The 47618-nt window shown below is 51.9% G+C and carries 38 protein-coding genes and 1 tRNA gene; 23 read left to right on the top strand and 16 right to left on the bottom strand.

Annotated features, from left to right (window positions below; all coding sequences use genetic code 11):
• Positions 1–53: 53 nt before the first annotated feature.
• Together bacA and folB are read right to left on the bottom strand one after the other, a co-directional pair.
• Positions 54–875, bottom strand: coding sequence for an undecaprenyl-diphosphate phosphatase (bacA, locus tag QZF50_RS05965; RefSeq protein WP_001305111.1), 822 nt, complete (start codon positions 873–875; stop codon positions 54–56).
• A 90-nt stretch (positions 876–965) separates the two neighbouring features.
• On the bottom strand, positions 966–1334 hold the full coding sequence (folB, locus tag QZF50_RS05960; RefSeq protein WP_001295541.1) for a bifunctional dihydroneopterin aldolase/7,8-dihydroneopterin epimerase: 369 nt from the start codon (positions 1332–1334) through the stop codon (positions 966–968).
• A 104-nt stretch (positions 1335–1438) separates the two neighbouring features.
• Here folB and plsY point away from each other — a divergent pair, with 104 nt between their 5' ends.
• Positions 1439–2056: a glycerol-3-phosphate 1-O-acyltransferase PlsY gene (gene plsY, locus QZF50_RS05955; protein WP_001272796.1), complete on the top strand. Its 618-nt coding sequence runs from the start codon at positions 1439–1441 to the stop codon at positions 2054–2056.
• A gap of 12 nt (positions 2057–2068) precedes the next feature.
• Here plsY and ttdR read toward each other — a convergent pair whose 3' ends face one another.
• Complete coding sequence (ttdR, locus tag QZF50_RS05950) at positions 2069–3001, bottom strand: L-tartrate utilization transcriptional activator TtdR (protein ID WP_000935209.1); 933 nt, start codon at positions 2999–3001, stop codon at positions 2069–2071.
• Positions 3002–3207: 206 nt separating this feature from the next.
• Between ttdR and ttdA the strand changes: the two genes are divergently transcribed.
• Genes ttdA through ttdT form a run of 3 tightly spaced genes read left to right on the top strand, consistent with a single transcriptional unit; the run spans position 3208 to position 6233 of the window.
• Positions 3208–4119 carry a L(+)-tartrate dehydratase subunit alpha gene (gene ttdA, locus QZF50_RS05945; protein ID WP_000986797.1) on the top strand — a complete coding sequence of 304 codons (912 nt, stop codon included), beginning with the start codon at positions 3208–3210 and terminating at the stop codon, positions 4117–4119.
• Positions 4116–4721, top strand: coding sequence for a L(+)-tartrate dehydratase subunit beta (gene ttdB, locus QZF50_RS05940; RefSeq protein ID WP_000722962.1), 606 nt, complete (start codon positions 4116–4118; stop codon positions 4719–4721). The genes ttdA and ttdB overlap by 4 nt, the downstream gene beginning before the upstream one ends.
• Positions 4722–4769: 48 nt before the next feature.
• Positions 4770–6233 (top strand): L-tartrate/succinate antiporter, encoded by a 1464-nt coding sequence (gene ttdT, locus QZF50_RS05935; RefSeq protein WP_000804912.1) that lies wholly within the window; start codon positions 4770–4772, stop codon positions 6231–6233.
• A 42-nt stretch (positions 6234–6275) separates the two neighbouring features.
• Here the strand turns inward: ttdT and tsaD are convergent, their stop codons facing one another.
• Positions 6276–7289: a tRNA (adenosine(37)-N6)-threonylcarbamoyltransferase complex transferase subunit TsaD gene (tsaD, locus tag QZF50_RS05930; protein WP_001264365.1), complete on the bottom strand. Its 1014-nt coding sequence runs from the start codon at positions 7287–7289 to the stop codon at positions 6276–6278.
• Positions 7290–7525: 236 nt separating this feature from the next.
• On the opposite strand from tsaD, the gene rpsU reads away from it, so the two are divergent.
• The 3 genes from rpsU to rpoD all read left to right on the top strand — a co-directional run bounded on the left by rpsU (position 7526) and on the right by rpoD (position 11633).
• On the top strand, positions 7526–7741 hold the full coding sequence (gene rpsU / locus QZF50_RS05925; protein ID WP_001144069.1) for a 30S ribosomal protein S21: 216 nt from the start codon (positions 7526–7528) through the stop codon (positions 7739–7741).
• Between the two features lie 110 nt (positions 7742–7851).
• Positions 7852–9597, top strand: coding sequence for a DNA primase (dnaG, locus tag QZF50_RS05920; RefSeq protein ID WP_000918827.1), 1746 nt, complete (start codon positions 7852–7854; stop codon positions 9595–9597).
• A gap of 194 nt (positions 9598–9791) precedes the next feature.
• Positions 9792–11633, top strand: coding sequence for an RNA polymerase sigma factor RpoD (gene rpoD / locus QZF50_RS05915; RefSeq protein WP_000437371.1), 1842 nt, complete (start codon positions 9792–9794; stop codon positions 11631–11633).
• A gap of 78 nt (positions 11634–11711) precedes the next feature.
• On the opposite strand, the gene mug is transcribed toward rpoD, so the two are convergent.
• Positions 11712–12218 carry a G/U mismatch-specific DNA glycosylase gene (gene mug / locus QZF50_RS05910; RefSeq protein ID WP_000228937.1) on the bottom strand — a complete coding sequence of 169 codons (507 nt, stop codon included), beginning with the start codon at positions 12216–12218 and terminating at the stop codon, positions 11712–11714.
• Positions 12219–12342: 124 nt separating this feature from the next.
• Between mug and QZF50_RS05905 the strand changes: the two genes are divergently transcribed.
• Positions 12343–12418 (top strand) — tRNA-Ile (locus tag QZF50_RS05905).
• 53 nt (positions 12419–12471) lie between these two features.
• Here QZF50_RS05905 and nfeF read toward each other — a convergent pair.
• The gene (nfeF, locus tag QZF50_RS05900; protein WP_001065895.1) at positions 12472–13236 is read right to left on the bottom strand and encodes an NADPH-dependent ferric chelate reductase NfeF; all 765 of its coding nucleotides are present in this window, start codon (positions 13234–13236) and stop codon (positions 12472–12474) included.
• 276 nt (positions 13237–13512) lie between these two features.
• On the opposite strand from nfeF, the gene nfeR reads away from it, so the two are divergent.
• Positions 13513–14136, top strand: coding sequence for a DNA-binding transcriptional regulator NfeR (gene nfeR, locus QZF50_RS05895; protein ID WP_000018003.1), 624 nt, complete (start codon positions 13513–13515; stop codon positions 14134–14136).
• 153 nt (positions 14137–14289) lie between these two features.
• On the opposite strand, the gene aer is transcribed toward nfeR, so the two are convergent.
• Positions 14290–15810, bottom strand: a complete 1521-nt coding sequence (gene aer / locus QZF50_RS05890; protein WP_000094687.1) for an aerotaxis sensor receptor Aer — start codon at positions 15808–15810, stop codon at positions 14290–14292.
• Positions 15811–16227: 417 nt separating this feature from the next.
• On the opposite strand from aer, the gene ygjG reads away from it, so the two are divergent.
• On the top strand, positions 16228–17607 hold the full coding sequence (ygjG, locus tag QZF50_RS05885) for a putrescine aminotransferase (RefSeq protein ID WP_001297164.1): 1380 nt from the start codon (positions 16228–16230) through the stop codon (positions 17605–17607).
• A gap of 41 nt (positions 17608–17648) precedes the next feature.
• Here ygjG and QZF50_RS05880 read toward each other — a convergent pair whose 3' ends face one another.
• Entirely contained in the window at positions 17649–17981 is a 333-nt protein-coding gene (locus QZF50_RS05880) for a tRNA-binding protein (protein WP_000450589.1), read from the bottom strand.
• 218 nt (positions 17982–18199) lie between these two features.
• Here QZF50_RS05880 and ebgR point away from each other — a divergent pair, with 218 nt between their 5' ends.
• From ebgR to fadH, 7 genes are all read left to right on the top strand, one after another.
• A complete protein-coding gene (gene ebgR / locus QZF50_RS05875) occupies positions 18200–19183 on the top strand; it encodes a transcriptional regulator EbgR (RefSeq protein ID WP_000212470.1) in 984 nt (327 codons plus the stop codon).
• Between the two features lie 183 nt (positions 19184–19366).
• On the top strand, positions 19367–22459 hold the full coding sequence (gene ebgA / locus QZF50_RS05870; protein ID WP_001472304.1) for a beta-galactosidase subunit alpha: 3093 nt from the start codon (positions 19367–19369) through the stop codon (positions 22457–22459).
• On the top strand, positions 22456–22905 hold the full coding sequence (locus QZF50_RS05865; protein ID WP_001472305.1) for a beta-galactosidase subunit beta: 450 nt from the start codon (positions 22456–22458) through the stop codon (positions 22903–22905). Before ebgA ends, QZF50_RS05865 begins: the two co-directional genes overlap by 4 nt.
• A 62-nt stretch (positions 22906–22967) precedes the next feature.
• A complete protein-coding gene (locus tag QZF50_RS05860; RefSeq protein WP_001285455.1) occupies positions 22968–24401 on the top strand; it encodes an amino acid permease in 1434 nt (477 codons plus the stop codon).
• Positions 24402–24534: 133 nt separating this feature from the next.
• Complete coding sequence (gene ygjJ / locus QZF50_RS05855; protein ID WP_000767653.1) at positions 24535–25605, top strand: protein YgjJ; 1071 nt, start codon at positions 24535–24537, stop codon at positions 25603–25605.
• Positions 25606–25621: 16 nt separating this feature from the next.
• Positions 25622–27973, top strand: a complete 2352-nt coding sequence (gene ygjK / locus QZF50_RS05850; protein ID WP_061892537.1) for an alpha-glucosidase — start codon at positions 25622–25624, stop codon at positions 27971–27973.
• 425 nt (positions 27974–28398) lie between these two features.
• Positions 28399–30417 carry an NADPH-dependent 2,4-dienoyl-CoA reductase gene (fadH, locus tag QZF50_RS05845; protein ID WP_001472309.1) on the top strand — a complete coding sequence of 673 codons (2019 nt, stop codon included), beginning with the start codon at positions 28399–28401 and terminating at the stop codon, positions 30415–30417.
• Between the two features lie 117 nt (positions 30418–30534).
• Here the strand turns inward: fadH and rlmG are convergent, their stop codons facing one another.
• Positions 30535–31671 carry a 23S rRNA (guanine(1835)-N(2))-methyltransferase RlmG gene (rlmG, locus tag QZF50_RS05840; RefSeq protein WP_001472310.1) on the bottom strand — a complete coding sequence of 379 codons (1137 nt, stop codon included), beginning with the start codon at positions 31669–31671 and terminating at the stop codon, positions 30535–30537.
• A gap of 84 nt (positions 31672–31755) precedes the next feature.
• On the opposite strand from rlmG, the gene QZF50_RS05835 reads away from it, so the two are divergent.
• The 5 genes from QZF50_RS05835 to sstT all read left to right on the top strand — a co-directional run bounded on the left by QZF50_RS05835 (position 31756) and on the right by sstT (position 36975).
• Positions 31756–32259 (top strand): M48 family metallopeptidase, encoded by a 504-nt coding sequence (locus tag QZF50_RS05835; protein ID WP_001297151.1) that lies wholly within the window; start codon positions 31756–31758, stop codon positions 32257–32259.
• Between the two features lie 76 nt (positions 32260–32335).
• A complete protein-coding gene (locus tag QZF50_RS05830; protein ID WP_001183049.1) occupies positions 32336–33019 on the top strand; it encodes a vancomycin high temperature exclusion protein in 684 nt (227 codons plus the stop codon).
• Between the two features lie 78 nt (positions 33020–33097).
• Complete coding sequence (locus QZF50_RS05825) at positions 33098–34084, top strand: Gfo/Idh/MocA family oxidoreductase (RefSeq protein ID WP_001472311.1); 987 nt, start codon at positions 33098–33100, stop codon at positions 34082–34084.
• Between the two features lie 282 nt (positions 34085–34366).
• Positions 34367–35332: a TerC family membrane protein Alx gene (gene alx, locus QZF50_RS05820; protein ID WP_001098806.1), complete on the top strand. Its 966-nt coding sequence runs from the start codon at positions 34367–34369 to the stop codon at positions 35330–35332.
• A gap of 398 nt (positions 35333–35730) precedes the next feature.
• Positions 35731–36975 carry a serine/threonine transporter SstT gene (sstT, locus tag QZF50_RS05815; RefSeq protein WP_000211657.1) on the top strand — a complete coding sequence of 415 codons (1245 nt, stop codon included), beginning with the start codon at positions 35731–35733 and terminating at the stop codon, positions 36973–36975.
• A 4-nt stretch (positions 36976–36979) separates the two neighbouring features.
• Here the strand turns inward: sstT and QZF50_RS05810 are convergent, their stop codons facing one another.
• The 3 genes from QZF50_RS05810 to uxaC form a co-directional block, all read right to left on the bottom strand.
• A complete protein-coding gene (locus QZF50_RS05810) occupies positions 36980–37531 on the bottom strand; it encodes a YgjV family protein (RefSeq protein WP_000128137.1) in 552 nt (183 codons plus the stop codon).
• Positions 37532–37613: 82 nt separating this feature from the next.
• Positions 37614–39101, bottom strand: coding sequence for an altronate dehydratase (gene uxaA / locus QZF50_RS05805; RefSeq protein WP_001199390.1), 1488 nt, complete (start codon positions 39099–39101; stop codon positions 37614–37616).
• Between the two features lie 14 nt (positions 39102–39115).
• Positions 39116–40528: a glucuronate isomerase gene (gene uxaC / locus QZF50_RS05800; RefSeq protein WP_000187442.1), complete on the bottom strand. Its 1413-nt coding sequence runs from the start codon at positions 40526–40528 to the stop codon at positions 39116–39118.
• Positions 40529–41010: 482 nt separating this feature from the next.
• Here uxaC and exuT point away from each other — a divergent pair, with 482 nt between their 5' ends.
• Complete coding sequence (gene exuT, locus QZF50_RS05795) at positions 41011–42309, top strand: hexuronate transporter ExuT (RefSeq protein ID WP_001297161.1); 1299 nt, start codon at positions 41011–41013, stop codon at positions 42307–42309.
• An 87-nt stretch (positions 42310–42396) separates the two neighbouring features.
• Here the strand turns inward: exuT and QZF50_RS05790 are convergent, their stop codons facing one another.
• The 4 genes from QZF50_RS05790 to QZF50_RS05775 all read right to left on the bottom strand — a co-directional run bounded on the left by QZF50_RS05790 (position 42397) and on the right by QZF50_RS05775 (position 47504).
• On the bottom strand, positions 42397–43485 hold the full coding sequence (locus QZF50_RS05790) for a CfaE/CblD family pilus tip adhesin (RefSeq protein ID WP_001472314.1): 1089 nt from the start codon (positions 43483–43485) through the stop codon (positions 42397–42399).
• Positions 43482–46166 carry a TcfC E-set like domain-containing protein gene (locus tag QZF50_RS05785; protein WP_000358666.1) on the bottom strand — a complete coding sequence of 895 codons (2685 nt, stop codon included), beginning with the start codon at positions 46164–46166 and terminating at the stop codon, positions 43482–43484. Before QZF50_RS05785 ends, QZF50_RS05790 begins: the two co-directional genes overlap by 4 nt.
• 91 nt (positions 46167–46257) lie before the next feature.
• Positions 46258–46758, bottom strand: a complete 501-nt coding sequence (locus tag QZF50_RS05780; protein ID WP_000755097.1) for a CS1 type fimbrial major subunit — start codon at positions 46756–46758, stop codon at positions 46258–46260.
• A 29-nt stretch (positions 46759–46787) separates the two neighbouring features.
• Entirely contained in the window at positions 46788–47504 is a 717-nt protein-coding gene (locus tag QZF50_RS05775) for a fimbria/pilus periplasmic chaperone (RefSeq protein ID WP_000225866.1), read from the bottom strand.
• Between the last annotated feature and the right edge of the window lie 114 nt (positions 47505–47618).

Raw genomic sequence — 47618 nt, 5'->3', positions numbered from 1 at the left:
TCTCCCTACAGAGCGAGGGAGAAAACCAGGCCTGCTCCCGAACCTTTTCTCAATCAAAAGAACACGACGTACACCGCAGCCGCCACAATAAAGCGATAAATGGCGAACGGGATAAACGAAATGCGCTTAATCAATTGCAGGAAGGTTTTAATCGCTATCAGCGCCACCACAAAAGCGGTGATAAACCCAACGGCAAACATCGGGATATCGCCGGTTGTCAGGAAGCCCCAGCTTTTGTAGAGATCGAGCGCCGTTGCGCCCATCATCATCGGTACCGCCAGCAGGAACGAGAACTCGGAAGCAGCGTAACGGCTCACGCCCATCAGCATCCCACCTGAAATGGTGGCCCCGGAACGGGAGAAACCCGGCCACAGCGCCAGACACTGGAAACAGCCAATCATAAACGCCTGACGATAGGTCATATCATCAAGACCCGGCGCACGCGGCTCTTTCGGCTTCAGGCATTCGGCGGCAATCAGCAACAAACCGCCAACGACCAGTGCATACATCACATTTATCGGGTTAAACAATGACTTAATCGTGTCGTGGAACAACAGCCCCAGTACCACCGCCGGAATCATCCCCAGCAAAATGTGGATCAGCGTTAAACGACCTTTGCTTTCTCCTTCGTGCTGCAACGGGCGGCCAAAGTGGATGCCAATCAGGCCAAACAGACGCCGCCAGAACATCACTACTACCGCCAGAATTGATCCTAACTGGATCACAACTTCAAAGGTTTTCGCCGTGTCGCCCTCGAACCCCAACAAGTGACCGACAATAATCATATGGCCCGTGCTGGATACCGGCAGAAATTCTGTCAATCCTTCGACCACACCCAATATTGCCGCTATCAGCAGCGAGTGCATATCGCTCATCAATAAACCCCTAAATTATTAAAATGTACCGCTTGTCCGGACTACTGCAGTAAGACCAGGTTATAACCGTTTGGTTTAACAGCTGTAAAATTAATTATTTTCTTTCAGATTATTGCCACGCTCAATGATTACGCCAACATTCGCCGCCCGCGCCACTGCGCCTGGCTTGCTGAGTTTGATACGCACCCACGGCGAGTTGAAGCGTGCTAACAGCAGCTCCGCCACCTCTTCAGCCACGCGTTCCACCAGCGCAAAACGCGCCCCCTCGACGTGGCTGACCACCGTTTCTGCAATGTCAGCGTAACTGAGGCAATCCGCCACATCATCACTTTTCGCCGCTTTACGGTTATCCCATGCCATTTCGATATCGAACACTAACTTCTGTTCGATGGTCTGTTCCCAGTCGTAAACACCAATAGTGGTGATTACCGAAAGTTGCTCTATAAATACAATATCCATCACGTCCTGCCTGCTTTTTGGCTAACCGGATACCACTTCCGGCGAAATGTGCGTATTATCCACAGATTCATCGTTGAACACGAATTTTCAAAACGGAACAGCTTATGAGTGCAATCGCGCCTGGAATGATCCTCATCGCGTACCTCTGCGGCTCCATTTCCAGTGCCATTCTGGTTTGCCGCTTGTGTGGGCTGCCCGATCCGCGAACCAGCGGCTCCGGCAATCCAGGCGCAACCAATGTGTTACGTATCGGTGGCAAGGGAGCAGCCGTAGCAGTACTGATTTTCGACGTTCTGAAAGGAATGTTGCCCGTCTGGGGCGCGTATGAATTAGGTGTCAGCCCCTTCTGGCTAGGCTTAATTGCCATCGCCGCCTGTCTTGGACACATCTGGCCCGTTTTCTTCGGATTTAAAGGAGGAAAAGGCGTTGCTACCGCTTTTGGTGCCATCGCACCCATTGGCTGGGATCTCACCGGAGTAATGGCGGGAACCTGGTTACTGACCGTGCTATTGAGCGGATACTCGTCGCTGGGAGCGATTGTCAGTGCACTGATTGCTCCATTTTATGTCTGGTGGTTTAAGCCACAATTCACCTTCCCGGTTTCGATGCTCTCTTGCCTGATCCTGCTGCGTCATCATGACAACATCCAGCGTCTGTGGCGTCGTCAGGAGACAAAAATCTGGACGAAATTCAAAAGAAAGCGCGAAAAGGATCCCGAGTGATTTCTGGTGGATCTACATGACCTGATAGCCTTCATCGGGCTTGCCCAGCCGTTGCTGGCACCATGCCGCCAGAAATTCCACGCAGACACGTAATTTCATGCTGCGATAGAGCGGCTCCCGGTAAACAGCCCAGATATTGGCGCTTTGTGCATACTCCGGCAATACTCGCACCAGTTTGCCACTCTCCAGAAACGGCAACACATCCCACTCGGAACGCAGCATAATCCCTTTGCCCTCCAGCGCCCATTGCAACACTATCTCGCCGCTATTGGAGGAAAGATGCCCGCTAACCTTCACCGATTTTTTCTCCTGACCGTTCCCCAACTCCCATATTCCGTGGGTCATATCGCGCTCTTTGGTCACCAGACAGTCATGACGACTTAATTCCTGTAATGATTGTGGCTGCGGATATTTTTGCAGATACTCAGGTGCTGCGCATAATATTCTTTTATTTTTCGTTAACAGATGCGCAATATAATAATCAGGAATTTCGTCATTAATACGAATATCCAGATCAATATTATCCTGCACTAAATCAATTTGCCGATCGAACAATTCAAAATGCACCTGTAACTCAGGATAATTGCGCATAAGTTCGGTAATGGCTGGCGCAATATGGCTGCGCCCAAAACCAAAACTGCAACCAATACGAATCATCCCCTCCGGGCGCGTTTTGATTTGCGTGACGTCATCGACCAGTCGCTGATATTGGGTGAGGATTTCCAGCGCATGTTCGTAACAACGTTGGCCACTTTCAGTCAGCGCCACGCCGCGAGCGGAGCGGTTCAGCAGCGTTGTTGCCAGCGTATTTTCAAGGATTTGGATCCGCTTGGTGACAAATGCAGGCGTCTGCCCAAGCGTCGCCGCTGCAGCACTAAAACTCCCGCTGTGGACGATTTCTACCAGTACCTGCAAGTCTTTGGCTAAAGGCCAGCTATTCAGCATCGTTAATTATCCGCAGTTGTGATAAGCGCAGTGTATTTCGCAAAACATTGCCATTCCCTGCTCTGGTGCAATATTCATTCTTATTTTCGCGTTGATTCACGAACTGTTAATTACATATTCACGGTGGCAAAAAATATAAAACCACATTTTTAGTGGTAGTTTGTGGCGGTGAATTTTTCCAGACAAATACAAAAACTGGAGTTGCCATGATGAGCGAAAGTAATAAGCAACAGGCAGTGAATAAGTTGACAGAGATTGTCGCTAACTTTACCGCCATGATTTCTACCCGAATGCCTGATGACGTGGTGGATAAACTAAAACAGCTAAAGGATGCCGAAACGTCGTCGATGGGGAAAATTATCTACCATACGATGTTCGACAACATGCAAAAAGCGATTGACCTGAATCGTCCTGCCTGTCAGGACACCGGGGAGATTATGTTCTTCGTTAAAGTCGGTTCCCGCTTCCCACTGCTTGGCGAGCTGCAAAGCATACTCAAACAAGCCGTGGAAGAGGCAACCGTCAAAGCGCCACTACGTCACAATGCGGTAGAAATTTTTGACGAAGTAAACACCGGCAAAAATACCGGTAGCGGCGTACCGTGGGTCACCTGGGACATCATCCCCGACAATGACGATGCGGAAATCGAAGTTTACATGGCAGGCGGCGGCTGCACGCTACCTGGCCGCTCGAAAGTGTTAATGCCGTCAGAAGGCTACGAAGGCGTGGTGAAATTCGTCTTCGAAAATATCTCCACCCTCGCCGTAAACGCCTGTCCACCGGTACTGGTGGGCGTGGGCATCGCCACCTCGGTGGAAACCGCCGCCGTACTCTCGCGTAAAGCCATTTTGCGTCCGATTGGCAGCCGCCATCCCAATCCAAAAGCGGCAGAGCTGGAGCTACGCCTGGAAGAAGGACTCAACCGTCTGGGGATTGGTCCACAAGGGCTGACCGGCAACAGTTCAGTGATGGGCGTGCATATCGAATCTGCCGCCCGCCATCCGTCAACCATCGGCGTTGCTGTCTCTACCGGCTGCTGGGCGCATCGTCGCGGCACGCTGCTGGTTCATGCCGATCTCACCTTTGAAAATCTGTCTCACACCCGGAGCGCGTTATGAAAAAGATCCTGACAACCCCGATCAAAGCTGAAGATCTGCAAGATATTCGCGTCGGCGATGTGATCTACCTGACCGGTACGCTGGTGACCTGCCGCGACGTTTGTCACCGCCGTTTGATCGAACTGAAACGTCCGATCCCTTACGATCTCAACGGCAAAGCGATTTTCCACGCTGGCCCCATCGTGCGCAAAAACGGCGACAAATGGGAGATGGTCTCCGTCGGCCCGACAACCAGTATGCGTATGGAAAGTTTTGAACGTGAATTTATTGAGCAGACCGGCGTGAAAATGGTGGTCGGCAAAGGCGGAATGGGGCCGCTGACCGAAGAAGGCTGTCAGAAATTCAAGGCGCTACATGTGATTTTCCCTGCAGGCTGCGCGGTGCTGGCGGCAACCCAGGTGGAAGAGATTGAAGAAGTGCACTGGACAGAGCTCGGAATGCCGGAGTCGCTGTGGGTCTGCCGGGTCAAAGAGTTCGGCCCGCTGATTGTCTCTATTGATACCCACGGCAACAACCTGATAGCCGAAAACAAAAAGCTGTTCGCCGAACGCCGCGATCCCATCGTGGAAGAGATCTGCGAGCACGTCCATTACATCAAATAACCCTCCCGGAGAGGCTCGCCCCCTCTCCTTTTTCGCAGGCATAACACGATGAAACCTTCCACTGAATGGTGGCGATACCTTGCGCCGCTGGCGGTCATCGCCATTATTGCTCTAATTCCGGTTCCCGCAGGGCTGGAGAGTCATACCTGGCTCTACTTTGCCGTTTTTACTGGCGTGATCGTTGGACTGATCCTCGAACCCGTGCCGGGTGCCGTGGTGGCGATGGTGGGTATCTCCATCATCGCCATACTCTCTCCCTGGCTGCTGTTCAGCCCCGAACAGCTCGCCCAGCCAGGCTTTAAATTCACTGCAAAATCCCTCTCGTGGGCGGTTTCCGGTTTTTCTAATTCGGTTATCTGGCTGATTTTCGCCGCCTTTATGTTTGGCACAGGCTATGAAAAAACCGGGCTTGGACGCCGCATTGCGCTGTTTCTGGTGAAAAAGATGGGACATCGCACGCTGTTTCTCGGCTATGCGGTGATGTTCTCCGAGCTGATCCTCGCACCTGTAACACCGTCCAACTCGGCGCGTGGTGCGGGGATTATCTATCCCATCATCCGTAACCTGCCACCGCTCTATCAATCACAACCAAACGACAGCAGTTCGCGCAGCATTGGCTCGTACATCATGTGGATGGGGATTGTTGCCGACTGCGTGACCAGCGCCATTTTCTTGACGGCGATGGCACCAAACTTGCTGTTAATTGGACTGATGAAAAGCGCATCTCACGCCACGCTGAGTTGGGGCGACTGGTTCCTCGGGATGTTGCCGCTCAGTATTTTGCTGGTGCTGCTGGTTCCCTGGCTGGCTTATGTGCTGTACCCGCCGGTACTGAAGTCTGGCGATCAGGTGCCGCGCTGGGCAGAGACGGAACTGCAGGCAATGGGCCCGCTCTGTTCGCGTGAAAAACGGATGCTGGGGCTGATGGTAGGCGCGCTGGTGCTGTGGATTTTCGGCGGTGATTATATCGATGCCGCGATGGTCGGTTACAGCGTGGTGGCACTGATGCTGCTTCTGCGCATTATCAGTTGGGACGACATTGTCAGTAATAAAGCGGCGTGGAACGTTTTCTTCTGGCTGGCCTCGCTTATCACCCTCGCTACCGGACTCAACAACACTGGTTTTATTAGCTGGTTTGGCAAACTGTTAGCAGGCAGCTTAAGCGGTTATTCGCCAACGATGGTGATGGTGGCGTTGATTGTGGTGTTTTATCTGCTGCGCTACTTTTTCGCCAGCGCCACGGCGTATACCTCCGCCCTCGCACCGATGATGATTGCCGCTGCGCTGGCGATGCCGGAAATCCCGCTGCCGGTGTTCTGCCTGATGGTTGGCGCGGCAATTGGTCTGGGGAGCATTCTTACACCATACGCCACCGGACCCAGTCCGATTTACTACGGTAGTGGTTATCTGCCAACGGTGGATTACTGGCGACTGGGGGCGATTTTTGGACTGATATTCCTCGTGTTGCTGGTGATTACCGGCTTGCTGTGGATGCCCGTGGTGTTGCTTTAAGTGAGGACGGTGCCGGAAATTGCTCTCCGGCACCGGATAGTTTTACGCAGCCGGTAACTCTGCCAGTGGCCAGCGCGGACGCACGCTAACGCCGAGATCCGCCGTCGCGCCTGCTTTAAACCGCACCATTCCGGCATAGGCGATCATCGCGCCGTTATCAGTACAAAATTCCGGACGCGCGTAGAACACTTCGCCGCGGCGTTTTTTCATCATTTCCGCCAGCTTCGCCCGTAACGTGCGGTTAGCACTCACGCCGCCCGCCATGACCAGTCGCTTAAAGCCCGTCTGATCCAACGCTCGCTTACACTTAATCATCAACGTATCGACCACCGCATCTTCAAAGGCGCGGGCGATATCAGCACGCGTCTGGTCGTCGGTGCCGTTGTCACGAATCGTGTTCGCCGCAAAGGTTTTCAGACCAGAAAAGCTGAAATCCAGCCCCGGACGGTCGGTCATCGGACGCGGGAAAACAAAGCGCCCGGCAGTACCCTGAGCCGCCATTTTCGACAGTAACGGTCCGCCAGGATAATCCAGCCCCAGCAGCTTCGCGGTTTTATCAAACGCTTCACCGGCGGCATCATCGATAGACTCGCCGAGCAGCTCGTACTGACCAATGCCAGTCACGCTGATTAACTGCGTATGACCGCCGGACACCAGCAGCGCGACAAACGGAAATTCCGGCGGGTTATCTTCCAGCATCGGCGCTAACAGATGCCCTTCCATATGGTGTACCGGGATTGCCGGAACGTTCCAGGCAAACGCCAGAGAACGCCCCACGGTTGCGCCAACCAGCAGTGCGCCGACTAATCCAGGGCCTGCGGTATAGGCCACAGCATCAATGTCTTTTGCCGTTAAGCCAGACTCCTTTAGCGCCGCCTGGATCAACGGTACGGTTTTGCGCACGTGATCGCGGGAGGCCAGTTCAGGCACGACGCCGCCGTAGTCAGCGTGCAATTTCACCTGACTATACAATTGGTTGGCTAACAAACCTTTTTCATCGTCGTAAATGGCGATGCCGGTTTCATCGCAGGAAGTTTCAATACCCAGTACACGCATGACTTGTTTTACCTCGCTTTATTACCGCGCAGTGTAGGACCAATGCGGGTTGATGTAAAACTTTGTTCGCCCCTGGAGAAAGCCTCGTGTATACTCCTCACCCTTATAAAAGTCCCTTTCAAAAAGGCCGCGGTGCTTTACAAAGCAGCAGCAATTGCAGTAAAATTCCGCACCATTTTGAAATAAGCTGGCGTTGATGCCAGCGGCAAACCGAATTAATCAAAGGTGAGAGGCACATGCCGGTAATTAAAGTACGTGAAAACGAGCCGTTCGACGTAGCTCTGCGTCGCTTCAAGCGTTCCTGCGAAAAAGCAGGTGTTCTGGCGGAAGTTCGTCGTCGTGAGTTCTATGAAAAACCGACTACCGAACGTAAGCGCGCTAAAGCTTCTGCAGTGAAACGTCACGCGAAGAAACTGGCTCGCGAAAACGCACGCCGCACTCGTCTGTACTAATTCCCCGAGAGCGTTGCTCTCCGATCAGACCGAGTTGTAGTTGTAAGGCCGTGCTTCCGAAAGGAATGCGCGGCTTATTTTCGTTTATGAATTGCTAAAAATCGGGGCCTATGGCTGGACGAATCCCACGCGTATTCATTAATGATCTGCTGGCACGCACTGACATCGTCGATCTGATCGATGCCCGTGTGAAGCTGAAAAAGCAGGGCAAGAATTTCCACGCGTGTTGTCCATTCCACAACGAGAAAACCCCGTCATTCACCGTTAACGGTGAGAAACAGTTTTACCACTGCTTTGGATGTGGCGCGCACGGCAACGCGATCGACTTCCTGATGAACTACGACAAGCTCGAGTTCGTTGAAACGGTCGAAGAGCTGGCAGCAATGCACAATCTTGAAGTGCCATTTGAAGCAGGCAGCGGCCCCAGCCAGATCGAGCGCCATCAGAGGCAAACGCTTTATCAGTTGATGGACGGTCTGAATACGTTTTACCAACAATCTTTACAACAACCTGTTGCCACGTCTGCGCGCCAGTATCTGGAAAAACGCGGATTAAGCCACGAGGTTATCGCTCGCTTTGCGATTGGTTTTGCGCCCCCCGGCTGGGACAACGTCCTGAAGCGGTTTGGCGGCAATCCAGAAAATCGCCAGTCATTGATTGATGCGGGGATGTTGGTCACTAACGATCAGGGACGCAGTTACGATCGTTTCCGCGAGCGGGTGATGTTCCCCATTCGCGATAAACGCGGTCGGGTGATTGGTTTTGGCGGGCGCGTGCTGGGCAACGATACCCCCAAATACCTGAACTCGCCGGAAACAGACATTTTCCATAAAGGCCGCCAGCTTTACGGTCTTTATGAAGCGCAGCAGGATAACGCTGAACCCAATCGTCTGCTTGTGGTCGAAGGCTATATGGACGTGGTGGCGCTGGCGCAATACGGCATTAATTACGCCGTTGCGTCGTTAGGTACGTCAACCACCGCCGATCACATACAACTGTTGTTCCGCGCGACCAACAATGTCATTTGCTGTTATGACGGCGACCGTGCAGGCCGCGATGCCGCATGGCGAGCGCTGGAAACGGCGCTGCCTTACATGACAGACGGCCGTCAGCTACGCTTTATGTTTTTGCCGGATGGCGAAGACCCTGACACGCTGGTACGAAAAGAAGGTAAAGAAGCGTTTGAAGCGCGGATGGAGCAGGCGATGCCACTCTCCGCATTTCTGTTTAACAGCCTGATGCCGCAAGTTGATCTGAGTACCCCTGACGGGCGCGCACGTTTGAGTACGCTGGCACTGCCATTGATATCGCAAGTGCCGGGCGAAACGCTGCGAATATATCTTCGTCAGGAATTAGGCAACAAATTAGGCATACTTGATGACAGCCAGCTTGAACGATTAATGCCAAAAGCGGCAGAGAGCGGCGTTTCTCGCCCTGTTCCGCAGCTAAAACGCACGACCATGCGTATACTTATAGGGTTGCTGGTGCAAAATCCAGAATTAGCGACGTTGGTCCCGCCGCTTGAGAATCTGGATGAAAATAAGCTCCCTGGACTTGGCTTATTCAGAGAACTGGTCAACACTTGTCTCTCCCAGCCAGGTCTGACCACCGGGCAACTTTTAGAGCACTATCGTGGTACAAATAATGCTGCCACCCTTGAAAAACTGTCGATGTGGGACGATATAGCAGATAAGAATATTGCTGAGCAAACCTTCACCGACTCACTCAACCATATGTTTGATTCGCTGCTTGAACTGCGCCAGGAAGAGTTAATCGCTCGTGAGCGCACGCATGGTTTAAGCAACGAAGAACGCCTGGAGCTCTGGACATTAAACCAGGAACTGGCGAAAAAGTGATTTAACGGCTTAAGTGCCGAAGAGCGATCGGGAAGCCCCCGACAGCCGCACTGAGAGGCAGCGGCAAATATATAAGTACGCCCTCGTAATTATCGTTGGCGGTAAACAACCGTTGGATTTCAGCGTTAACGGCTGAAGGACATCGGGTCAATCGCCCAACACCAACCTCATGAAATAAGTGTGGATACCGTCTTATGGAGCAAAACCCGCAGTCACAGCTGAAACTTCTTGTCACCCGTGGTAAGGAGCAAGGCTATCTGACCTATGCCGAGGTCAATGACCATCTGCCGGAAGATATCGTCGATTCAGATCAGATCGAAGACATCATCCAAATGATCAACGACATGGGCATTCAGGTGATGGAAGAAGCACCGGATGCCGATGATCTGATGCTGGCTGAAAACACCGCGGACGAAGATGCTGCCGAAGCCGCCGCGCAGGTGCTTTCCAGCGTGGAATCTGAAATCGGGCGCACGACTGACCCGGTACGCATGTACATGCGTGAAATGGGCACCGTTGAACTGTTGACCCGCGAAGGCGAAATTGACATCGCTAAGCGTATTGAAGACGGGATCAACCAGGTTCAATGCTCCGTTGCTGAATATCCGGAAGCGATCACCTATCTGCTGGAACAGTACGATCGTGTTGAAGCAGAAGAAGCGCGTCTGTCCGATCTGATCACCGGCTTTGTTGACCCGAACGCAGAAGAAGATCTGGCACCTACCGCCACTCACGTCGGTTCTGAGCTTTCCCAGGAAGATCTGGACGATGACGAAGATGAAGACGAAGAAGATGGCGATGACGACAGCGCCGATGATGACAACAGCATCGACCCGGAACTGGCTCGCGAAAAATTTGCGGAACTACGCGCTCAGTACGTTGTAACGCGTGACACCATCAAAGCGAAAGGTCGCAGTCACGCTGCCGCTCAGGAAGAGATCCTGAAACTGTCTGAAGTATTCAAACAGTTCCGCCTGGTGCCGAAGCAGTTTGACTACCTGGTCAACAGCATGCGCGTCATGATGGACCGCGTTCGTACGCAAGAACGTCTGATCATGAAGCTCTGCGTTGAGCAGTGCAAAATGCCGAAGAAAAACTTCATTACCCTGTTTACCGGCAACGAAACCAGCGATACCTGGTTCAACGCGGCAATTGCGATGAACAAGCCGTGGTCGGAAAAACTGCACGATGTCTCTGAAGAAGTGCATCGCGCCCTGCAGAAACTGCAGCAGATTGAAGAAGAAACCGGCCTGACCATCGAGCAGGTTAAAGATATCAACCGTCGTATGTCCATCGGTGAAGCGAAAGCCCGCCGTGCGAAGAAAGAGATGGTTGAAGCGAACTTACGTCTGGTTATTTCTATCGCCAAGAAATACACCAACCGTGGCTTGCAGTTCCTTGACCTGATTCAGGAAGGCAACATCGGTCTGATGAAAGCGGTTGATAAATTCGAATACCGCCGTGGTTACAAGTTCTCCACCTACGCAACCTGGTGGATCCGTCAGGCGATCACCCGTTCTATCGCGGATCAGGCGCGCACCATCCGTATTCCGGTGCATATGATTGAGACTATCAACAAACTCAACCGTATTTCTCGCCAGATGCTGCAAGAGATGGGCCGTGAACCGACGCCGGAAGAACTGGCTGAACGTATGCTGATGCCGGAAGACAAGATCCGCAAAGTGCTGAAGATCGCCAAAGAGCCAATCTCCATGGAAACGCCGATCGGTGATGATGAAGATTCGCATCTGGGGGATTTCATCGAGGATACCACCCTCGAGCTGCCGCTGGATTCTGCGACCACCGAAAGCCTGCGTGCGGCAACGCACGACGTGCTGGCTGGCCTGACCGCGCGTGAAGCGAAAGTTCTGCGTATGCGTTTCGGTATCGATATGAACACCGACCACACGCTGGAAGAAGTGGGTAAACAGTTCGACGTTACCCGCGAACGTATCCGTCAGATCGAAGCGAAGGCGCTGCGCAAACTGCGTCACCCGAGCCGTTCTGAAGTGTTGCGTAGCTTCCTGGACGATTAATCGGTAGGCCGGATCAGGCGTTACGCCGCACCCGGCACTAGTCCCTTTGCACAAACGCCACCTTTTCGGTGGCGTTTTTTATCGCCCACGCACTACCAGCGCCTGGTCCAGCTCGCGATACGCTTCAACCAGTTTCTCTAGTGAAACGCGACTTAAACCGCTGGGATTTGGCAGCACCCAAATCTGCGTCGAACCAATGGTGAGCGTTTGTTTCCCCCACTGTGCACCGCGCTGGCTGAATCCCTGTTCATATGCTTGTTTGCCCAGAATCGCCAACGCCTGCGGCTGATAATCTTCAATTTTTTCAATCAGCTTACGCCCACCTGCGTGCAGCTCCTGCTTTGAAACTTCATTGGCTTGCACCGTTGGACGGTCTACCAGTTTGGTGACGCCACAACGATAATCCAGCAGATGCTGTGCCTCCTGCGGCTTCAACTGACGGTCGGTAAACCCGGCCTGATATATCACCTTCCAGAAGCGATTTGCTGGATGAGCAAAGGGAAAACCAGTCCCGGCGGATGAAAGCCCAGGGTTGATACCGCAAAACACGACCCGTAACCCTGGAGCCAAAATATCCTCAACCATATTTACTCCTTTCTAACATCACCAGGAAAAGTATAACGGATTGAAAATACATTGTTTATAAAAACAGCAGGCGCACGGTAATGGCTGGATTGCGACACGGAGTTACTTTATAATCCGCTACCATGGCCCCTTAGCTCAGTGGTTAGAGCAGGCGACTCATAATCGCTTGGTCGCTGGTTCAAGTCCAGCAGGGGCCACCAGATATAGCAAAGGCTGACGAGAAATCGTCAGCCTTTTTCTTTTTATATATCAGTTACTTTGCGTGCCAGTAAGCCGCTGCACGTACCCGCTGTGGGTCATACTGTTCCGCTTCAAAGCGGCGGCTTAAATTCTTAACGACTTTACCTTCGCCGGTTATCCAGATGAAGTAATCATCGGCAGGGATTTGCATCTGCGCCAGACGCGCATCTACCGCCTGCTCATCATGTGCCAGCCATTCGATATTAAAACCATCAAGGTGCGCGAGATAATCCTGACAGGCGTTATCCCGCACGCTAACCAGCGCACTAACTTGCGGTTTAACGGCAAGTTTGCTCAACGTTTCCAGGCGGCGGCGCAGTGCGGGCATTCCGGATTCATCGCAGACATACAGCTGATACGCGTAATCTTCCGGCACCACCAGCGAACCGCGCGGACCTGCCACCGTAAGTTTATCGCCCGGTTGCGCCTGCATCGCCCAGCCGCTGGCGACCCCACCGTCGTGAATAAAGAAATCGATCGCCAGTTCATGGCGTAGTTCGTCATACAGCGGCGTATAGTCACGCGACGGTGGGCGTGGTCCTTCCGGCCAGACGATGCCCTCTTCCGTTACCGTTGGCGGCACAAAGTGAGCGTCAGGTTGAGGAAAGAAGAGTTTGCTGTGATCGTCAAAGCCGCGCGATGTAAAACCGTCCAGCGCCTCGCCGCCGAGGACAATGCGCTGAAAACCGGCGCTGATGCGCTCAACGCGTAACACAGTCAGTTCACGGAAGCGCAGATCATTGCGAACGCGCTGCGGGTAGCGGGGGGAGTTATTCATTGTTATCGCCTTCGTGATAGTAATCAGATATATCTAAATAATTTTCGTAAATGATAATGATTGTTAATCATGATAAATGCAAGCGATTTGTAGAACTGATATATCTGAAGTATGTGAAGGCATTCAGTGCCATAGCAATGCTGCCGGATGCGGCGTGAACGTCTTATCCGGCCTGGATGTGAGGTGCTTCCACGTTTAAAAATCATTTTTGTACTTGCAGTAATGCTCACATCAGATATAAATTAGATATATCTAATCAAGCAAAAGGAGGCTGATATGAGCCATCATCACGAAGGGTGTTGTAAACATGAAGGCCAGCCACGCCATGAGGGCTGCTGCAAAGGTGAGAAGTCAGAACACGAGCACTGCGGACACGGTCACCAGCATGAACACGGTCAATGCTGCGGTGGTCGCCACGGTCGCGGCGGCGGTCGTCGGCAACGTTTCTTTGGTCACGGTGAATTGCGTCTGGTGATTCTGGATATTCTCTCGCGCGATGACAGCCACGGTTACGAATTGATTAAAGCGATTGAGAACCTAACCCAGGGGAATTACACCCCAAGCCCGGGCGTCATCTACCCAACGCTGGATTTTCTGCAGGAGCAGTCGCTGATTACCATCCGCGAAGAGGAAGGTGGTAAGAAGCAGATTGCGCTGACCGAACAAGGCGCGCAGTGGCTGGAAGAAAACCGCGAACAGGTGGAGATGATTGAAGAACGCATCAAAGCGCGTTGCGTTGGCGCGGCGCTGCGCCAGAACCCGCAAATGAAGCGGGCGCTGGATAATTTTAAAGCGGTGCTGGATTTACGCGTCAACCAGAGCGATATCAGTGATGCACAAATAAAAAAGATCATTGCGGTGATCGACCGCGCCGCTTTTGATATTACGCAACTGGATTAATCGCCGCATCCGCCAGTGGCGCGGTGCAATTGCCGGATGCGACGCTTGACGCGCCTTATCCGGCCTACACACGCTACACACCCCGCAGGCCTGATAAGATGCGCCAGCATCGCATCAGGCATTGTGCTCCAACCGCCGGATCCGGCATACCGATTAATGCAGCACCGTCACCGCGTCTTCCAGTCGGCTGGCGCGGTGTTTCACCATCGCCGACACCTGCGCACTCTCTTCCACCAGCTCGGCATTTTTCTGGGTGATCAGGTTAAGCTCATCCACTGCACGGGTCAGGCTGGAAAGCCCATCGGCCTGTTCCAGCGTTGAATGGCTAATCTGGGCGATCAACTGGGTGACGTTTTTCACCTGTGCCACAATATCTTCCATCGTCCGTCCGGCGGCGTGTACCTGCTGCGAACCGGATTGCACCTTATCAGCACTGGCATCAATCAGCTTGCGAATATCGTTGGCAGCATTAGCGCTGCGGCTGGCTAAATGACGCACTTCCCCTGCCACCACTGCAAAACCTTTGCCCTGTTCGCCGGCACGCGCCGCTTCCACCGCCGCATTCAGGGCCAGAATATTGGTCTGAAACGCAATATCGTTAATCAGCGAAGTAATGGTGCCAATGCGCTGGGTACTGTCGGCGATATCGTCCATTGTCTTGATCACCGTGGTCATCGCCTCCCCACCCTGCACTGCCGCATTACTGGCGGTGATAGAAAGTTTATCGGCAGCCGACGCCGTGGCAGAGTTCTGTTTCACCGACGCCGCCATTTGGTTCATGGTCGCCACTGTTTGCTGAACGTTATCAACTGTCTGCTGGGTATGTTCGTTCAGTTCATCGGTGCCTTTCGCCAGCGTCTCACTGCCATTTCTGACACTGGACACCTGGCTTGAGACATCGTTAATTAGCCAACGGCACATCAGGCCAAGCTGCCCTACCGCGCGTAATGTCAGCCCCAGCTCATCGCTGCGATTCAGGTGCTCAACACTATTACGCTCTCCGGTCGCCACCTTCAGTGCCTGACGGGCGACATTTTCTATCGGGCGCACAATCTGCCATTCAAAACAAGTGCTTGCCAACAATACCACTAACACACAGAGGAAATACGTCACCACCGGGGCAGCAACAAACCAAAGCATGGCCGCCAGCAAGATAAACATCAGGGTCATCACTCCACGCGCCCGCCAGCGAAGCGGTAATGAAGGCAGTTTACCCAGCCAGCCTTTACGCACCACCAGGCCTTTATGAATACGCTTACTGGTACGTCCGGCGTTCAGCGCTTTGTACAGCGGCTCCACCGCCGCAATCTCTTCATCCGTCGCCCGGGTACGAATCGACATATAGCCACTGATTTTTCCCTCGCGCACCATCGGTACCGCATTGGCCCGCACCCAATAATGGTCGCCATTTTTGCGGCGATTTTTCACGATGCCGCTCCAGGGCTCCCCTTTTTTCAGGGTGAACCACATATCCGCAAACGCCGCTTTTGGCATATCCGGGTGACGCACCATGTTGTGCGGCTGCCCTTGTAACTCTTGCAAGGTAAAGCCGCTCACCTGCACAAAAGTGTCATTAGCATGAGTGATATAGCTTTGCAGATCGGTAGTGGACATCAGAGTGGTATCGTCCGCCAGCGGGGTATTTTGCTGGGTGACATACGGATGAGAAGACATGTTCGCGTCCTGTGCAGGTTATATGGTTGTTAACTTCTTGTCAGAGTTTATGTCGGCCCCGCTGCGGTTATCTTTAACCGATTAATTTGATTTAGATCGCAATTTGCGATTAAAGCACAAATCTAATTCTTTGATTTAAAATACTTTCACTCTGTTACTATACGAAAACGTTAATTATCTTGCCCAAAAATCAGGCAATTATTGCCCTGAAAACGTGCATTTGCGCAGCAATCATCAAATCCATACCCGACAAAAACCGTGCAAAATAACAACAAATGTTAACAGATAGCATTAAATATTGCACAAATGATAACCGAATTTGTGTTTATCCCGATTTTCGCGATCGCAGCCGGAGTGGCGCAATCCCTGCAATACTTAAATCGGTATCATGTGATACGCGAGCCTCCGGAGCATATTTTGAACAGGTTACCTTCGAGCGCATCGGCTTTAGCGTGCAGCGCCCACGCCCTGAATCTCATTGAGAAGCGAACGCTGGATCATGAGGAGATGAAAGCACTTAACCGAGAGGTGATTGAATACTTCAAAGAGCATGTCAATCCGGGGTTTTTAGAGTATCGCAAATCTGTTACCGCCGGCGGGGATTACGGAGCCGTAGAGTGGCAAGCGGGAGGTTTAAATACGCTTGTCGACACCCAGGGACAGGAGTTTATCGACTGCCTGGGAGGTTTTGGAATTTTCAACGTGGGGCACCGTAATCCAGTTGTGGTTTCCGCCGTACAGAATCAACTTGCGAAACAACCGCTGCACAGCCAGGAGCTGCTCGATCCGTTACGGGCGATGTTGGCGAAAACCCTTGCTGCGCTAACGCCCGGTAAACTGAAATACAGCTTCTTCTGTAATAGCGGCACCGAGTCCGTTGAAGCAGCGCTGAAGCTGGCGAAAGCTTACCAGTCACCGCGCGGCAAGTTTACTTTTATTGCCACCAGCGGCGCGTTCCACGGTAAATCACTTGGCGCGCTGTCGGCCACGGCGAAATCGACCTTCCGCAAACCGTTTATGCCACTGCTGCCGGGCTTCCGTCATGTGCCGTTTGGCAATATCGAAGCCATGCGCACGGCTCTTAACGAGTGCAAAAAAACCGGTGATGATGTGGCTGCGGTGATCCTCGAACCGATTCAGGGTGAAGGTGGCGTAATTCTGCCGCCGCCGGGCTATCTCACCGCCGTACGTAAGCTATGCGATGAGTTCGGCGCACTGATGATCCTCGATGAAGTACAAACGGGCATGGGGCGCACGGGCAAGATGTTCGCCTGCGAGCATGAGAACGTACAGCCGGATATCCTCTGCCTTGCCAAAGCGCTCGGCGGCGGCGTGATGCCGATTGGCGCGACCATCGCCACTGAAGAGGTGTTTTCAGTTCTGTTCGACAACCCATTCCTGCATACCACCACCTTTGGCGGCAACCCGCTGGCCTGTGCGGCGGCGCTGGCGACCATCAATGTGTTGCTGGAGCAGAACTTACCGGCTCAGGCTGAGCAAAAAGGCGATATGTTGCTGGACGGTTTCCGTCAACTGGCGCGGGAATATCCCGATCTGGTACAGGAAGCGCGTGGTAAAGGGATGTTGATGGCAATTGAGTTTGTTGATAACGAAATCGGCTATAACTTTGCCAGCGAGATGTTCCGCCAGCGCGTACTGGTGGCCGGAACGCTCAATAACGCCAAAACGATCCGCATTGAACCGCCACTGACACTGACCATTGAACAGTGTGAACTGGTGATCAAAGCGGCGCGTAAGGCGCTGGCGGCCATGCGAGTAAGTGTCGAAGAAGCGTAATATCAAATCGGATGGCGATACGACGTCGCCATCCGATCTTTTTATACGACGCGTACGCCCGCAGGCATCATCCGCTCCGGCGTTAACAACACGCTTTCACTGCCGTCATCGGTTTCCGCACACAACAGCATGCATTCCGACGTTTCACCACGCATTTTCGCTTTTTGCAGATTGCATAAGACCACCACCGTTTTCCCCATCAGCTCTTCTTCGCTGTAGTACGGCACCAGGCTGGTCACGGTTTGCAGTGTTTTTTCCCCCACATCAACCTGTACGATGTACAGCTTGTCGGCGTTTTCATGGCGTTTCACTTCCACAATCTTTCCGACGCGCATTTCCAGACGTGCAAAATCAGCGTAAGCCACGGTTTCCATTGTTTCCTCCCTTCGGGTAAAATTTTACTAAACTATAGCAAAAGTTTTTCTCAATCCTGTAGGCTAAAAATGGAGAATGCAGGCGTGATCACATTCGTGAGCCGCTGTGTTACCGTTACAGCGTCAAAGAAACGCGCTTTATTTACTGAAAACAGGTGACCCGATAAGCACTTCCTCTACAATGGGGGCGCACATCAGGGAAAGTAAAAAAGGTAAACATGGCAACACTAAAAGACATCGCAATCGAAGCTGGCGTATCCCTGGCGACAGTATCCAGGGTCTTAAATGACGATCCGACATTGAATGTGAAAGAAGAGACGAAACATCGCATTCTCGAGATCGCCGAAAAGCTGGAGTACAAGACCAGTAGTGCCCGTAAACTCCAGACAGGTGCAGTCAACCAACACCATATTCTGGCTATCTACAGCTACCAACAGGAGCTGGAGATCAACGATCCTTACTATCTGGCGATCCGCCACGGCATTGAAACTCAGTGCGAAAAGCTGGGCATTGAGCTCACCAACTGTTATGAACACAGCGGATTACCAGACATTAAAAACGTCACCGGTATTTTAATTGTCGGCAAACCCACGCCCGCCCTGCGCGCCGCCGCCTGTGCGTTGACCGACAATATCTGTTTTATCGACTTTCACGAACCCGGCAGCGGTTACGATGCGGTGGATATCGATCTGGCACGCATCAGTAAAGAAATCATCGACTTCTATATCAACCAGGGCGTTAATCGTATTGGTTTTATTGGCGGTGAAGATGAGCCTGGCAAGGCGGATATTCGTGAGGTCGCCTTTGCGGAATATGGCCGACTGAAACAAGTGGTACGCGAAGAGGATATCTGGCGCGGCGGTTTTTCCAGTTCGTCGGGTTATGAACTGGCAAAACAAATGCTGGCGCGGGAAGACTATCCGAAGGCACTGTTTGTTGCTTCCGATTCCATTGCTATCGGCGTACTGCGGGCAATTCATGAACGAGGCCTGAACATCCCACAGGATATTTCGCTTATCAGCGTTAACGATATCCCCACCGCGCGATTTACCTTTCCGCCGCTCTCCACCGTGCGCATCCATTCCGAGATGATGGGAAGTCAGGGCGTTAACCTGGTGTATGAAAAAGCCCGCGATGGTCGCGCGCTGCCGCTGTTAGTCTTCGTTCCCAGCAAATTAAAACTGCGCGGCACGACCCGTTAAATCCCCTTACACACTGTCCGGCAATCGTTTTTGCCGGACAGTGCTGCCGTTTATTTTCGTGATCCAGTTAAAGTAAATGCATTTACCTGCTACTTTTTAGTAAAAATTTTACTAAACTCCCCAGCAATTACACAAACTACCATCACCATGAATGGTTCCGATTTCTCTCTACCGGGAGGCCCTATGAATCGCTGGGAAAACATTCAGCTCACCCACGAAAACCGACTTGCGCCGCGTGCGTACTTTTTTTCATATGATTCTGTTGCGCAAGCGCGTACCTTTGCCCGCGAAACCAGCAGCCTGTTTCTGCCCTTAAGCGGTCAGTGGAATTTCCACTTTTTTGACCATCCGCTGCAAGTACCAGAAGCCTTCACCTCTGAGTTAATGGCTGACTGGGGGCATATTACCGTCCCCGCCATGTGGCAAATGGAAGGTCACGGCAAACTGCAATATACCGACGAAGGTTTTCCGTTCCCCATCGATGTGCCGTTTGTCCCCAGCGATAACCCAACCGGTGCCTATCAACGTATTTTCACCCTCAGCGACGGCTGGCAGGGTAAACAGACGCTGATTAAATTTGACGGCGTCGAAACCTATTTTGAAGTCTATGTTAACGGTCAGTATGTGGGTTTCAGCAAGGGCAGTCGCCTGACCGCAGAGTTTGACATCAGCGCGATGGTTAAAACCGGCGACAACCTGTTGTGTGTGCGCGTGATGCAGTGGGCGGACTCTACCTACGTGGAAGACCAGGATATGTGGTGGTCAGCGGGGATCTTCCGCGATGTTTATCTGGTCGGAAAACACCTAACGCATATTAACGATTTCACTGTGCGTACCGACTTTGACGAAGCCTATTGCGATGCCACGCTTTCCTGCGAAGTGGTGCTGGAAAATCTCGCCGCCTCCCCTGTCGTCACGACGCTGGAATATACCCTGTTTGATGGCGAACGCGTGGTGCACAGCAGCGCCATTGATCATTTGGCAATTGAAAAACTGACCAGCGCCAGCTTTGCTTTTACTGTCGAACAGCCGCAGCAATGGTCAGCAGAATCCCCTTATCTTTACCATCTGGTCATGACGCTGAAAGACGCCAACGGCAACGTTCTGGAAGTGGTGCCACAACGCGTTGGCTTCCGTGATATCAAAGTGCGCGACGGTCTGTTCTGGATCAATAACCGTTATGTGATGCTGCACGGCGTCAACCGTCACGACAACGATCATCGCAAAGGCCGCGCCGTTGGAATGGATCGCGTCGAGAAAGATCTCCAGTTGATGAAGCAGCACAATATCAACTCCGTGCGTACCGCTCACTACCCGAACGATCCGCGTTTTTACGAACTGTGTGATATCTACGGCTTGTTTGTGATGGCGGAAACCGACGTCGAATCGCACGGCTTTGCTAATGTCGGCGATATCAGCCGTATTACCGACGATCCGCAGTGGGAAAAAGTCTACGTCGAGCGCATTGTTCGCCATATTCACGCGCAGAAAAACCATCCGTCGATCATCATCTGGTCGCTGGGCAATGAATCCGGCTATGGCTGTAACATCCGCGCGATGTACCACGCAGCGAAAGCGCTGGATGACACGCGACTGGTGCATTACGAAGAAGATCGCGATGCTGAAGTGGTCGATATTATTTCCACCATGTACACCCGCGTGCCGCTGATGAATGAGTTTGGTGAATACCCGCATCCGAAGCCGCGCATCATCTGTGAATATGCTCATGCGATGGGGAACGGACCAGGCGGGCTGACGGAGTACCAGAACGTCTTCTATAAGCACGATTGCATTCAGGGACATTATGTCTGGGAATGGTGCGACCACGGGATCCAGGCGCAGGATGACAACGGCAACGTCTGGTATAAATTCGGCGGCGACTACGGCGACTATCCCAACAACTATAACTTCTGTCTTGATGGTTTGATCTATTCCGATCAGACGCCGGGACCGGGCCTGAAAGAGTACAAACAGGTTATCGCGCCGGTAAAAATCCACGCGCTGGATCTGACTCGCGGCGAGCTGAAAGTCGAAAATAAACTGTGGTTTACCACGCTTGATGACTACACCCTGCACGCAGAGGTGCGCGCCGAAGGTGAAACGCTGGCGACGCAGCAGATTAAACTGCGCGACGTTGCGCCGAACAGCGAAGCCCCCTTGCAGATCACGCTGCCGCAACTGGACGCCCGCGAAGCGTTCCTCAACATTATGGTGACCAAAGATTCCCGCACCCGCTACAGCGAAGCCGGGCATTCTATCGCCACTTATCAGTTCCCGCTGAAGGAAAACACCGCGCAGCCAGTGCCTTTCGCGCCAAATAATGCGCGTCCGCTGACGCTGGAAGACGATCGTTTGAACTGCACCGTTCGCGGCCACAACTTCGCGATCACCTTCTCAAAAATGAGTGGCAAACCGACATCCTGGCAGGTGAATGGCGAATCGCTGCTGACTCGCGAGCCAAAGATCAACTTCTTCAAGCCGATGATCGACAACCACAAGCAGGAGTACGAAGGGCTGTGGCAACCGAATCATTTGCAGATCATGCAGGAACATCTGCGCGACTTTGCCGTAGAACAGAGCGATGGTGAAGTGTTGATCATCAGCCGTACGGTTATAGCACCGCCGGTGTTTGACTTCGGGATGCGCTGCACCTACATCTGGCGCATCGCTGCCGATGGCCAGGTTAACGTGGCGCTTTCCGGGGAGCGTTACGGCGACTATCCGCACATCATTCCGTGCATCGGTTTCACCATGGGGATTAACGGCGAATACGATCAGGTGGCGTATTACGGTCGTGGACCGGGCGAAAACTACGCCGACAGTCAGCAGGCTAACATCATCGATATCTGGCGCAGCACCGTCGATGCCATGTTCGAGAACTATCCCTTCCCGCAGAACAACGGCAACCGTCAGCATGTCCGCTGGACGGCACTAACTAACCGCCACGGCAACGGTCTGCTGGTGGTTCCGCAGCGCCCAATTAACTTCAGCGCCTGGCACTATACCCAGGAAAACATCCACGCTGCCCAGCACTGTAACGAGCTGCAGCGCAGTGATGACATCACCCTGAATCTCGACCACCAGCTGCTTGGCCTCGGCTCCAACTCCTGGGGCAGCGAGGTGCTGGACTCCTGGCGCGTCTGGTTCCGTGACTTCAGCTACGGCTTTACGTTGCTGCCGGTTTCTGGCGGAGAAGCTACCGCGCAAAGCCTGGCGTCGTATGAGTTCGGCGCAGGGTTCTTTTCCACGAATTTGCACAGCGAGAATAAGCAATGAGGATCATCGATAACTTAGATCAGTTCCGCCAGATTTACGCCTCTGGTAAGAAGTGGCAACGCTGCGTTGAAGCGATTGAAAATATCGACAACATTCAGCCTGGCGTCGCCCACTCCATCGGTGACTCATTGACTTACCGCGTGGAGACAGACTCCGCGACCGATGCGCTATTTACCGGGCATCGACGCTATTTTGAAGTGCATTACTACCTGCAAGGGCAGCAAAAAATTGAATATGCGCCGAAAGAGACATTACAGGTAGTGGAATATTATCGTGACGAAACTGACCGCGAATATTTAAAAGGCTGCGGAGAAACCGTAGAGGTCCACGAAGGGCAAATCGTTATTTGCGATATCCATGAAGCATATCGGTTTATCTGCAATAACGCGGTCAAAAAAGTGGTTCTCAAAGTCACCATCGAAGATGGTTATTTTCATAACAAATAACAACTACGGCGGCAAAAGGAGTTTGCCGCCACCGCTACCCTACTCATTTTCGGAGATGTGTTATGTCTGATACCAAACGTAATACAATCGGCAAATTCGGCTTGCTCTCGCTGACTTTTGCCGCCGTTTACAGCTTTAACAACGTTATCAATAATAATATTGAGCTTGGACTGGCCTCGGCACCGATGTTTTTCCTCGCGACGATTTTTTATTTTATTCCCTTCTGTCTGATCATCGCAGAATTTGTTTCGTTAAATAAAAACTCAGAAGCCGGTGTCTACGCGTGGGTAAAAAGTTCGCTGGGCGGACGTTGGGCATTTATTACTGCCTATACCTACTGGTTCGTAAACCTGTTCTTTTTCACCTCGCTGTTGCCGCGCGTTATTGCTTATGCTTCGTATGCCTTCCTCGGATACGAATATATTATGACGCCGGTTGCCACCACCATTATCAGTATGGTGCTGTTCGCCTTCTCTACCTGGGTTTCCACCAACGGGGCGAAAATGTTGGGGCCAATTACCTCCGTCACTTCAACGCTGATGCTGCTGTTAACGCTCTCCTACATTTTACTGGCAGGTACGGCGCTGGTTGGCGGCGTACAGCCTGCTGACCCCATCACCGTTGACTCGATGATCCCGAACTTCAACTGGGCGTTCCTCGGCGTTACCACCTGGATCTTTATGGCCGCAGGTGGCGCGGAGTCCGTCGCTGTGTACGTTAACGACGTCAAAGGCGGTTCGAAATCGTTCGTTAAAGTGATCATCCTCGCCGGGATTTTTATCGGCGTACTGTATTCCGTCTCCTCGGTGCTGATTAACGTCTTCGTCAGCAGCAAAGAGTTGAAATTTACCGGCGGATCGGTGCAGGTATTCCACGGCATGGCGGCGTATTTTGGTCTACCGGAAGCGTTGATGAATCGCTTTGTCGGTCTGGTGTCCTTTACCGCGATGTTCGGTTCCCTGCTGATGTGGACCGCAACGCCGGTGAAAATTTTCTTCTCCGAAATCCCGGAAGGCATCTTTGGTAAGAAAACCGTCGAACTGAACGAAAACGGCGTTCCGGCGCGCGCAGCGTGGATCCAGTTCCTGATCGTCATCCCGCTGATGATTATCCCGATGCTCGGTTCCAATACCGTGCAGGATCTGATGAATACTATTATTAATATGACTGCCGCAGCGTCCATGCTTCCGCCGTTATTCATCATGCTGGCTTACCTGAATTTACGCGCCAAATTAGATCACCTGCCACGCGATTTCCGCATGGGCTCCCGCCGCACCGGTATTATCGTTGTTTCAATGCTGATTGCGATATTTGCCGTAGGGTTTGTCGCTTCGACATTCCCGACTGGCGCGAATATTCTGACCATCATTTTTTATAACGTCGGCGGTATTGTTATCTTCCTCGGCTTTGCGTGGTGGAAATACAGTAAATATATAAAGGGATTAACGGCTGAAGAGCGCCATATTGAAGCGACGCCAGCCAGCAATGTTGATTAAGCAGAATAATAAAAAATGAGCAGGCATTTTCCCTCTTCCTGGATGAGGAGAGGGAAAATAGTTTCTGCCTTTATATTTTTATAATTACAACGATAAAAGGCTGTACTTTTTCTTTAGCTCATGGATTAACACAATGAAATTAATCACTGCACCATGCAGAGCATTACTTGCTCTGCCGTTTTGCTACGCCTTTTCTGCGGCAGGAGAAGAAGCACGTCCGGCAGAACATGACGACACAAAAACACCTGCAATTACCTCGACATCTTCTCCTTCATTTCGTTTTTACGGCGAATTAGGGGTTGGTGGATATATGGATTTAGAGGGTGAGAATAAACATAAATACAGCGACGGTACCTATATTGAAGGTGGCCTGGAGATGAAGTACGGCTCCTGGTTCGGCCTGATTTACGGCGAAGGCTGGACCGTGCAGGCCGACCACGACGGCAATGCCTGGGTGCCAGACCATAGCTGGGGTGGTTTCGAGGGCGGAATTAACCGTTTCTATGGCGGTTATCGTACCAATGATGGCACCGAAATCATGCTCAGTCTGCGTCAGGATTCCTCGCTGGATGACCTGCAATGGTGGGGCGACTTCACCCCCGATCTGGGCTACGTCATTCCCAATACCCGCGACATTATGACCGCGCTGAAGGTGCAGAACTTAAGCGGCAACTTTCGTTATAGCGTCACCGCCACACCTGCCGGACATCATGACGAAAGCAAAGCCTGGCTACATTTTGGCAAGTACGATCGCTATGACGACAAATACACCTATCCGGCAATGATGAACGGTTACATCCAGTATGACCTTGCCGAAGGCATCACCTGGATGAACGGTCTGGAAATCACCGACGGCACAGGACAGCTCTATCTCACGGGCCTGCTAACTCCTAACTTTGCCGCTCGCGCCTGGCACCATACCGGACGCGCCGACGGGCTGGACGTACCGGGAAGTGAAAGTGGGATGATGGTGAGCGCCATGTATGAAGCGTTAAAGGGCGTTTATCTCTCCACCGCTTATACCTACGCCAAACATCGCCCTGACCACGCTGACGATGAAACCACCTCTTTCATGCAGTTTGGTATCTGGTACGAATACGGCGGCGGACGTTTCGCCACGGCTTTTGATAGCCGCTTCTACATGAAAAATGCCTCTCACAATCCCAGCGACCAAATCTTCCTGATGCAATATTTCTACTGGTAATAAGGACTGTAATTTCATGAAAATAAAAACTATTTTAACGCCAGTAACCTGCGCTCTGCTGATAAGTTTTTCCGCCCATGCCGCTAACGCCGACAATTATAAAAACGTGATTAACCGTACTGGCGCGCCGCAGTACATGAAGGATTACGATTACGACGATCACCAGCGTTTTAATCCGTTTTTCGATCTCGGAGCCTGGCATGGTCATCTGTTGCCAGACGGCCCTAACACCATGGGCGGCTTTCCGGGCGTTGCGCTGCTGACGGAAGAGTACATCAACTTTATGGCCAGCAATTTCGACCGCCTGACCGTCTGGCAGGACGGCAAGAAAGTCGACTTTACGCTGGAGGCATACAGTATTCCCGGTGCGCTGGTGCAAAAACTGACAGCAAAAGATGTGCAAGTCGAAATGACTCTGCGCTTCGCCACGCCGCGCACGTCACTACTGGAAACCAAAATCACCAGCAATAAACCGCTGGATCTGGTGTGGGACGGCGAACTGCTGGAAAAACTGGAAGCGAAAGAAGGGAAACCGCTTTCCGATAAAACCATTGCTGGCGAATACCCTGACTATCAGCGCAAAATCAGCGCCACCCGTGATGGCCTGAAAGTCACCTTTGGCAAAGTGCGCGCCACCTGGGATCTGCTGACCTCCGGCGAATCGGAATATCAGGTGCATAAATCCCTGCCGGTGCAGACTGAAATCAACGGTAATCGCTTTACCAGTAAGGCGCATATCAACGGTTCGACCACGCTCTACACCACCTATTCCCATCTGCTGACCGCTCAGGAAGTTAGCAAAGAGCAAATGCAGATCCGCGATATTCTGGCGCGTCCGGCGTTTTATCTCACCGCCTCGCAGCAACGCTGGGAAGAATACCTGAAGAAAGGGTTAACCAATCCGGATGCGACGCCGGAACAGACGCGCGTCGCGGTGAAAGCGATCGAAACGCTCAACGGTAACTGGCGCTCACCGGGCGGTGCGGTGAAATTTAACACCATTACACCGTCGGTGACCGGGCGCTGGTTCTCCGGCAATCAGACCTGGCCGTGGGATACCTGGAAGCAGGCGTTTGCGATGGCGCATTTCAATCCGGACATCGCCAAAGAGAATATCCGCGCGGTCTTCTCCTGGCAGATCCAGCCTGGCGATAGCGTGCGTCCGCAGGATGTGGGCTTTGTCCCCGACCTGATAGCGTGGAACCTTAGCCCCGAGCGTGGTGGCGATGGCGGCAACTGGAACGAACGTAATACCAAACCCAGCCTTGCCGCCTGGTCGGTGATGGAAGTGTACAACGTCACCCAGGATAAAGCCTGGTTGGCAGAGATGTACCCGAAACTGGTGGCCTATCACGACTGGTGGTTACGTAACCGCGATCACAACGGCAACGGCGTGCCGGAATATGGCGCGACCCGCGACAAAGCCCACAACACTGAGAGCGGCGAGATGCTGTTTACGGTGAAGAAAGGCAACAAAGAAGAGACGCAGTCTGGGCTGAACAACTACGCCCGCGTGGTGGAGAAAGGCCAGTACGACAGTCTGGAAATTCCGGCACAGGTCGCTGCGTCGTGGGAATCGGGGCGTGATGATGCCGCCGTCTTTGGTTTTATCGACAAAGAACAGTTGGATAAATATGTCGCTAATGGCGGCAAACGTAGCGACTGGACGGTGAAATTCGCCGAAAACCGCAGTCAGGACGGAACGTTGCTGGGCTACTCGCTATTGCAGGAGTCGGTGGATCAGGCCAGCTATATGTACAGCGATAACCATTATCTGGCGGAGATGGCAACCATCCTCGGTAAGCCAGAAGAGGCCAAACGCTATCGCCAGTTGGCACAGCAGCTCGCGGACTACATCAACACCTGTATGTTCGACCCGACTACCCAGTTCTACTATGACGTACGTATTGAAGATAAACCACTGGCGAACGGCTGCGCGGGCAAACCGATTGTTGAGCGCGGTAAAGGGCCGGAAGGCTGGTCGCCGCTGTTTAACGGTGCGGCAACGCAGGCCAATGCCGACGCGGTGGTGAAGGTGATGCTCGATCCTAAAGAGTTCAACACCTTTGTCCCGCTGGGAACGGCGGCGTTAACCAATCCGGCTTTTGGCGCTGATATCTACTGGCGTGGGCGCGTATGGGTGGATCAGTTCTGGTTTGGTCTGAAAGGGATGGAGCGTTACGGTTATCGCGATGATGCCCTGAAACTGGCGGATACGTTCTTCCGTCACGCCAAAGGATTAACCGCCGATGGCCCAATTCAGGAGAATTACAACCCGCTGACTGGCGCACAGCAAGGCGCACCAAATTTCTCCTGGAGTGCCGCGCATTTGTATATGTTGTATAACGATTTTTTCCGTAAGCAATAATTTGCAACTGCTGGCGGATGCGGCGTAAACGCCTTATCCGCCCTACATGTGCAATCCTCCTGGCCGGATAAAACGCGGCAAGCGTTGCATCCGGCAACTGCACCGCGCCACTGGCGGATGCGGCGTGAACGCCTTATCCGCCCTACATGTGCGTTCCCGTAGGTCGGATAAGACGCGACAAGCGTCGCATCCGGCATCTGCACCGCGCCACTGGCGGATGCGGCGTGAACGCCTTATCCGCCCTACATGTGCAATCCCCCAGGCCGGATTAAACACGGCAAGCGTCGCATCCGGCGTTACCACCGGGCGTATTCTTTTTGAATCCCATCACAAACCCCGCACTCCCCTTTTCCCTTTTCTCCGGCGACGGCTAAATTAGAACTCATCCGACCACATAACAATTATTTTACATACTGGACAATTTTATGAGCTACCCGTCGCTGTTCGCCCCGCTGGATTTAGGTTTTACCACGTTAAAAAACCGCGTGTTGATGGGTTCAATGCACACCGGGCTGGAGGAATACCCGGACGGTGCTGAACGGCTGGCAGCGTTTTATGCCGAACGCGCCCGTCACGGCGTGGCGCTGATTGTCAGCGGCGGCATTGCACCAGATTTAACAGGCGTTGGCATGGAAGGTGGCGCAATGCTCAACGACGCCAGCCAGATCCCACACCATCGCACCATTACCGAAGCCGTACATCAGGAAGGCGGCAAAATCGCCCTGCAAATTTTGCATACCGGGCGCTACAGCTACCAACCGCATCTGGTCGCACCGTCCGCATTGCAGGCCCCCATCAACCGTTTCGTTCCTCACGAACTCACCCATGAAGAGATCCTGCAACTGATCGACGATTTCGCCCGCTGCGCGCAACTGGCGCGGGAGGCCGGATACGATGGCGTCGAAGTGATGGGCTCTGAAGGGTATTTGATCAACGAATTTCTGACGCTGCGCACCAATCAGCGTAGTGACCAGTGGGGCGGCGATTACCGCAACCGGATGCGATTTGCCGTAGAAGTAGTGCGTACGGTGCGCGAACGCGTCGGCAACGACTTCATTATTATTTACCGGTTGTCGATGCTCGACCTGGTCGAAGGCGGCGGCACTTTTGCCGAAACGGTAGAACTGGCGCAGGCCATTGAAGCGGCGGGCGCGACCATTATCAACACCGGAATAGGCTGGCACGAAGCGCGGATTCCGACCATCGCCACGCCCGTGCCGCGCGGCGCATTTAGCTGGGTCACGCGCAAACTGAAAGGCCACGTCTCGCTGCCGCTGGTAACCACCAACCGGATTAACGATCCGCAGGTTGCCGACGATATTCTCTCGCGCGGCGATGCCGATATAGTATCGATGGCGCGACCGTTTCTCGCGGATGCGGAACTGCTGTCAAAAGCGCAATCAGGGCGAGCCGATGAGATCAACACTTGTATTGGCTGCAACCAGGCCTGCCTCGATCAGATCTTCGTTGGCAAAGTCACCTCGTGCCTGGTGAATCCTCGCGCCTGCCACGAAACCAAAATGCCAATCCTTCCCGCCGTGCAGAAAAAAAATCTGGCGGTGGTCGGCGCTGGACCTGCTGGGCTGGCGTTTGCCATTAACGCGGCGGCGCGTGGGCATCAGGTAACATTGTTTGATGCGCACAGCGAGATCGGCGGGCAGTTTAATATCGCCAAACAGATCCCCGGCAAAGAGGAGTTTTACGAAACGCTGCGCTACTACCGCCGGATGATCGAAGTGACGGGCGTGACGCTGAAACTCAATCACACCGTGACGGCGGATCAGTTACAGGCGTTCGATGAAACGATCCTCGCCAGTGGGATCGTGCCGCGCGTTCCGCCTATCGACGGGATCGATCATCCGAAGGTATTGAGTTATCTCGATGTACTGCGCGACAAAGCGCCGGTAGGCAACAAGGTTGCCATCATCGGTTGTGGCGGGATTGGTTTTGATACGGCGATGTATTTAAGTCAGCCGGGCGAATCCACCAGCCAGAATATCGCCAGGTTCTGTAATGAGTGGGGGATCGACAGCAGCCTACAACAGGCTGGTGGCTTAAGCCCGCAGGGAATGCAGATCCCGCGTAGCCCACGGCAAATTGTGATGCTCCAGCGCAAAGCCAGCAAACCGGGACAGGGGTTAGGCAAAACCACCGGCTGGATCCATCGCACCACCCTGCTCTCGCGGGGTGTGAAAATGATCCCAGGCGTAAGTTATCAGAAGATTGACGATGACGGGCTGCATGTGGTGATCAACGGCGAAACGCAGGTATTAGCAGTGGACAATGTGGTGATCTGCGCAGGGCAAGAGTCAAACCGCGCGCTGGCGCAACCGCTGATTGATAGCGGGAAAACGGTGCATTTAATTGGCGGCTGCGATGTGGCTATGGAGCTGGACGCACGACGGGCAATTGCCCAGGGAACACGGCTGGCGCTGGAGATTTAAAAAGTGCGTTGAAGTGCCGGATGCGACGCTTGCCGCGTCTTATCCGGCCTGGGAGTAACGTGCTGAACGTAGGCCGGATAAGGCGTTAACGCCGCATCCGGCAGGTAACTCCCAATCTTACCGACGACGCCCCAGCTTCACTGTTTTCAGCACCACAAATTTATTATTCGTGGCGATGGTGGTGCAGTTGCCGAAAATCTTCTTCAGTTTATGGAAGTAATCCAGGTGACGGTTGGCAACGATATACAGTTCGCCGTTGATTTTCAGGCAGCGGCGGGCGTGGTGGAACATCTCCCTGGCGACGTTATCGGTCAGCGCATGTTGCTGATGAAACGGCGGGTTGCAGAGCACAGCATTAAAGCGGAAAGGCTCCACTCCGGAGAGCGCGTTGTTGATCATAAACTCGCAGCGATCCAACGCCTCTGGCATGTTGGTTTCAACATTCATTCGGCTGGAAGCGACCGCCATCGGCGATTCATCGACAAACACCACTTTCGCCTGCGGGTTTTTATCAAGCAGCGTCAGGCCAATAACGCCGTTACCACAGCCGAGATCGACAATCTCACCTTCGAGATTCTCTGGCAGATGTTGCATAAAGAAGCGTGCGCCAATATCCAGCCCGTTGCGGGAGAAGACATTCGCATGGTTGTGGATAGTCCAGTCAGTACCTTCCAGCTTCCAGCTAACGGTCTGCGGCGCATCGGCCAGCGGCGGTTCATTGAAAGTGCAATTAATCAGGCGCGCTTTTTTCCATGCCAGCGTAGTGGTGGTCGGGCCGAGCACTTTCTCGAACAGCTCCAGCGTGGAAGTGTGAATGTCACGGGCTTTGGCACCGGCAATAATACGTGTATCCGACGTGACCACTTTGCGCAGCGCACGCAGTTGCTGTTCCAGCAATGCCAGTGTTTTCGGCACTTTGATCAGCACCACACCCGGCTGTTGCGGGTAGTCGGCGGTGCTGTCGAGAAACTTCACGCTCGACTCATCAATCCCGTTGAGGCGTAAATTCTCGCGCGTCGCCAGTTCACTGATGTATGAGTCGCCAATGCTGTACGGCTTATGTTCCGCCAGCGCGCAGCTTAACGCACCAAAGGCATCATTCAGGATCAACACCGGGCCGCGGATTTCTGTGTCGTCCAACTGTTGCAGCAAATATTCATCCGCCGCTTCCCACGCCTGTAGCGGGTTAACGTCATCCGTCGCCGGAAAACGTTGTAGTGTCAGTGAACGGAAACCGTTGTCTAAGTGGCTCATCGGCCCTCCTGAATGATAAAATTTCGACGTTGCCCCTGAAAAGGGTGCGTGAGTATACCCTTTTTCTCTTTTTCGTGGGCGGTTATGAACAATCTTACTTATCTTCAGGGTTATCCCGAGCAGCTACTTTCCCAGGTGCGAACGCTGATTAACGAACAGCGTCTGGGCGATGTGCTGGCAAAACGCTATCCGGGAACACACGACTACGCCACCGATAAAGCCCTCTGGCAATATACTCAGGATCTGAAAAATCAGTTTCTGCGTAATGCCCCGCCGATCAATAAAGTGATGTATGACAATAAGATCCATGTGCTAAAAAACGCGCTCGGGTTACATACCGCTGTTTCTCGTGTGCAGGGCGGCAAGCTGAAAGCAAAAGCAGAGATCCGCGTCGCTACTGTGTTTCGCAACGCGCCGGAACCGTTTTTACGTATGATCGTGGTGCACGAACTGGCGCACCTGAAGGAGAAAGAGCATAACAAAGCGTTTTACCAGTTGTGCTGCCATATGGAGCCGCAGTACCACCAGCTTGAGTTCGACACCCGGCTGTGGCTAACGCAGTTGTCGCTTGGGCAGGACAAAATCTGAAAATGATGTCAGGCGTTATCTTTTCTTTCTTTAGCGCCTAAAATCGACCTCCCCCCTTTCGTTAAGGATAACGACCATGCAGCCCCGCCTTCTTCTCCGTATTTGTTTTTCTCGCCGGACTCTTAAGATTGGCTGTTTGTTGTTGCTTATAGCAGGAGCGACCATTTTTATTGCCGATCGCGTTATGGTCAACGCCAGCAAGCAGCTGACCTGGAGCGATGTCAACGCAGTTCCGGAGCGTAACGTGGGCTTATTGCTGGGGGCCAGGCCGGGTAATCGCTACTTTACCCGACGTATTGATACCGCAGCAGCGTTGTACCACGCCGGAAAAGTGAAATGGCTACTGGTAAGTGGCGATAACGGACGTAAAAATTACGATGAAGCCTCAGGTATGCAGCAGGCTTTGATCGCTAAAGGCGTACCGGCGAAAGTGATCTTCTGCGACTATGCCGGATTCTCAACGCTGGATTCGGTAGTGCGTGCCAAAAAGGTTTTTGGTGAAAACCATATCACCATTATCTCGCAAGAATTTCATAACCAACGCGCCATCTGGCTGGCAAAACAGTACAGCATCGACGCTATCGGTTTTAACGCGCCTGACCTCAATATGAAGCACGGTTTTTATACTCAACTGCGGGAGAAACTCGCTCGTGTCAGCGCCGTGATTGACGCCAAAATCCTCCATCGCCAGCCGAAATATCTCGGGCCATCGGTCATGATTGGGCCGTTTAGTGAGCATGGCTGTCCGGCAAAAGAATAATGCGTATCTGCGCACGTCGAAGATGAAAAAGGCGTGCTACATTGACGACAGAATCCCTTTATGGAGTATCCACGCGTTATGATACGTTTCGCTGTGATTGGTACGAACTGGATCACTCGCCAGTTCGTCGAGGCCGCCCATGAGAGCGGTAAATACAAGTTAACCGCCGTATATTCCCGCAGCCTTGAGCAGGCTCAGCACTTCGCCAATGATTTTTCTGTCGAGCATCTGTTTACCTCGCTGGAAGCGATGGCGGAAAGCGATGCCATTGACGCGGTGTATATTGCCAGCCCGAATGCCCTGCACTTTTCCCAGACACAACTTTTCCTTAGCCATAAAATTCATGTGATTTGCGAGAAACCACTGGCGTCGAATCTGGCGGAAGTGGATGCCGCCATTGCCTGTGCGCGGGAAAATCAGGTGGTGCTGTTTGAGGCATTTAAAACCGCCTGCCTGCCGAACTTTCATTTGCTGCGCCAGGCGCTGCCGAAAGTCGGCAAATTGCGTAAAGTCTTTTTCAACTATTGCCAGTATTCCTCGCGCTATCAACGTTACCTGGACGGTGAAAATCCCAACACCTTTAATCCGTCATTCTCTAACGGTTCAATTATGGATATCGGCTTTTACTGCCTGGCGTCGGCGGTGGCGTTATTTGGTGAGCCGAAAAGCGTGCAGGCAACCGCCAGTTTGCTGGCAAGCGGTGTAGATGCCCACGGCGTGGTGGTGATGGATTACGGTGATTTCAGCGTCACCTTGCAGCACTCAAAAGTCAGTGATTCTGTCCTGGCGAGCGAGATTCAGGGCGAAGCAGGATCGCTGGTGATTGAAAAACTGTCTGAATGCCAGAAAGTGTGCTTCGTGCCGCGTGGCAGCCAAATGCAGGATCTCACCCAGCCGCAGCATATTAATACCATGCTCTACGAAGCAGAGCTGTTCGCTACCCTGGTGGATGAGCATCTGGTGGATCATCCGGGGCTGGCGGTCAGTCGCATCACCGCCAAACTGCTGACCGAGCTCCGCCGCCAGACTGGGGTGATTTTTCCGGCAGATAGCGTAAAACTATAATTGCCAAAGTAAAACAGTGTAAAAGGTATGTAACAGACCATTGACTGGCTGAATGGTCTGTCATACTTTGTTACCTGCAAAGGGGAGTAACTTCATTGCCGGTCGATCGTCATTACGATGTGTGAAAAACCACATCCGGTCACCGGGCAACCCGAAAGGAATACGCAGACGTATTCCTTTTTTGTTGTAAGTGAGACCTTGCCGGAAGGCGAGGTCTATGCATAAAAAGCAGCGGCTGACGTCTTCCGACGTTGGCCGTTTTTTTATGTGTAAGGAACTTCTATGAATACTGTCGGCACGCCGTTGCTATGGGGCGGATTCGCTGTTGTTGTCGCCATTATGCTGGCTATCGACCTGTTGTTGCAGGGGCGTCGTGGGGCACATGCCATGACCATGAAACAGGCTGCGGCCTGGTCGCTGGTCTGGGTGACGCTGTCGTTACTGTTTAACGCCGCTTTCTGGTGGTATCTGGTGCAAACTGAAGGTCGCGCCGTTGCCGATCCACAGGCACTGGCCTTTCTCACGGGCTATCTGATTGAGAAATCGCTGGCGGTCGATAACGTCTTTGTCTGGCTGATGTTGTTCAGCTATTTCTCTGTTCCGGCGGCATTACAACGCCGCGTGCTGGTGTATGGCGTGCTCGGGGCGATTGTTCTGCGTACCATCATGATCTTCACAGGCAGCTGGCTGATTTCACAGTTCGACTGGATCCTGTATATCTTCGGTGCCTTCCTGCTGTTTACCGGCGTGAAGATGGCGCTCGCCCATGAAGATGAATCAGGCATTGGCGACAAGCCGCTGGTGCGCTGGCTACGCGGTCATTTGCGCATGACCGACACCATCGACAACGAGCATTTCTTTGTGCGTAAGAATGGATTGCTGTACGCCACACCGCTGATGCTGGTACTGATTCTGGTGGAATTGAGCGACGTGATTTTCGCCGTGGATAGCATTCCGGCTATCTTCGCCGTGACCACTGACCCGTTCATTGTGCTGACCTCAAACCTGTTTGCGATCCTCGGCCTGCGTGCGATGTATTTCCTGCTGGCGGGCGTAGCAGAGCGTTTCTCGATGCTCAAATATGGCCTGGCGGTGATTCTGGTGTTTATCGGTATCAAGATGCTGATTGTCGACTTCTACCATATTCCAATCGCCGTCTCGCTGGGCGTGGTGTTTGGCATTCTGGTGATGACGTTTATTATCAACGCCTGGGTGAATTATCGGCATGATAAGCAGCGGGGTGGATAATTTTTAATCTGCCTAAGCCGTGTACCCTGTCATTAACATGAGCACCGTTTTCTCCCTCTCCCTTCCAGGGAGAGGGTCGGGGTGAGGGTAATTTTTCGCACCGATGCTGGCCTGTTCCCCTCACCCTAACCCTCTCCCCAAACGGGGCGAGGGGACTGACCGAGTCCTTTTTTGATGTTGTCATCAGTCTGGAAGCCGCACGTTGGCTTTATTTTTATGTCAAATAAATGTAACCATTAAGTTGCAAAATATGACCTCTCTTTAAAATCCAGCATTTTTCGCTTCCCGAAGCTGTAACTTTCCTTATACTCGACCTTGCAAACACTTTGTTACATCCTGAAAGATGCGTCGACAGAACGCACCAGGGATGTGCGACAACACAATGAAAGGATCGAAAAATGACTACGCAACGTTCACCGGGGCTATTCCGGCGTCTGGCTCATGGCAGCCTGGTAAAACAAATCCTGGTCGGCCTTGTTCTGGGGATTCTTCTGGCATGGATCTCAAAACCCGCGGCGGAAGCTGTTGGTCTGTTAGGTACTTTGTTCGTCGGCGCACTGAAAGCCGTTGCCCCCATCCTGGTGTTGATGCTGGTGATGGCATCTATTGCTAACCACCAGCACGGGCAGAAAACCAATATCCGCCCTATTTTGTTCCTCTATCTGCTGGGTACCTTCTCTGCTGCTCTGGCCGCAGTCGTTTTCAGCTTCGCCTTCCCTTCTACCCTGCACTTATCCAGTAGCGCGGGTGATATTTCGCCACCGTCAGGCATTGTAGAAGTGATGCGCGGGCTGGTAATGAGCATGGTTTCCAACCCCATCGACGCGCTGCTGAAAGGTAACTACATCGGGATCCTGGTGTGGGCAATTGGCCTCGGTTTCGCACTGCGTCACGGTAACGAGACCACCAAAAACCTGGTCAACGATATGTCGAATGCCGTCACCTTTATGGTGAAACTGGTCATTCGCTTCGCACCGATTGGTATTTTTGGTCTGGTTTCTTCTACCCTGGCAACCACCGGTTTCTCCACACTGTGGGGCTACGCGCAACTGCTGGTCGTGCTGGTTGGCTGTATGTTACTGGTGGCGCTGGTGGTTAACCCATTGCTGGTGTGGTGGAAAATTCGTCGTAACCCGTTCCCGCTGGTGCTGCTGTGCCTGCGCGAAAGCGGCGTGTATGCCTTCTTCACCCGCAGCTCTGCGGCGAACATTCCGGTGAATATGGCACTGTGTGAAAAGCTGAATCTGGATCGCGATACCTATTCCGTTTCTATTCCGCTGGGTGCCACCATCAATATGGCGGGCGCAGCAATCACCATTACCGTGTTGACGCTGGCTGCGGTTAATACGCTGGGGACCCCGGTCGATCTGCCCACGGCGCTGCTGTTGAGCGTGGTGGCTTCTCTGTGTGCCTGTGGCGCATCCGGCGTGGCGGGGGGTTCTCTGCTGCTGATCCCGCTGGCCTGTAATATGTTCGGTATTTCGAACGATATCGCCATGCAGGTGGTTGCCGTCGGCTTTATCATCGGCGTATTGCAGGACTCTTGCGAAACCGCGCTGAACTCTTCAACTGACGTGCTGTTCACTGCGGCAGCTTGCCAGGCGGAAGACGATCGTCTGGCAAATAGCGCCCTGCGTAATTAATTGTTTAACCCCTTTCGTCTACGGCGGGAGGGGTTTTCTCTACTTTAAACGGATCAATTCCCCTTTTCTGCATCCGCCAGAAACGAATGATATTCAGGCCATTCATAAGCAGAAAACTACCCTCAATCATCGTGCCGCCTATCGACCCCGCCCAGAAGTTGTGAATCACCCAGCAACACGTTGAAAACCACATCACGCAGCGCATGGTGAGCCCTTTACAGCGGAACAGCGCCCAGGTACTGACAATCGTACCGATAACCGGCAATAGTTCGACAGGATGATGGAACTTCGCGAGGCCAATTCCGCCAGTCAGCACAATAAAAATCGCCATTACCCATAAGCTGCGCGTGCGTAAGGTAATCAATGTACGAATGGCATTAAGGATGGCACTGGCACCAGCGGGATAGGTGCCCAGAAGAAAAAAATGTACGCCAATAACGGCGCTATAGACCGAAAGCTGCTTTTTGAAGCGACGTTCGTCACGATTGAAAAATGTTGTGATACCAATCAGAAAGGCGATGACACCCACGCCCTGGGCCAGCCAATACGCGGTCATGATAAATCCTTAGCAGGTATGGAAAAGCAAACGGCGCTTCACATTATGAAACGCCGTTTTTTATTAACAACTCATTTCGACTTTATAGCGTTACGCCGCTTTTGAAGATCGCCAGTTCGCGGAAGTCGTTACGCTCGTTGCAGGTTTGTTTACCGTTGGCAAACTCAACGATGGTGTCGATAAATTCTTCCAGCAACTGCGGCATCGCTTTACCGTGGATCAGCTGACCCGCGTCAAAGTCGATCCAGTGTTTTTTCTTCGCCGCCAGTTCACTGTTGGTAGCGATTTTCACCGTCGGTACAAAGCCGCCGTATGGCGTGCCACGACCAGTACTGAACAGCACCATATGGCAGCCCGCACCCGCCAGGGCGCTGGTCGCTACGGCATCGTTACCCGGCGCACTTAACAAGTTCAGCCCCGGCGTTTTCAGACGCTCGCCGTAACGCAGCACGTCAACCACGACGCTGGAACCCGCTTTCTGGGTACAGCCAAGGGATTTATCTTCCAGCGTGGTGATACCGCCCGCTTTGTTCCCCGGCGATGGGTTTTCATAGATCGGCTGGTCATGGGCAATAAAGTACTGTTTGAAGTCGTTGACCATGGTGACCAGTTTTTCAAACGTTGCTTCGTCGCGGCAATGGTCCATCAGCAACTGCTCTGCGCCAAACATCTCCGGCACTTCGGTCAGTACGGTAGTACCGCCGTTAGCAATCACGTAGTCAGAGAAACGCCCCAGCATCGGGTTAGCAGTAATACCAGAAAGACCGTCAGAACCACCGCACTCCAGACCAAACTTCAGTTCGCTGAGTTTGCCTGGCTCGCGTTTATCGTTGCGCATCACGTTATACAGCTGATGCAAATGCTCGATTCCGGCTTCGATCTCATCATCCTGCTGTTGGCAGATCATGAAATGAACGCGTTCAGGATCGATATCGCCCAACGTTTCACGGAATGCGGCAACCTGGTTGTTTTCACAGCCCAGACCAATCACCAGCACTGCGCCCGCGTTCGGGTGGCGCACCATGTTTTGCAGCATGGTGCGGGTATTAATGTGATCGTCGCCCAGCTGTGAGCAGCCGTAGGTGTGGCTGAAGAGGAACACGCCGTCGGTACCTTCAGCGTTGTTGGTCTCTTTCAGGAAACGGTTCTGGATTTGCCGCGCGATGCCGTTGACACAGCCCACGGTTGGCAGGATCCACAGCTCGTTACGCACCCCGACATCGCCGTTAGCGCGACGATAGATCTGCACTTCACGATCTGCCGCTTGCGCAGGCAGATCCTGAAAATCAGGTTGATAGCGATACTGATCCAGATCGCTCAGATTCGTGCGCGTATTGTGGGCGTGGACGTGAACACCTGCCGCAATATCCGCCAATGCATAACCAATCGGCAGGCCATATTTGATGACATTGGCCCCTTTTGCGATATCCGTTAACGCAAATTTATGTCCACGAGCAACATCCTGGCGCAGCGTAACAGTCTGGTTATCGACACTGACTTCTGTGCCTTCAGCCAAATCCGCTAAAGCGACCGCGACGTTATCCAGCGCATGGATCTTGATGTATTGCATATCAACCCCAGACCTTAGTTCAGTTCAATGGCGAAGTAGTCACGCGCATTGTTAAAGCAAATATTTTTCACCATCTCGCCCAGCAGGTTAATGTCCGCCGGTGCTTCGCCCGCTTCCACCCAGCGACCGATCATCTGGCACAGAATGCGGCGGAAGTATTCGTGACGGGTGTATGACAGGAAGCTACGGCTGTCAGTCAGCATACCGACAAAGCGGCTCAGCAAACCGAGCTGCGCCAGTTGGGTCATCTGACGTTCCATACCGTCTTTCTGATCGTTAAACCACCAGCCGGAACCGAACTGCATTTTGCCCGGCATACCTTCGCCCTGGAAGTTACCGATCATGGTGCCCAGCACTTCGTTATCGCGCGGGTTCAGGCAGTAGAGAATGGTTTTCGGCAGCAGGTTTTCTTCGTTCTGCTTGCTCAGCAGCTTAGACAACTCTTCTGCCATCGGACGGTCGTTGATGGAGTCAAAGCCTACATCCGGCCCCAGCAGTTTGAACTGACGCAGGTTGTTATTACGCAGCGCGCCAATGTGGTACTGCTGTACCCAGCCGCGACGTGCATATTCGGCACCAAGGAACACCAGTACCGCAGTTTTGAACTGTGCCACTTCGTGCTCGCTCAGGGTTTCGCCAGCCAGACGGCGCGCCAGAATGCTGTCCAGTTCCGCTTCGTTCGCTTCAGCAAACATCACCACGTCCAGCGCATGGTCAGACACTTTACAGCCGTGAGCGGCGAAGTGATCCAGACGTTTGGTCAAGGCAGTTTGCAGGTCAGCAAAGCGGCGAATGTCGGTATCGGAAACTTCGCCCAGCTTCGCCATGTAGTCGTTAAAGGTCGCCTGTTCGATGTTGAAGGCTTTGTCCGGACGCCAGCTCGGCAGCACTTTGATGGTGAAAGAGCCGTCTTTGGCGATCTCTGCGTGATGCTCCAGAGAATCGATCGGGTCATCGGTGGTGCCGACCATTTTCACGTTCATCTGCTGCATGATGCCGCGCGCGGAGAAGTTATCCTGCGCCAGCAGTTCGTTACATTCGTTCCAGATTTCATCGGCAGTTGACGGAGAAAGCAATTTGCCAGTGATACCAAACGGACGACGCAGTTCGAGGTGCGTCCAGTGGTATAACGGGTTGCCGATAGTGTGCGGAACAGTCGCCGCCCAGGCGTCAAATTTTTCACGGTCAGACGCATCACCGGTACACAGACGCTCGGCCACACCGTTGGTACGCATAGCGCGCCATTTGTAGTGATCGCCTTTCAGCCAGATGTCATACAGGTTTTTAAAACGATAGTCTTCCGCAATCTGCTGCGGCGGCAAATGGCAATGGTAATCGAAAATCGGCTGGTCTTTTGCGTAGTCGTGATACAGACGGCGGGCAAATTCGGTATCTAACAGGAAATCTTCAGTCATAAACGGAGTCATTTTCGTCTTCCTCTCAACGAGTGAGCTAGCTTGCTTATGGTGCGATGCTGACAAAGTTATCACACCAATTTCCAGAGTCCGAAGATATTTTCGTGAGTTAGATCAATAAACGTAGTTAAAAAAATTACTCTCAAAGTGGTAAATCTCTCTGCAGGCCGCGCCAGTACTGGCCTCGCTGTCGTCAGGTAATGTCCCTACAAATATTCGCACATTTGTGATGGCTCTCACCTTTTAAAGTTGTATGACAAGTTATCTTTCTGCCGTCGCAAATCATAAGTCGACGGAATGCAAATTGCCGATTCATTCATTTGTTAGATGAATCGGGTTAACCGGTACGGAAGCCGAATTAGCACGAAACTTTCATGGCAACGTTCGGGGCGTGCCGGTTTTTTTTCGGTTACCCGGTCGTAACTAACATCTTCAGCCTCTGGCGGGATGATGGCCGCGCTTCCTGCGGATATAACAAAACGATGAGGTTTTACATGCGTAAAATTAAAGGGTTACGTTGGTATATGATCGCACTGGTGACGCTTGGCACCGTGCTTGGTTACCTGACGCGTAACACTGTGGCGGCAGCTGCGCCAACTCTGATGGAAGAGTTAAACATCTCCACCCAACAGTATTCCTATATCATCGCAGCCTATTCTGCTGCTTATACGGTCATGCAACCGGTAGCGGGCTATGTACTGGATGTGCTGGGTACGAAAATCGGTTATGCAATGTTTGCTGTGCTGTGGGCCGTGTTCTGTGGTGCAACCGCGCTGGCTGGTAGCTGGGGTGGCCTGGCGATTGCTCGTGGTGCAGTCGGTGCCGCGGAAGCAGCGATGATCCCGGCGGGTCTGAAAGCCAGCTCCGAATGGTTCCCGGCGAAAGAGCGTTCCATCGCGGTAGGTTACTTTAACGTAGGTTCTTCGATTGGTGCGATGATTGCGCCGCCGCTGGTGGTATGGGCAATCGTAATGCACAGCTGGCAGATGGCATTTATCATCTCCGGTGCATTGAGCTTTATCTGGGCGATGGCATGGCTGATTTTCTATAAACATCCGCGCGACCAGAAGCATCTGACCGATGAAGAACGCGACTATATTATTAATGGTCAGGAAGCCCAGCACCAGGTGAGCACGGCGAAGAAAATGTCCGTTGGTCAGATCCTGCGTAACCGTCAGTTCTGGGGTATCGCACTGCCGCGTTTCCTGGCAGAACCGGCCTGGGGTACTTTTAACGCGTGGATCCCGCTGTTCATGTTTAAAGTTTACGGCTTTAACCTGAAAGAGATCGCGATGTTCGCCTGGATGCCGATGCTGTTTGCTGACCTCGGTTGTATCCTCGGTGGTTACCTGCCGCCGCTGTTCCAGCGTTGGTTTGGTGTGAACCTGATCGTTTCCCGTAAGATGGTCGTAACGCTGGGTGCTGTGCTGATGATTGGCCCGGGTATGATCGGTCTGTTCACCAACCCGTATGTCGCAATTATGCTGCTGTGTATCGGTGGTTTTGCCCACCAGGCACTGTCTGGCGCGCTGATTACGCTCTCTTCTGACGTGTTCGGTCGTAACGAAGTGGCGACGGCGAACGGTTTAACCGGGATGTCCGCATGGCTGGCAAGTACGCTGTTTGCGCTGGTTGTCGGTGCACTGGCTGACACCATCGGCTTCAGCCCGCTGTTCGCAGTTCTGGCAGTATTTGACCTGTTAGGTGCGCTGGTTATCTGGACCGTGTTGCAGAACAAACCGGCGATTGAGGTGGCGCAGGAAACACATAACAATCCCGCACCGCAACATTAACGTTTAACTTAAGTTGTAATGACGAAGCCGCTTTATCAGACGGCTTCGTCGTTTATATAGAAAAAAGCGTTTGTCCGCTTTGCAGGGTTAATTGATGGTTGGCAAGGAAGGCGTAAAGATTACTGACAATTTGCCCATGTAGTACCCGGCCTGTTTATCCATCACGCTGAATTTATCGACTGCCAGAGTCAAGGGTGTCGGCACACACATCACGGCATAGCGAATACCGGGCAGTACCACCGGACGCACACGTTTCAGGTTAATGCTGTTCCAGACCATATTTTCATTATTGCGCACATCAATTTGCCCACCGGTTTCCGGGTTGTACATTTTGACCCGGTAATCAATGCGTTCTCCCTCGTCGGTGGTGGTCCCTCCCTGACGATAGATAGAGAAGTAACCGTCTCTGCGCCCTGCAGCTGGTCGCCCTTCATCTTTGAGCATGATTTCATAACTGATGGCATTACCGTTAAAACCATCGTACAGGCACATGTCCAACATGGTCAGATCTTGCGCGTAGTTGCTGCCGTTAACGCTTCTTGTTGGATGCAAGTCTAACTGCACCCTTGGCGTGGCGTGGGCGAACTCCGGGAAGAACACGTCAATATGGTTGGGGTCGAGCGTATTCAGGGTAATATTTGCGAAATAGTCCTGGGCCGGGCTGTTCGAATGTAATTTAACTTTCCCCTTCCAGACGCCACCAATCGGCAAATTCTTCATCTCTGTCTGCTCAAGGTAGAGCGTAAGAAACTTTGTATCGTATATATAATAATGTTGACCATCTTCTGTACATGAAGATCTATTAGAATCCTTAAGATTCGTCTGAAGCCCTTTGCCCCCCTTGCATCCTGGCGGCGCTTCATCGCTACTTACAATGGCTGTTTTAAATCCTTTGAGTTTTACCGGCCAACGCATCCCACTGCGTTGTTCAGTTAAATAGATTTGTACTGTCGATATATTTCCATTAGCTGTACAGGTTTGTTGGAGGTCAGGATACGAACATTCATACCACATATATCCATTATTTCCTGCCGACGCTTCATCCTTCCAGAAGTAATAATCCGCTCTACCAGATGCCAAATCATACGTAATTTCACTGGTCACGTCAGGAGCTGCCTGAACGCCAGTGAGCGTGCCAAACAAGCCCAATATCGCCGCAATCAATCGATTTCTCATGGTGCAACCTCCCTTTGCGCCGTCTGAACATTTCCACGTAATTTAGGCTGTTTCAACTGTGCCTGAACCTGAATCGACTCCGGTAATTGTGAATAAGTCACCACACTACAAGTAACATCTCCGCTGTAACGAATGCTGGCGCGTTTCTTTACAACACTTAGTGGACACTTAAGGAATTGCTGCCCGGAAAGCAGATAGAGCTCTTTTTCGCTGCCGTTAATTTCAAGTGTAAATCCGCCATCTTCAGCTACCAGTAACATGGCGCTGTTCAGCCCCACAATCGGGAATTTTTTCACCGCTGCCGGCAGTAATAAACGACCGATATAGTTGTAGTTAAAGCTGGCAGACACTTCGCGATAGCGCAGCTTGCCAGGCAACAACATTAATTCACGATTCCCTGCACCGTTAATGATGTTTGTTGTCCCCTGCTGATTGCCCTGGCTACTGTCGTTAACCTCAACAAAACCAGACTGAAATCCAGGATAAGGGAACAACACACTGTCACTTTGACCAAGCTGCAAAGTTCGGCTGCCTGCCACCCGCGCTTCGAGTTGCAGATCCTGACTCTCTTCATCCTGTTCAGAGAAGCCTTTCACATCCACCAGTACCGCACCCAGCAAATCGTCTGTACCACTGGCTCCCAAATTAACGCCATAGCGACTGACAGCCAGCGTAGAGCTATAAGTGCCCGTAAAGGCCGAAAGATGATCATGATTCTTACGGTCATAACTATCAGATACGGTAGCGTAGACATTTCCGTATTGCCCATCCCAACGCCCGTTAACCGCGCTGTTTATGGTATCGGTGTTCAGGCCTCCGACGGTTACGCCAAGTTCTTTATGGCTGAATGAATCGTTATAAAAGGTATGCGATAACTGCCATGACGTTTGATCGCCATCCTGTTCGCTATAACGATAATCCGTAGACACATTGGTTGAATGGCTGTTGTTATTGCTATCCATCGCTGGCGTGTCAGATAACGAAAACGATAAGTACAAGCCGTTGTCGTCGTTATCGCCACCGTTGTCATTACGATGGAAAACACCGACTGACGTACTCAAAATCCAGTCACGCATCACAAAAGCGCGGGAAGCGCTAAGTTGTACAGTTTCAGAGATACTTTGCGCTGTTGTCTGGCGAAGATAGTTATTTTCAAAGCTCTGCTGTTTATCCCAACGCAAACTATCATCAGTGTTATTTTGTGTGCGGGTATAACCCAGCATCATATTCCAGCCGACAAAATTCTGTGAAACCGTCGCGGAAATACTTTCATAACAGCTTAAGGCGTTATAGCTCTCTCTGCTGTCGGTTGTACAAGCATCGCCGTCAGAGTTGGTCCGATAAAAGCCCAACGTCGGCCATCCCGGATTACTCCAGTTGGCCTGTTGCATATCACCTTTGCCGCCGTCATCGTTACGGAACACGCTGGCGCTGATTGCAAGATTCCCCACCCCGCCTAAATCTGCCGTCCAGTTATTACCTAACTCGAAAGCACTCACATCATCGGCATTCGCCAGCCCTGCGTAGAGCTCATATTGCGGATGTAATGGCAGGCGTACTCCTAGCTGATAAGCTGAACTTTCATCATCAGAAACCTGTGATGTAGTTTTACCTGCCTGTAAGAACCATTGCGCATTTCCGTCAGTCAGACCGCCGGTTTTGGTAAACGGCACAAGCTCGGTGCGGGTGAGTTGGTTATTTTCGTAGACTTTTAATGCCACGCTGTAGCTGCCAGGCGGAAAGGAACTGGTATCAATAAATTGCGAACCACTATTGAGATAAAATGATCCCAAAAGTTGCTCATTACGATAAGCGTCAACACGAGAATTGCGCGAAAGCAGAACCATTACTGGGGTTCCTTGCTGGCTTTGCGCCTGGTTTAAATAGCTCAGTGTCGACCCGATACGCATCCCATCAATTGCACCGAGTGGCAGAAAGTTAAAGGTAAAGTTCCCGCCTTGTGCATTAAATAGTGTGCGGTTGTCCATGCGACCCGCCTGCACATAATAACGACGTAAAAAATCATAACGATAATAGAGATCGCTGACGTCAGCATTACTGTCACTGACATCATCTGCATCATAACCGTTGAAATTCCAGTGTGCACCAATATAACTATTTTCTGTTATTCCCAGCGCACCGTTTCCCTGAATAGACAACGATTGGTAATCATCCTGTGCCAGAACATTGATGTCTTGCTGATGTATAAAAGCATTAACAGTATTTTTGTCTGGATTTAAATATAATGACTTCGCATCGAAAGCTGAATTCCATTGCGGATTAATAAACAACGTTGCCGAACTTTCTTCATCATTATAGATTATTTCCAGCGTATCGGTATTCAGAAAACCACACCCTGAGTCAGTACGTACATAACCGCAAGCCAATTCACCGTGGCGAGCTAGCGGCTGCGATAATTTTTCTTTCACTATATGCGCGATTTTCTGATCGTCTACATCCAGTTCCAGCTTGTTATATAGACTTGCTGGATCAAGAAATGTTACGGTATCAAGATTAACCATTGCATAATATTTACCGAGACTTTTCCCTGAAAAATAAACCTCGATATACTCCTGCTGTCCCTGAGCAATAACCTCAAACCCTGCGGGAATTTTGGTTAATGTCGCCTCTGCCGGGCTGAGACTCGCCAGGATCAAAAGAGCCAGTAATTTTTTATCCATGGCAATCCTGAAATCCATAACAAATACTAAAACAGTTAAAATAAGGGAGGGCTACCCCTCCCTTTGTTACGTGTTAATTCTGTTATCTGGATTAGATATCCTGAGACAGATAAATGCTTACTACACCACGGTAGATGCCTGTCTCCAGAACACCTTTGGTGGTTTGAGCAAACATCAGGTTTTTAGCCAGAGAACCGTTAGTTAACGCATCGGAAGCAAAGATTTTGGTTGCGGTAAAAGTGGTTGCCGCATCAGCTTTAATTTCTTCACCGCCCCAGGTTACTGTCAGCGGAACAATCTTGCTAGCATCCAGGCTTTGAACCAGTTGCGCCGGGGAAACTAACTGCATTTTTACATCTTTGGTAACGTCGTTAGACCAGATTTTGGTCATCAACTGGTAAGATTGCAGACCCTGCCCCGGCAGATATTGCATTTCTACTGCTTTCGGCAACGCAGTGTTATCGGTCTGTGTCATATCCAGAGCGGCATCAACGTTGGCCGTTACAGTAATATCCTTTTGTACTGCCAATGCGGAGCCTGCAACAGAAAACATCGCTGCGACCAGAAGAGATTTTGCAAATACCTTTTTCATTACTATTCCTTCGTTTATTACAATGATAATTAATGGACCGCCAGTTCAAACTCGCCATTATCTTTGGTGATCCAGTTATTATATTTGACAACGATTTTGTCGTAGCCAGATATGCTTTCAAGATTTCTTTCCTGACCAGGGAAGATGTTTTTATTTACGGTCTGTATCTTACAATTTTCTTTGCTATTATTTTTACAATAAGCGATCGTTAAAATCTTTAAGCGTTGATTCCCTGCATTAACTAATTTTTGGGCAGCATTTACTTCTAACTTAGCAATAGGTTGCTGAGGTGGAACACTAACAACAATCCCCCAAATTAAGTTAACTGTTAACTGCATAGAGAGATCTTTTTTATCTGTGGCAACGTCATCAATACTGGGAACCGCTTCAAATTTAACGCGATAATTTTTCTCTTTTTGCTCTGGTTCCATCGCAACAAAACGTACGGTTTTGCTACTACCGGCTGGTAAAGCGAATTTAGGTGGCATAACAACCAGATGATTTGCATCACCGGATTTAATCTCAACTTCATTTTCCTGAGGCGTCGATGGATTATCGATACGGAATACTGTCGCCTTGATGTACTGAACTTCATTACTTTTAGATATTACGCGAACGTTGCCTTCACCCTGACTATTAATGGAAACAGCCATAGGATAAACAGTCATATTTGACTGTGCCAAAAAAGGAGCGAACACGAATAAAAGCGGCGTAAGCCGTGATAAGAGATTAATTTTCGCCACCATATAAATTTGATCTTACAATATTGTTTCCAAAAAGTTGGTGTATTAGAGATGTAGATTTATTGTAAGTCAATATAAAAAAGCATTTTTAGTTAATATTAAATTTAAAGGCTGGGA

It is taken from the genome of uncultured Escherichia sp., from assembly GCF_948475835.1.
Classification (GTDB): domain Bacteria; phylum Pseudomonadota; class Gammaproteobacteria; order Enterobacterales; family Enterobacteriaceae; genus ECMA0423.
This window is presented reverse-complemented; position numbering and strand designations above follow the sequence as displayed.

Bases quoted from the DNA above. Each gene is read 5' to 3' on its own strand.
- alx (WP_001098806.1), top strand. From the start codon at position 34,367: ATGAATACTGTCGGCACGCCGTTGCTATGGGGCGGATTCGCTGTTGTT.
- QZF50_RS05810 (WP_000128137.1), bottom strand. From the start codon at position 37,531: ATGACCGCGTATTGGCTGGCCCAGGGCGTGGGTGTCATCGCCTTTCTG.
- QZF50_RS05860 (WP_001285455.1), top strand. From the start codon at position 22,968: ATGTCTGATACCAAACGTAATACAATCGGCAAATTCGGCTTGCTCTCG.
- ttdB (WP_000722962.1), top strand. From the start codon at position 4,116: ATGAAAAAGATCCTGACAACCCCGATCAAAGCTGAAGATCTGCAAGAT.
- ygjJ (WP_000767653.1), top strand. From the start codon at position 24,535: ATGAAATTAATCACTGCACCATGCAGAGCATTACTTGCTCTGCCGTTT.
- ygjK (WP_061892537.1), top strand. From the start codon at position 25,622: ATGAAAATAAAAACTATTTTAACGCCAGTAACCTGCGCTCTGCTGATA.
- QZF50_RS05830 (WP_001183049.1), top strand. From the start codon at position 32,336: ATGCAGCCCCGCCTTCTTCTCCGTATTTGTTTTTCTCGCCGGACTCTT.
- tsaD (WP_001264365.1), bottom strand. From the start codon at position 7,289: ATGCGTGTACTGGGTATTGAAACTTCCTGCGATGAAACCGGCATCGCC.
- rlmG (WP_001472310.1), bottom strand. From the start codon at position 31,671: ATGAGCCACTTAGACAACGGTTTCCGTTCACTGACACTACAACGTTTT.
- ebgA (WP_001472304.1), top strand. From the start codon at position 19,367: ATGAATCGCTGGGAAAACATTCAGCTCACCCACGAAAACCGACTTGCG.
- ttdT (WP_000804912.1), top strand. From the start codon at position 4,770: ATGAAACCTTCCACTGAATGGTGGCGATACCTTGCGCCGCTGGCGGTC.
- folB (WP_001295541.1), bottom strand. From the start codon at position 1,334: ATGGATATTGTATTTATAGAGCAACTTTCGGTAATCACCACTATTGGT.
- QZF50_RS05880 (WP_000450589.1), bottom strand. From the start codon at position 17,981: ATGGAAACCGTGGCTTACGCTGATTTTGCACGTCTGGAAATGCGCGTC.
- ebgR (WP_000212470.1), top strand. From the start codon at position 18,200: ATGGCAACACTAAAAGACATCGCAATCGAAGCTGGCGTATCCCTGGCG.
- aer (WP_000094687.1), bottom strand. From the start codon at position 15,810: ATGTCTTCTCATCCGTATGTCACCCAGCAAAATACCCCGCTGGCGGAC.
- uxaC (WP_000187442.1), bottom strand. From the start codon at position 40,528: ATGACTCCGTTTATGACTGAAGATTTCCTGTTAGATACCGAATTTGCC.
- QZF50_RS05780 (WP_000755097.1), bottom strand. From the start codon at position 46,758: ATGAAAAAGGTATTTGCAAAATCTCTTCTGGTCGCAGCGATGTTTTCT.
- QZF50_RS05825 (WP_001472311.1), top strand. From the start codon at position 33,098: ATGATACGTTTCGCTGTGATTGGTACGAACTGGATCACTCGCCAGTTC.
- QZF50_RS05835 (WP_001297151.1), top strand. From the start codon at position 31,756: ATGAACAATCTTACTTATCTTCAGGGTTATCCCGAGCAGCTACTTTCC.
- ttdR (WP_000935209.1), bottom strand. From the start codon at position 3,001: ATGCTGAATAGCTGGCCTTTAGCCAAAGACTTGCAGGTACTGGTAGAA.
- nfeF (WP_001065895.1), bottom strand. From the start codon at position 13,236: ATGAATAACTCCCCCCGCTACCCGCAGCGCGTTCGCAATGATCTGCGC.
- nfeR (WP_000018003.1), top strand. From the start codon at position 13,513: ATGAGCCATCATCACGAAGGGTGTTGTAAACATGAAGGCCAGCCACGC.
- QZF50_RS05785 (WP_000358666.1), bottom strand. From the start codon at position 46,166: ATGGATAAAAAATTACTGGCTCTTTTGATCCTGGCGAGTCTCAGCCCG.
- QZF50_RS05865 (WP_001472305.1), top strand. From the start codon at position 22,456: ATGAGGATCATCGATAACTTAGATCAGTTCCGCCAGATTTACGCCTCT.
- sstT (WP_000211657.1), top strand. From the start codon at position 35,731: ATGACTACGCAACGTTCACCGGGGCTATTCCGGCGTCTGGCTCATGGC.
- ttdA (WP_000986797.1), top strand. From the start codon at position 3,208: ATGATGAGCGAAAGTAATAAGCAACAGGCAGTGAATAAGTTGACAGAG.
- QZF50_RS05775 (WP_000225866.1), bottom strand. From the start codon at position 47,504: ATGGTGGCGAAAATTAATCTCTTATCACGGCTTACGCCGCTTTTATTC.
- exuT (WP_001297161.1), top strand. From the start codon at position 41,011: ATGCGTAAAATTAAAGGGTTACGTTGGTATATGATCGCACTGGTGACG.
- rpoD (WP_000437371.1), top strand. From the start codon at position 9,792: ATGGAGCAAAACCCGCAGTCACAGCTGAAACTTCTTGTCACCCGTGGT.
- QZF50_RS05790 (WP_001472314.1), bottom strand. From the start codon at position 43,485: ATGAGAAATCGATTGATTGCGGCGATATTGGGCTTGTTTGGCACGCTC.
- rpsU (WP_001144069.1), top strand. From the start codon at position 7,526: ATGCCGGTAATTAAAGTACGTGAAAACGAGCCGTTCGACGTAGCTCTG.
- uxaA (WP_001199390.1), bottom strand. From the start codon at position 39,101: ATGCAATACATCAAGATCCATGCGCTGGATAACGTCGCGGTCGCTTTA.
- bacA (WP_001305111.1), bottom strand. From the start codon at position 875: ATGAGCGATATGCACTCGCTGCTGATAGCGGCAATATTGGGTGTGGTC.
- dnaG (WP_000918827.1), top strand. From the start codon at position 7,852: ATGGCTGGACGAATCCCACGCGTATTCATTAATGATCTGCTGGCACGC.
- fadH (WP_001472309.1), top strand. From the start codon at position 28,399: ATGAGCTACCCGTCGCTGTTCGCCCCGCTGGATTTAGGTTTTACCACG.
- plsY (WP_001272796.1), top strand. From the start codon at position 1,439: ATGAGTGCAATCGCGCCTGGAATGATCCTCATCGCGTACCTCTGCGGC.
- mug (WP_000228937.1), bottom strand. From the start codon at position 12,218: ATGGTTGAGGATATTTTGGCTCCAGGGTTACGGGTCGTGTTTTGCGGT.